This window comes from Mangrovicoccus algicola (assembly GCF_014903745.1).
GTDB lineage: Bacteria > Pseudomonadota > Alphaproteobacteria > Rhodobacterales > Rhodobacteraceae > Mangrovicoccus > Mangrovicoccus algicola.
Map to the genome: position 1 here is coordinate 57672 of NZ_JACVXA010000006.1, position 56783 is coordinate 114454.

The 56783-nt window shown below is 66.0% G+C and carries 49 protein-coding genes, 1 tRNA gene, 1 other RNA gene and 5 pseudogenes (2 of these 56 cut by a window edge); 23 read left to right on the plus strand and 33 right to left on the minus strand.

Annotated features, from left to right (window positions below; translation table 11 throughout):
- The 4 genes from ICN82_RS03030 to rpsB all read right to left on the minus strand — a co-directional run.
- On the minus strand, window positions 1-1120 hold the beginning of the coding sequence (locus ICN82_RS03030) for an ATP-binding protein (RefSeq protein WP_193179481.1). The gene continues 1232 nt to the left of window position 1, outside the view; only the first 1120 of its 2352 coding nucleotides appear in the window; the start codon lies at window positions 1118-1120; its stop codon lies beyond the left edge, outside the window.
- A gap of 64 nt (window positions 1121-1184) precedes the next feature.
- Window positions 1185-2348 (minus strand): RsmB/NOP family class I SAM-dependent RNA methyltransferase, encoded by a 1164-nt coding sequence (locus ICN82_RS03035; RefSeq protein WP_193179483.1) that lies wholly within the window; start codon window positions 2346-2348, stop codon window positions 1185-1187.
- Window positions 2349-2425: 77 nt separating this feature from the next.
- Window positions 2426-3301, minus strand: a complete 876-nt coding sequence (tsf, locus tag ICN82_RS03040; protein WP_193179485.1) for a translation elongation factor Ts — start codon at window positions 3299-3301, stop codon at window positions 2426-2428.
- Window positions 3302-3394: 93 nt separating this feature from the next.
- Entirely contained in the window at window positions 3395-4183 is a 789-nt protein-coding gene (rpsB, locus tag ICN82_RS03045) for a 30S ribosomal protein S2 (RefSeq protein WP_193179486.1), read from the minus strand.
- A 311-nt stretch (window positions 4184-4494) separates the two neighbouring features.
- Here rpsB and ICN82_RS03050 point away from each other — a divergent pair, with 311 nt between their 5' ends.
- From ICN82_RS03050 to ICN82_RS03060, 3 genes are all read left to right on the plus strand, one after another.
- Entirely contained in the window at window positions 4495-5388 is an 894-nt protein-coding gene (locus tag ICN82_RS03050; protein ID WP_193179488.1) for a PfkB family carbohydrate kinase, read from the plus strand.
- Window positions 5385-6299, plus strand: a complete 915-nt coding sequence (locus tag ICN82_RS03055) for a pseudouridine-5'-phosphate glycosidase (protein WP_193179490.1) — start codon at window positions 5385-5387, stop codon at window positions 6297-6299. The genes ICN82_RS03050 and ICN82_RS03055 overlap by 4 nt, the downstream gene beginning before the upstream one ends.
- A gap of 108 nt (window positions 6300-6407) precedes the next feature.
- Entirely contained in the window at window positions 6408-7163 is a 756-nt protein-coding gene (locus tag ICN82_RS03060; RefSeq protein WP_193179492.1) for a DUF502 domain-containing protein, read from the plus strand.
- 208 nt (window positions 7164-7371) lie between these two features.
- Here the strand turns inward: ICN82_RS03060 and ssrA are convergent.
- Window positions 7372-7724: a transfer-messenger RNA gene (ssrA, locus tag ICN82_RS03065) on the minus strand.
- A gap of 199 nt (window positions 7725-7923) precedes the next feature.
- Between ssrA and ICN82_RS03070 the strand changes: the two genes are divergently transcribed.
- Window positions 7924-9363, plus strand: coding sequence for an alanine/glycine:cation symporter family protein (locus tag ICN82_RS03070; protein WP_193179493.1), 1440 nt, complete (start codon window positions 7924-7926; stop codon window positions 9361-9363).
- Window positions 9364-9423: 60 nt separating this feature from the next.
- Window positions 9424-10839: a cryptochrome/photolyase family protein gene (locus tag ICN82_RS03075; protein ID WP_193179495.1), complete on the plus strand. Its 1416-nt coding sequence runs from the start codon at window positions 9424-9426 to the stop codon at window positions 10837-10839.
- A gap of 241 nt (window positions 10840-11080) precedes the next feature.
- Here ICN82_RS03075 and ICN82_RS03080 read toward each other — a convergent pair.
- Window positions 11081-11659, minus strand: a pseudogene (locus ICN82_RS03080) (transposase); the annotation flags it as partial.
- Between the two features lie 113 nt (window positions 11660-11772).
- On the opposite strand from ICN82_RS03080, the pseudogene ICN82_RS03085 reads away from it, so the two are divergent.
- Both ICN82_RS03085 and ICN82_RS03090 read left to right on the plus strand, forming a co-directional pair.
- Window positions 11773-13112 (plus strand): annotated as a pseudogene (locus tag ICN82_RS03085) (IS21 family transposase).
- Window positions 13039-13475: pseudogene (locus ICN82_RS03090) on the plus strand (ATP-binding protein); the annotation flags it as partial. The pseudogenes ICN82_RS03085 and ICN82_RS03090, both read left to right, overlap by 74 nt.
- A gap of 294 nt (window positions 13476-13769) precedes the next feature.
- On the opposite strand, the pseudogene ICN82_RS03095 reads toward ICN82_RS03090, so the two are convergent.
- From ICN82_RS03095 to ICN82_RS03115, 5 genes and pseudogenes are all read right to left on the minus strand, one after another.
- Window positions 13770-14546: pseudogene (locus tag ICN82_RS03095) on the minus strand (ABC transporter ATP-binding protein).
- Window positions 14543-15229 (minus strand): ABC transporter permease, encoded by a 687-nt coding sequence (locus tag ICN82_RS03100; RefSeq protein ID WP_193179498.1) that lies wholly within the window; start codon window positions 15227-15229, stop codon window positions 14543-14545. Before ICN82_RS03100 ends, ICN82_RS03095 begins: the two are co-directional and overlap by 4 nt.
- The gene (locus ICN82_RS03105) at window positions 15229-15948 is read right to left on the minus strand and encodes an ABC transporter permease (RefSeq protein WP_193179499.1); all 720 of its coding nucleotides are present in this window, start codon (window positions 15946-15948) and stop codon (window positions 15229-15231) included. The genes ICN82_RS03100 and ICN82_RS03105 overlap by 1 nt, the downstream gene beginning before the upstream one ends.
- 7 nt (window positions 15949-15955) lie before the next feature.
- On the minus strand, window positions 15956-16810 hold the full coding sequence (locus ICN82_RS03110) for a transporter substrate-binding domain-containing protein (RefSeq protein ID WP_193179500.1): 855 nt from the start codon (window positions 16808-16810) through the stop codon (window positions 15956-15958).
- A 36-nt stretch (window positions 16811-16846) separates the two neighbouring features.
- A complete protein-coding gene (locus tag ICN82_RS03115; protein ID WP_330998955.1) occupies window positions 16847-18079 on the minus strand; it encodes a M20 metallopeptidase family protein in 1233 nt (410 codons plus the stop codon).
- A gap of 213 nt (window positions 18080-18292) precedes the next feature.
- Between ICN82_RS03115 and ICN82_RS03120 the strand changes: the two genes are divergently transcribed.
- Together ICN82_RS03120 and ICN82_RS03125 are read left to right on the plus strand one after the other, a co-directional pair.
- Entirely contained in the window at window positions 18293-18940 is a 648-nt protein-coding gene (locus ICN82_RS03120) for a TetR family transcriptional regulator C-terminal domain-containing protein (RefSeq protein WP_193179505.1), read from the plus strand.
- Window positions 18941-18998: 58 nt separating this feature from the next.
- Window positions 18999-20198: a pyridoxal phosphate-dependent aminotransferase gene (locus tag ICN82_RS03125; protein WP_193179507.1), complete on the plus strand. Its 1200-nt coding sequence runs from the start codon at window positions 18999-19001 to the stop codon at window positions 20196-20198.
- 62 nt (window positions 20199-20260) lie between these two features.
- On the opposite strand, the gene ICN82_RS03130 is transcribed toward ICN82_RS03125, so the two are convergent.
- The 9 genes from ICN82_RS03130 to ICN82_RS03170 form a co-directional block, all read right to left on the minus strand.
- Entirely contained in the window at window positions 20261-21019 is a 759-nt protein-coding gene (locus tag ICN82_RS03130) for a class II aldolase/adducin family protein (protein ID WP_193179509.1), read from the minus strand.
- Between the two features lie 17 nt (window positions 21020-21036).
- The gene (locus ICN82_RS03135; RefSeq protein WP_193179512.1) at window positions 21037-21993 is read right to left on the minus strand and encodes an NAD(P)-dependent oxidoreductase; all 957 of its coding nucleotides are present in this window, start codon (window positions 21991-21993) and stop codon (window positions 21037-21039) included.
- An 80-nt stretch (window positions 21994-22073) separates the two neighbouring features.
- On the minus strand, window positions 22074-22991 hold the full coding sequence (locus tag ICN82_RS03140; RefSeq protein ID WP_193179514.1) for an ABC transporter substrate-binding protein: 918 nt from the start codon (window positions 22989-22991) through the stop codon (window positions 22074-22076).
- A 10-nt stretch (window positions 22992-23001) separates the two neighbouring features.
- Window positions 23002-23985, minus strand: a complete 984-nt coding sequence (locus tag ICN82_RS03145) for a FecCD family ABC transporter permease (RefSeq protein WP_193179516.1) — start codon at window positions 23983-23985, stop codon at window positions 23002-23004.
- Complete coding sequence (locus ICN82_RS03150) at window positions 23982-24986, minus strand: FecCD family ABC transporter permease (RefSeq protein ID WP_193179518.1); 1005 nt, start codon at window positions 24984-24986, stop codon at window positions 23982-23984. The genes ICN82_RS03145 and ICN82_RS03150 overlap by 4 nt, the downstream gene beginning before the upstream one ends.
- Window positions 24979-25758, minus strand: a complete 780-nt coding sequence (locus ICN82_RS03155; RefSeq protein WP_193179520.1) for an ABC transporter ATP-binding protein — start codon at window positions 25756-25758, stop codon at window positions 24979-24981. The genes ICN82_RS03150 and ICN82_RS03155 overlap by 8 nt, the downstream gene beginning before the upstream one ends.
- Window positions 25758-28067 carry a TonB-dependent siderophore receptor gene (locus ICN82_RS03160; protein WP_193179522.1) on the minus strand — a complete coding sequence of 770 codons (2310 nt, stop codon included), beginning with the start codon at window positions 28065-28067 and terminating at the stop codon, window positions 25758-25760. Before ICN82_RS03160 ends, ICN82_RS03155 begins: the two co-directional genes overlap by 1 nt.
- Before the next feature lie 158 nt (window positions 28068-28225).
- Complete coding sequence (locus tag ICN82_RS03165) at window positions 28226-29095, minus strand: FecR family protein (protein WP_193179524.1); 870 nt, start codon at window positions 29093-29095, stop codon at window positions 28226-28228.
- Entirely contained in the window at window positions 29092-29592 is a 501-nt protein-coding gene (locus ICN82_RS03170; RefSeq protein ID WP_193179526.1) for an RNA polymerase sigma factor, read from the minus strand. Before ICN82_RS03170 ends, ICN82_RS03165 begins: the two co-directional genes overlap by 4 nt.
- 51 nt (window positions 29593-29643) lie before the next feature.
- On the opposite strand from ICN82_RS03170, the gene ICN82_RS21685 reads away from it, so the two are divergent.
- Entirely contained in the window at window positions 29644-30018 is a 375-nt protein-coding gene (locus ICN82_RS21685; protein ID WP_407943743.1) for a helix-turn-helix domain-containing protein, read from the plus strand.
- A gap of 2 nt (window positions 30019-30020) precedes the next feature.
- Here the strand turns inward: ICN82_RS21685 and ICN82_RS03180 are convergent.
- A pseudogene (locus ICN82_RS03180) lies at window positions 30021-30503 on the minus strand (transposase); the annotation flags it as partial.
- Window positions 30504-30670: 167 nt separating this feature from the next.
- Between ICN82_RS03180 and ICN82_RS21690 the strand changes: the two are divergent.
- Together ICN82_RS21690 and ICN82_RS03190 are read left to right on the plus strand one after the other, a co-directional pair.
- The gene (locus ICN82_RS21690; RefSeq protein ID WP_193179540.1) at window positions 30671-31018 is read left to right on the plus strand and encodes a multicopper oxidase domain-containing protein; all 348 of its coding nucleotides are present in this window, start codon (window positions 30671-30673) and stop codon (window positions 31016-31018) included.
- A gap of 26 nt (window positions 31019-31044) precedes the next feature.
- Entirely contained in the window at window positions 31045-31818 is a 774-nt protein-coding gene (locus ICN82_RS03190; protein WP_193179542.1) for a cupredoxin domain-containing protein, read from the plus strand.
- Window positions 31819-31980: 162 nt separating this feature from the next.
- Here ICN82_RS03190 and ICN82_RS03195 read toward each other — a convergent pair whose 3' ends face one another.
- Window positions 31981-32796 (minus strand): DUF3500 domain-containing protein, encoded by an 816-nt coding sequence (locus tag ICN82_RS03195; RefSeq protein WP_193179544.1) that lies wholly within the window; start codon window positions 32794-32796, stop codon window positions 31981-31983.
- Window positions 32797-32888: 92 nt separating this feature from the next.
- Here ICN82_RS03195 and mqo point away from each other — a divergent pair, with 92 nt between their 5' ends.
- The 5 genes from mqo to ICN82_RS03220 all read left to right on the plus strand — a co-directional run bounded on the left by mqo (window position 32889) and on the right by ICN82_RS03220 (window position 39416).
- Window positions 32889-34583 carry a malate dehydrogenase (quinone) gene (mqo, locus tag ICN82_RS03200; RefSeq protein ID WP_193179546.1) on the plus strand — a complete coding sequence of 565 codons (1695 nt, stop codon included), beginning with the start codon at window positions 32889-32891 and terminating at the stop codon, window positions 34581-34583.
- Between the two features lie 625 nt (window positions 34584-35208).
- Window positions 35209-36546: a tyrosine-type recombinase/integrase gene (locus ICN82_RS03205; RefSeq protein WP_226898252.1), complete on the plus strand. Its 1338-nt coding sequence runs from the start codon at window positions 35209-35211 to the stop codon at window positions 36544-36546.
- Window positions 36536-37102 (plus strand): hypothetical protein, encoded by a 567-nt coding sequence (locus ICN82_RS03210; protein WP_193179548.1) that lies wholly within the window; start codon window positions 36536-36538, stop codon window positions 37100-37102. Before ICN82_RS03205 ends, ICN82_RS03210 begins: the two co-directional genes overlap by 11 nt.
- Window positions 37103-37176: 74 nt before the next feature.
- Window positions 37177-37359, plus strand: coding sequence for a helix-turn-helix transcriptional regulator (locus tag ICN82_RS03215; RefSeq protein WP_226898253.1), 183 nt, complete (start codon window positions 37177-37179; stop codon window positions 37357-37359).
- 119 nt (window positions 37360-37478) lie between these two features.
- Window positions 37479-39416 carry a hypothetical protein gene (locus ICN82_RS03220; protein WP_193179552.1) on the plus strand — a complete coding sequence of 646 codons (1938 nt, stop codon included), beginning with the start codon at window positions 37479-37481 and terminating at the stop codon, window positions 39414-39416.
- Window positions 39417-39631: 215 nt separating this feature from the next.
- Here the strand turns inward: ICN82_RS03220 and ICN82_RS03225 are convergent, their stop codons facing one another.
- The 6 genes from ICN82_RS03225 to ICN82_RS03250 form a co-directional block, all read right to left on the minus strand.
- The gene (locus ICN82_RS03225) at window positions 39632-40285 is read right to left on the minus strand and encodes a DUF6338 family protein (RefSeq protein WP_193179554.1); all 654 of its coding nucleotides are present in this window, start codon (window positions 40283-40285) and stop codon (window positions 39632-39634) included.
- 75 nt (window positions 40286-40360) lie between these two features.
- On the minus strand, window positions 40361-40903 hold the full coding sequence (locus ICN82_RS03230; RefSeq protein ID WP_193179555.1) for a hypothetical protein: 543 nt from the start codon (window positions 40901-40903) through the stop codon (window positions 40361-40363).
- A 13-nt stretch (window positions 40904-40916) separates the two neighbouring features.
- Window positions 40917-41909 (minus strand): relaxase/mobilization nuclease domain-containing protein, encoded by a 993-nt coding sequence (locus tag ICN82_RS03235; protein ID WP_193179558.1) that lies wholly within the window; start codon window positions 41907-41909, stop codon window positions 40917-40919.
- Complete coding sequence (locus ICN82_RS03240) at window positions 41906-42217, minus strand: hypothetical protein (RefSeq protein WP_193179559.1); 312 nt, start codon at window positions 42215-42217, stop codon at window positions 41906-41908. Before ICN82_RS03240 ends, ICN82_RS03235 begins: the two co-directional genes overlap by 4 nt.
- A 2-nt stretch (window positions 42218-42219) precedes the next feature.
- A complete protein-coding gene (locus ICN82_RS03245; protein WP_193179561.1) occupies window positions 42220-42381 on the minus strand; it encodes a hypothetical protein in 162 nt (53 codons plus the stop codon).
- Window positions 42378-42689, minus strand: coding sequence for a plasmid mobilization protein (locus ICN82_RS03250; RefSeq protein WP_193179569.1), 312 nt, complete (start codon window positions 42687-42689; stop codon window positions 42378-42380). The genes ICN82_RS03245 and ICN82_RS03250 overlap by 4 nt, the downstream gene beginning before the upstream one ends.
- Window positions 42690-42854: 165 nt before the next feature.
- On the opposite strand from ICN82_RS03250, the gene ICN82_RS03255 reads away from it, so the two are divergent.
- From ICN82_RS03255 to ICN82_RS03265, 3 genes are all read left to right on the plus strand, one after another.
- Window positions 42855-43463: a hypothetical protein gene (locus ICN82_RS03255; RefSeq protein ID WP_193179571.1), complete on the plus strand. Its 609-nt coding sequence runs from the start codon at window positions 42855-42857 to the stop codon at window positions 43461-43463.
- An 87-nt stretch (window positions 43464-43550) separates the two neighbouring features.
- Complete coding sequence (locus ICN82_RS03260; protein WP_193179573.1) at window positions 43551-45380, plus strand: site-specific DNA-methyltransferase; 1830 nt, start codon at window positions 43551-43553, stop codon at window positions 45378-45380.
- 3 nt (window positions 45381-45383) lie between these two features.
- The gene (locus ICN82_RS03265; protein WP_193179576.1) at window positions 45384-48005 is read left to right on the plus strand and encodes a DEAD/DEAH box helicase; all 2622 of its coding nucleotides are present in this window, start codon (window positions 45384-45386) and stop codon (window positions 48003-48005) included.
- A 381-nt stretch (window positions 48006-48386) separates the two neighbouring features.
- On the opposite strand, the gene ICN82_RS03270 is transcribed toward ICN82_RS03265, so the two are convergent.
- Window positions 48387-48476, minus strand: a tRNA-Ser gene (locus tag ICN82_RS03270).
- A gap of 351 nt (window positions 48477-48827) precedes the next feature.
- Between ICN82_RS03270 and ICN82_RS03275 the strand changes: the two genes are divergently transcribed.
- Window positions 48828-50333: an arylsulfatase gene (locus ICN82_RS03275; RefSeq protein ID WP_193179578.1), complete on the plus strand. Its 1506-nt coding sequence runs from the start codon at window positions 48828-48830 to the stop codon at window positions 50331-50333.
- Window positions 50334-50484: 151 nt separating this feature from the next.
- Here the strand turns inward: ICN82_RS03275 and ICN82_RS03280 are convergent, their stop codons facing one another.
- Together ICN82_RS03280 and ICN82_RS03285 are read right to left on the minus strand one after the other, a co-directional pair.
- Window positions 50485-52008, minus strand: a complete 1524-nt coding sequence (locus tag ICN82_RS03280; RefSeq protein ID WP_193179579.1) for a DegQ family serine endoprotease — start codon at window positions 52006-52008, stop codon at window positions 50485-50487.
- A 164-nt stretch (window positions 52009-52172) separates the two neighbouring features.
- The gene (locus tag ICN82_RS03285; protein WP_193179580.1) at window positions 52173-52685 is read right to left on the minus strand and encodes a c-type cytochrome; all 513 of its coding nucleotides are present in this window, start codon (window positions 52683-52685) and stop codon (window positions 52173-52175) included.
- A gap of 136 nt (window positions 52686-52821) precedes the next feature.
- Here ICN82_RS03285 and ICN82_RS03290 point away from each other — a divergent pair, with 136 nt between their 5' ends.
- Window positions 52822-53676 (plus strand): prephenate dehydratase, encoded by an 855-nt coding sequence (locus ICN82_RS03290; protein WP_193179581.1) that lies wholly within the window; start codon window positions 52822-52824, stop codon window positions 53674-53676.
- Window positions 53677-53715: 39 nt separating this feature from the next.
- Here ICN82_RS03290 and ICN82_RS03295 read toward each other — a convergent pair whose 3' ends face one another.
- Window positions 53716-54171 carry a hypothetical protein gene (locus tag ICN82_RS03295; protein WP_193179582.1) on the minus strand — a complete coding sequence of 152 codons (456 nt, stop codon included), beginning with the start codon at window positions 54169-54171 and terminating at the stop codon, window positions 53716-53718.
- A 12-nt stretch (window positions 54172-54183) separates the two neighbouring features.
- The gene (gene nudC / locus ICN82_RS03300; RefSeq protein WP_193179586.1) at window positions 54184-55170 is read right to left on the minus strand and encodes an NAD(+) diphosphatase; all 987 of its coding nucleotides are present in this window, start codon (window positions 55168-55170) and stop codon (window positions 54184-54186) included.
- Between the two features lie 149 nt (window positions 55171-55319).
- On the opposite strand from nudC, the gene ICN82_RS03305 reads away from it, so the two are divergent.
- A protein-coding gene (locus tag ICN82_RS03305; protein WP_193179588.1) for a bifunctional 2',3'-cyclic-nucleotide 2'-phosphodiesterase/3'-nucleotidase crosses the window boundary here: on the plus strand, window positions 55320-56783 show its 5' portion. It continues 462 nt past the right edge of the window; only the first 1464 of its 1926 coding nucleotides appear in the window; the start codon lies at window positions 55320-55322; the stop codon falls past the right edge of the window.

The following is a 56783-nucleotide window of genomic DNA, read 5'->3' on the forward strand; positions in this document are numbered from 1 at the left end:
GCTTGAGCGTGACCTGGACGAAGACATCCTTGGTCTGCTTGGTCACCTGCAGGAATTCCGACCGGTTCAGCCCGCGGCCCTCGACCGCATCCTGCAGCCAGTCCGTCACCGAGCGGCCGAGACCGGAAACCAGTTCCGGCAACCGGCGCCCCGGCGGAATCTCGTCCTCCAGCAAGTCGCGCGCGCCGCGATTGGCCAGCAGGATCTCGCCGTTTCCGTCAAGTTTCAAAAGCGGCACCGGCAGGGTCTCGAACAGCCGGGGGTCGTCCGCTCCGCCGGAAGCGAGCGGCAGAAGATAGACATCCCGGCCGATCGTCGTGTCATGGAAGAAGACCTGCATCAGGCAGGGGCCAAGGGCGGTCTGCACCATCTGGGATCCGCCCGAGACCTGGGGCAGCTCCGCCATGACCTGTTCCAGCCGCGACGCCTCCCTGTCCAGGAGGACCTGCATCGCGCGGTTGCGGCAGATCACCAGCCCGGAGGCCGAAAGCCGCATCATGGCGATGTCGAGCGTATCGAAATCGGGCGGCTGCTGCGCCGAGCTTTCCTCGATCCGCCACAGGAACCGGTCATCATCGGCCCGCAGCACCGACAGATTGACGATCCGCCCGATCGCGGCCCGGGTCTCGCGGGCATGTCCCTGCTGCGCGGCCCGCGACAGCAGATCGGCGGCCAGCCGGGCATGATCGGCCACGATCTCGCGCAGGAGCGGCGAGACGAGGCCCGAGGCCTCCTCCGGGAAGAACTTCCGCGCCTCCTCGTTGCGCCAGCGGATGCGCCCCGCCCCGTCGGTGGCGACGGCCGGGACCGGATCGCGCGCCAGCATCCTGCGCAACGTGCCATCGACCTCGGCGCGGAGACGCATCTGCAGCGCCGCGAGGCCCAGCACCGCCGCTGCCAGCGCCGCGAAGGTCACGGCCGCCGTCGCCGCCAGCATCCATTCGGGGCGGGGAAACAGCCAGGCCGCGGTCGCGAGAAGCACGAGCGCCAGCAGCAGAAGCGGCCGCGCCCCGCCGCGGAACCGCAGGCAGGCCCGCCGAAGCGGCGCGGGGATCTCCAGGGACGTGACGCTCAACACAGCCTCCGTGGCCGAATCCGATGCCCCAGTTAGGCGCACCATTGGTTAAGCGCATCTTACGGAAACTCTGGCCGGGAAAGGTTAACGGAACCCGGATGAGCGGAATTCAGGCCGTCCTGCGGAAGACCGAGACGAAATAGCCGTCCGCCAGGGCATCGGGCAGCCGCGTGCAGGCGGATTGCGCCGCGAAGTCCGGATGCCGGGCCAGGAAGGCCTCTGCCTGATCCTCGTTCTCCCCGCGCAGCAGCGAGCAGGTCGCCTGCACCAGATATCCGCCGGGGCGCACCAGCTGCGCCGCCCGGTCGAGGATCTGCGCCTGCAGGGCGATCGTCTCCTCCAGGTCCTGCGGGGTCAGGCGCCATTTGGCATCCGGGGCCCGCCGCCAGGTGCCGCTGCCGCTGCAGGGCACATCGGCCAGAACCGTATCGCAGACCGGCAGCCGCCCGCCCGGCTGATGCAGCGCGACAGGGGTGCCGGCCCGCGCCGCGCGGGCGGGAAGATCGGCCATGCGCCGCGGCAGGCCGTCATGGGCATGGAACTCCCCGGCGACCCGCGCCGCCACGGCCAGGACCTTGCCGCCGCCGCCCGCGCAGTAATCCAGCAGCGACTGCCCCGGCTCCAGCGGCACCTGATCCGCGACCCATTGCGAGCCGGGATCCTGCATCTCGAACAGCCCGTCATGGTATTCGGCCGTCTGCACCAGCCCGCGCGGCCGGCCGGGCGCCACCAGCGCCGAAGGGCTGCGCGGATCGGGACGGGTCGCGATGCCCTGCGCCTCCAGCCGGGCCGCCAGGGCCTCGCGGGGGATGCGCCCCAGATGCACGCGGATCCCGGCCGGGGCCGCATCGCGCTGGATCTCCCAGGCGGCGCGGATCGCGGCATCCTGCGCCGCGCCCGACAGGTCCCACAGCCAGTCCGGGCAATCCGCCGCCTCGGCCCCCGCCCGGGGCGGGCGGCCCTCCGCGGCCTCGGCCGCGGAAAGCGGCGCCGGAGCATGGCCCTGCCCGGTGAAGACCGCCGCCGGATCGGTCCCGGCCGCGCGCAGCAAGCCCAGGATCAGCCCGCGCCCGCTCAGCGCCCCCCCCGTCGCGGCAAGGCTGCGCCGGCGGCGCAGCGCATCGAAGACATGGTCGCGGATGGCGGCGCGATCCTTCGAGCCGGCGAAGCGGCTGGAGCGGGCCCAGCCGGTCAGCACCTTTTCGGCCGGTTCCCCGGCCAGCACCCGGTCGAGGATCCCGATGGCGGCGGCAAGGCGGGCTTCTGGGGTCACGGGCAGGTCCTTTCAGGGCAAGAAAAAGGGCCGGAGCCGCGTCAGCGGTTCCGGCCCCCCGATAGCGTCAGGACGGATCAGCCCTGGGCAGCCTTGGCGACTTCGGCGGCGAAGTCTTCCTCGACCTTCTCGATGCCTTCGCCGACCTCGATGCGGGCAAAGCCGGTCACTTCGACGCCCGCTTCCTTGGCGGCCGCGCCGACGGTCAGGTCGGGATTGATGACGAAGGCCTGGTTCAGCAGCGTGACCTCGGAGAAGAATTTCTTCATCCGGCCCTCGATCATCTTCTCGATGACCGCTTCGGGCTTGCCGGATTCACGGGCCTGCTCGGTCAGCACGGTCTTCTCGCGCTCCACCAGCTCCGGGTTGATATCGGCCTCGGAGAGCGATGCGGGGTTGATCGCGGCGACATGCATGGCGACCTGGCGGCCGAAGGCCTCGTTCTCGCCCGACAGCGCGACCAGCACGCCGATCTTGCCCATGCCGTCGGCCGCGGCATTGTGCACGTAGGAGACGACGGAGGCGCCTTCCAGGGCAGCCATGCGGCGCAGGGTCATGTTCTCGCCGATGGTGGCGATCTTGTCGGTCAGCGTCGCCTCGACGGACTTGCCGCCCAGATCGGCCGCGTTCAGCGCCTCGACATCCGACACGTTCAGCGCCGCGACGGAGATCGCCTTGACCATGGACTGGAACTCGGCGTTCTTGGCGACGAAGTCGGTTTCGGAGTTCACCTCGACGGCGACGCCCTTGCCGCCCTCGACGGCGACGGCGACCAGGCCCTCGGCGGCGGTGCGGCCGGATTTCTTGGCGGCCTTGGCCAGACCCTTGGTGCGAAGCCAGTCAACCGCGGCTTCCATGTCGCCATCGGTCTCGGTCAGCGCCTTCTTGGCGTCCATCATGCCGGCGCCGGTCTTGTCGCGAAGTTCCTTCACCAGTGCTGCGGTAATCGCCATGGTGCTCTCCTCGTTTTCGTCTGGATCCCCTGCGGAGCTATCCGCGGGTCATGTCAATCGTGTAACGGGGGCCGCCAGGGCCCCCGCGACGGATCAGCCCTGGGCCGGTTCTTCGGCCAGCGCCGGCTCTTCGGCCGCGCCCAGGTCTTCCTCGGCCAGTTCCTCGAACTCGCCCAGATCGATGCCTGCCGCGCCCATCTGCGCGGTCATGCCGTCCAGCGCGGCACGCGCGACCAGGTCGCAATACAGGCCGATGGCGCGCGCCGCGTCATCGTTGCCGGGGATGACATAGTCGACGCCCTCGGGCGAGCAGTTGGTGTCGACGACCGCGACGACCGGGATGCCCAGCTTCTTGGCCTCGAGGATGGCCAGGTCCTCTTTCTTGACGTCGATGATGAACAGCATGTCCGGCACGCCGCCCATTTCGCGGATCCCGCCCAGCGAGGCCTGCAGCTTGGTCTGCTCGCGCTCCATGGAGAGGCGCTCGCGCTTGGTCAGGCCCTCGGCGCCGACGGCCATCTGCTCGTCGATGGCCTTCAGGCGGTTGATCGACTGGGAGACGGTCTTCCAGTTGGTCAGCGTGCCGCCCAGCCAGCGGTGGTTCATGTAGTACTGCGCGCATTTCTCCGCGGCATCGGCGATCGGCTTCTGCGCCTGGCGCTTGGTGCCGACGAACAGCACGCGGCCGCCCTTGGCGACGGTTTCCTTGACGGCCTGCAGAGCGGCGTCCAGCATCGGGACGGTCTGGGTGAGGTCGAGGATGTGGATGCCGTTGCGTTCACCGTAGATGAATTCCTGCATCCGCGGGTTCCAGCGCTGCGTCTGGTGCCCGAAGTGGACGCCAGCTTCCAGCAGCTGGCGCATGGTGAAATCTACGCTCATGTCCTGTCCTTTCCGGTTTGAGCCTTGGCAGGGTCTTTGAGGGGCGGATGCCCCAACCGGTGGACCTGACGGGGATGTCTCCCCCGAAAGGCCCGGACCCTGCCTGCGAGATGGACGCGCCTATAGAGCCTTCCGGCGCCGGACGCAAGCACCATCGCCGCGGCCGCGTCCGGCACGGGCGCCCGCGCCATCCCGCCCGGGCCCGCCGCCCCTTCCCGCGCTGACGCTTTGCGGGAACAATCGGCGGCAAAGCGCCGGAGCGCCGCAGGAAAGCCTTGCACCCGCGCGGCTGCGCGGCCAATGGATCGGCCATGACCCCGAACAGACACATCCTTTGCATCGGCTCGGCGCTGTGGGACACGATCGGCCGTCACGAGCAGGTGATGGAGGCCGGCCAGGACCGTCCCGGCCGCATCCGCCGCGTCCCCGGGGGCGTCGCGCTGAACATCGCCATGGCGCTGGCCCGGCTGGGCATGGCGCCCCAGGTGCTGACCGTGCTGGGCACCGATGCGGAGGGCGACACGCTGGCCGCGGCCTGCGCGCGCCGGGGCGTCGACCTGGCGCTGGCGCTGCGGCGCGCGGACCTTCCCACGGATGCCTACATGGCCGTCGAGGGGGCGAACGGGCTGATCGCCGCCATTGCCGACGCGCATTCGCTGGAAGCGGCGGGCGACGCCATCCTCGCGCCGCTGGAGGACGGTCGGCTGGGCAGCCCGGCCTTTCCCTATGGCGGGACCATCGCGCTGGACGGCAACCTGACCGCCGCGCTCTTGGGCGTGATCGCGGCCAGCCCCCTCTTCGCCGCCGCCGACCTGCGCATCGCGCCTGCCAGCCCCGGCAAGGCCGACCGGCTCACCGCCTTTCTCGCGGGGGGGCGCGGCACGCTCTATGTCAACCGCGAGGAGGCGAACCTGCTGTCGGGCTGCAACGCCCCCGATGCCGGGGGCGCGGCGCGCGCGCTGCTGAAGGCCGGGGCGGAACGCTGCATCGTCACCGACGGGATCGGCGAGGCTGTGGACCTGTCGGCGACCAACTGCTACCGCGCCACCCCGCCGCTGGTGGAGCCCCGCCGCGTCACCGGCGCGGGCGACACGCTGATGGCGGTGCATATCGCCGCCGAACTTCAGGGCATGGGCCGCGGCGAGGCCCTGGCCCATGCCACGCAATCCGCCGCCCGTTACGTTGCCGGAGAGGACATCTCATGACGCTCGAGATCCGCTATTCGTCCGAAGTCGCCGCCGCGCGCCAGTTCGGCGCGCCCGTCGTCGCCCTGGAAAGCACGATCATCACCCACGGGATGCCCTTCCCGCGCAACCTGGAAACCGCGCGCGCGGTGGAAAACGACATCCGCCAGGCCGGGGCCGTGCCCGCCACGATCGCGGTGATCGACGGCGTGCTGCATGTCGGGCTGGACGGTCCCGCGCTGGAGGCGCTGGCGCAGCGCAGCGATGTCGCCAAGCTCAGCCGCGCCGACCTGGCGGTGGCGCTGTCCACCGGCGCCACGGGCGCGACCACGGTCGCCGCCACGATGATCGCGGCGCAGGCGGCGGGCATCGGGGTCTTCGCCACCGGCGGGATCGGCGGCGTGCATCGCGGCGCCGAGGAAAGCTTCGACATCTCCGCCGATCTGCAGGAACTGGCCCAGACGCCGGTGACCGTGGTCTGCGCGGGGGCGAAGGCGATCCTGGACATTCCCAAGACGCTGGAGGTCCTGGAGACCCTGGGCGTGCCGGTGATCGCCTACGGGCAGGATGCCCTGCCCGCCTTCTGGTCGCGCGACAGCGGCCTGGCCGCGCCGCTGCGCATGGACGACCCCGCCGCCATTGCCGCCGCCGCGAAGATGCGCGCGGCGCTCGGCCTGCCCGGCGGGCAGCTGGTCGCCAACCCGGTGCCCCCGGCCGAGGAGATCCCGGCGGCGGAACTGCAGCCGGTGATCGCCCGGGCAAATGACGAGGCCGCCGCGCAGGGCATCCAGGGAAAGGCCGTCACGCCCTTCCTGCTGGGCCGCATCCTCGAGCTCACCGGCGGCCGGTCGCTGGAGACGAATATCGCGCTGGTGCGCAACAACGCCCGGCTGGCCGCGGCCATTGCCAAAGAATTCACCAGACAGGGCTGAGCCCGCCGCGGCGGCGCCCCGCCCGCGCCGCCGCCCATTGTGCGCCCTGCCCGCAGGGCCTAAATTCCGGCAGAGGCCCCCCTGCGCCCCGAGGATCCCCGTTTCCAGATGCTAGAGCCCTTCGAAGACCCCAATCAGCCCTCCCGGCCGCGCAAGCACCGGATGCTGGCCAGCCTGCGCGCCAGTTTCCTGACCGGCCTGGTGGTGATCGCGCCGATCGGCCTGACCATCTACCTGATCTGGACGGTGGTGGGCTGGATCGACGGATTCGTGCTGCCGCTGGTGCCCGCGCGGTTCAATCCCGAACAGTATATCGGGATCAACCTGCGCGGCGTCGGCGTCATCTTCCTGCTGCTCTTCACCATCTTCGTCGGCTGGGTCGCCAAGGGCATCATCGGCCGGTCGCTGATCAATGCGGCCGAGGAGCTGGTCGGGCAGATGCCGGTCGTGCGGTCGATCTATAACGGGCTGAAGCAGATCGCCGAGACGGTCTTCGCCCAGCAGGATACCAGTTTCGACCGCGCCTGCATGATCGAGTATCCGCGCCGCGGCGTCTGGGCGCTCGGCTTCATCTCCACGCCCGCCAAGGGCGAGATCAACCGCCGCGCGCCCTGCGACGACGACCTGCTGTCGGTCTTCGTGCCGACCACGCCCAACCCGACCTCGGGCTTCCTGCTGTATTTCCCGCGCCGCGACGTGATCGAGCTGGACATGAGCGTCGAGGACGCGGCCAAGCTGGTGATCTCGGCCGGGCTGGTCTATCCGCCCGAGCGCCCCGGCGCGGCGACCCCGCCGGAATCCGCCCCGGCGGAACCGGGGCTGGTCGAGATGCAGGACAAGGCCGTGGCGGCCGGGCGCGGCTGAGCATCGCGGCGGGCGCGGTGAAAGTGGGGCGCAGCCGCGCCGCCCTGCATCCCTGCGCGAAGAGGAAGACGACGGAACCGCCGACCGCCCCCGGCGCGCAGTGCCGAGAGGCTGCCCGGAAGGATGCAGCATCCGGGAAGACATGCGCATTCGGCAGCGCCCGCCGCCGGAGGGGTCACTTGCAGATGCAGGCAGGACAGAAGGGGAAAGTGCAGGTTTCTGTTGCCAGGTACCTGCGAACCCCGCCTTACGCTGCTAGGCGCAAGGGCTTAAATTTCGGCGTTTCGCACAGCTTACGCTGCGAGAGCCACCGGAGCACGATTGTTGTTGGCAATTATGCTTAGCGAACCGATAACGGTGGTATCTCACCGGGACAAAGCTAACACCTTTAGACGTCCGTCGATCCTGTTTCGGCCCCAATCGTCCCCCCAACAAAGGGATATATGGTGGAGCCGCCGGGTACCGCCCCCGGGTCCGATCCGTTTATTACGTGCGCGTTTATGCCCATAGTCCCGAAGGACAATCCGGAATATAGGCCCCGCGCCGCGGGTGTTCAAGGGGCAATCCGCAACGGAACAACATCGAATGGGCTGCAACGGGCGCGGCTGCGCGTGCCCCGCAGGCCCGGCGGCATGCCTGAAAAAACCGCCATTGGCGAAAATTTCCGCTGCGCCGGGGGGAAGGGGTTGTTAATGACTCGTCAAGGGCTCCGCGCGGGCCATAGTCCAGTCAAAGAACAGCTTACAGGGAAGGTGCCCGCATGGGAATTTTGGACAGTTTCTTCAACCTGATAAACGATCTGACCTGGGGCTGGGCGCTGATCCCCTTCCTCGTCGTGCTGGGCGTTTTCTTCACGCTGGTCTCGGATTTCGTCCAGATCCGTTTCTTCCGCCGGATGTTCGCGGTCCTCAAGGGCGATCCCGAGGCCCGCAAGCAGGGCCATGTCAGTTCGCGCGAGGCGCTGCTGGTCTCGGTCGGCGGCCGGGTCGGCGGCGGCAACATCGCGGGCGTGGCCGTGGCGATCACCGTCGGCGGCCCGGGCGCAGTGTTCTGGATGTGGATGATCGCGCTGGTCGGCATGGCCACCAGCCTGATCGAATGCCTGCTGGCCCAGACCTTCAAGGAGGCCCAGTCCGACGGCACCTATCGCGGCGGGCCCGCGCGCTACATCACCCAGGGGCTGGGGCCGGAATTCCGCTGGCTGGCGGTCGTCTACTCGATCTGCCTGATCGCCGCCTTCGCGCTCGGGTTCAACGCGTTCCAGGGCAATACCGTGGCCGGGGCCTTCGAGGAATCACTGGGCACGCCGCGGCTTTATACCGGCGTCCTGCTGGCGGGGATCGCGGGTCTGGTCGTCTATGGCGGCATCCGCCGCATCGCGCGCGTGGCCGATGTCATCATCCCGATCATGGCGATCGGCTATCTGGGCATGGCCGCGATCGTCGTGCTGATCAACATCCTGCATGTCCCCGCGATGATCATCGACATCGTCGCCAATGCCTTCGGCCTGCGCGAGGCGGTGGCGGGCGGCATGGGCGCGGCCATCGCGCAGGGCCTGCGCCGCGGGCTCTTCTCCAACGAGGCCGGGCTGGGCTCCGCCCCCAACGTGGCCGCCGTCGCCTATGTGCCGCATCCGGTGTCGCAGGGGATCGTGCAGTCGCTGTCGGTCTTCATCGACACGATCATCATCTGCTCCTGCACCGCCTTCATGATCCTCTTGAGCGATGTCTACCAGCCGGGCGCCGAGGACATGGACGGGGTGGTCCTGACCCAGCAGGCCCTGGCCAGCCATGTCGGCGGCTGGTCCAGCTATTTCCTGACGGCGGCGGTGCTGCTCTTCTCCTTCTCCTCCATCATCTACAACTACTATCTGGGAGAGAACGCGCTGAGCTTCCTGACCGGCAATCCGATGGCGCTGCACGGGCTGCGGATCCTCGTGATCGTGCTGGTCTTCTTCGGGGCGAATGCGCCGGATGCGCTGTATGTCTTCAACTTCTCCGACCCGATGATGGGGGTGCTGGCGCTGGTCAACCTGGTGGCGCTGGCTATGCTGTTTCCCACCGCGATGCGGGTGCTGAAGGATTACCGCGCCCAGCTGGCCGCCGGGCGCGAGCCGGTCTTCGACCCGGAGGCCTTCCCCGACCTGGCGCTGGACAAGGCCGCCTGGACCGATGCCGGCGAGGATATCCGCCGCGACTGACGGCTTGACCTTCGTCTTGCCGCCCTAGCTTCTACCCGCGCATCTGCGAAGGGGACGGGCATGGGCGGCAAGGCGGTGATCTGGTGGGTCCGCAAGGATCTGAGGCTGGCGGACAATCCCTGCCTTTCGGCGGCGCTGGCCGCCGGGGGGCCGGTCATCCCGGTGGCGATCCTCGACCCGCTGCATGACAGCTGGGGCGCGGCGCCGCGGTTCCGCTGGGGGCTGGGGCTCGGCCGGTTCGCCGAAACGCTGGAGCAGATCGGCGGACGGCTGATCCTGCGCCGCGGCGATCCTCTGGAGATCCTGAAGGAGCTGGCCGAGGATTGCGGGGCCGGGGCGGTGGCGTGGTCGCGCCATTACGATCCCGGCTGCATCGAGCGGGACACCCGGGTCAAGGCCGAGCTGGAAAAGGCCGGACTGGCGGCCAAGAGCCATCCCGGCCACCTGCTGTTCGAGCCCTGGCGGGTCGAGACAAAGACCGGCGGGCATTACAAGGTCTTCACCCCGATGTGGAAGGCGCTGCGCGGCAGCGACCTGCCCGAGCCGGAGCGGGCGCCCGCGCGCTGGCCCGCACCAGACCGCTGGCCCGCGACCGACAGTCTGGAGGACTGGGCGCTTGGCGCCCCCATGCACCGTGCCATGCCGATCCTGAAAGGGCATCAGCGCGTCGGGGAGGCGGCGGCAGGCGACCGGCTGGCGTGGTTCCTCGACGAGGCGGTGGAGCAGTATGACGCCGATCGCGACATTCCCGGCGAGGACGGCACCTCGCGGATGAGCCCGCACCTGGCCTGGGGCGAAATCGGGCCGCGCAGCCTCTGGCATGCCGCTCTGCGCCGCCGCGAGGAGGGCTCGAAAGGGGCCGAGACCTTCCTGAAGGAACTGGTCTGGCGCGAATTCGCCTATCACCTGGCCTGGCACACGCCGCGCCTCACCCGGGACAATTGGCGCGAGGAATGGGATGCCTTCCCCTGGAACGAACGGGTGACCGCGAAGGTCCGCGCCTGGCAGCAGGGGCGCACCGGCATCCCCTTCGTCGATGCGGCGATGCGCGAGATGTGGGTGACCGGCACGATGCACAATCGCGGGCGGATGATCGTGGCCAGCTACCTGACCAAGCACCTGATGACCCATTGGCGCATCGGGATGCGCTGGTTCGAGGATTGCCTGACCGACTGGGACCCGGCCTCCAACGCGCTCGGCTGGCAATGGTCGGCCGGATCCGGCCCCGATGCGACGCCCTATTTCCGCGTCTTCAACCCGGTCACCCAGCTGGACCGCTTCGACCGGAACCGCCGCTATGCCGATGCCTGGATCGCCGAGGGGCGCCGCGATCCATCCGAGACGGCGCTCTCCTATTTCGAGGCGATCCCGGAAAGCTGGGGGCTGTCGCCATCCGATCCCTATCCCGATCCGGTGGTCACGCCCGAGGAGGGCCGCCGCGCCGCGCTGGAGGCCTATGAGGGCCGCAGCTTCTGAGGCCCGCATGCAGCAGGATGGCGGGCGCCGCCCCTGCCCCGCCCGTCCGCCATCGCAACCGCCGCGCGCACGGCCCGGCCCCCGCAAGGATCGTCTTGCCCCGTCACCGGACGAAGCGACACCGCCGCTGACCCCGCGACCCGGAAAATGCAGATCCCGTCGATCCGCGCCATATGATCCCGCCGGATCGGCGTTGTCGCGCAACCTGCGCCTGAGACGCGCCCCCCTCACCCCGCTGACGTCATGCCACGCGCATGATCTCGGCGGTGCCGCAAGCATCGAAGCGGGTCACGAGGGGTGCGCGGATGTGGATTTCCGCGGTCTGCCGGTCGGGGTCTCTGGCGATGATGCGCTCGCCGAAGCATTTCAGGCAGCGCATTCCGCCTCGATGCGGCTGCGGGCCTGGCCTCCCGCCCAACGCTTCCGGAAGGCCCTTCCGCAGTATCGTGTCGCGCAGGGTTTCGCTGCGGGCGCGTGCCGCCGGGCAGTCATCCTTCCATGGTCGCCCGTTCTCGCGGATCGGGATGACGGTGGGACAGCGGCGGGCGTTATAGGCGCCGTCGGCGGTCGCCGTGGCGGTCAGTGCGCCCTTGGGAACCCGGTCGAACAGCTCCGGAAGGATCGGACCGCCGCCGTCGCGGCTGGAGGCGAATTCCGCAGCGCGGATGTCGGATGTTGCCATGTCCATGGCCAGATGCACCCTGCGGTACTGGCGGCGGCGCAGGGTGCCATGCGTCCTCGCCAGCCACTCTCCGCCGCCCGGGAACTTGATCCCGGTGCGGTCGACCAGCAGGTTCAGAGGGTCACCTGGGCAGCGATAGGTGTGAACCGGCGTGCAATTTCGACCCCGTAGCGTGGTGATCGGCGTCCGAAATGACCCCCTTGCACTGATGTGGGTGACGCCCCCGAGATCATCGGGGCGCACGGTGTGGGATGTTGGGCGTGGAGAGGATAGCGCAGATCCGGCAGAGGCATGTTCAGGATTGGGGCATTGGGCCGCCATTGGTCCGAGGCCAGTGCCGGACAAGTCGATCAAGCAGATCTGCCGTGAACTGCGGGTGTCGCAGAACACGGCGCGCAGGGGGATCCGGTCGGGAGCGACGGAGCTCACCTATGAGCGCACCATTCAGTCATTGCCGAAGATCGGGCCCCGGAAAGACCTGCTTGGCGGGATGCTGGCGGTGAATGCGCGAAAGCCCAGGCGCGAGCGACCGACCCGCATCCGCATCCGCATCTGCGAGGAACTCCGGGCCCGAGGATATGATGGCGGCCATGATGCGGCCCGGCGATACGCGGCGACGTGGTCCAATGAGGAAGAGGAGGCATCTGCCGCCGCCTTCGTGCCGTCGCGCCGAAAGCGCGCCTTCGGCACGACGCGTCGATCCGGGGGAAGCCTGCCGGTTCGACCGGAGCCATGGGATCGGGGTGATCGATGGCGCGGCGACCACGGTGAAGGTGGCGCATGTCCGCCTCTGCCACGGCCGGATGCTCTTCGTCCGGGCCTACCCGCGCAAGAGTGAGCCATGTGGTCGCCATGGTTCGAGACACATGGCGAACGGAGATGGCGTTCGACGCCCAGGACAAAGCCTTCGCCTTCTTCGGCGGCGCCTGCGCGCGGGGCATCTACGACAGCGGTCATTGATCCGCCATTGGTCCGAGGGCAATGGACGCGAAGACGGCGGCGGAGACGATCTCCGCCGGCCGCGACCGCGCCTGCAACCGCCGGTTCCAGCAGATGTGCGGGCATTATCTCGTCGATCCGCCGTCGATTGGGCTCGGACCAATGACGCCTCAATGGACGACCTTCGGGCGCGACAATGCCGTCTGCGACCCGTTGCACGACATTCCGGTTCTGGCTCGCAAGCCCGGTGCCCTCCGGAACGGCGCCCCCTTCAAGGACCGGGACCTGCCGCCGACGACCGGCAGATGGTCCGGATCCTCAGCATGATCCCGATCGATGGGCTGGATGCGGTGGATCCTGCCTGTGCCGAGGCCCTGAGCGAAGGGGCCCCCGCGGCCTCGGTCGTCATCAACATCCTGGCCCGGCATCGGTAGCCGCCACCGCCGCCGACCATCGATACGCCGGCCGCGTCACGCTGGAAGCGTGCCTTCGGCACGACGCGACTGACCTGCAAGCCCGTCGCCGATTGCAAACGCCACGACAGCCTCGGGAGACCCGACCATGGAAAGATCACGGGTCTGGACGCGTCACGCCGAAGGCGTGCCTCGGGCACGACCCGGCCGAAGCTCTACGGCAGGAAGACCGCCTGTAATGAGATCATCACCACGGCGGTGCAGCGTCAGCACGAGCCGCAACAGATCGTCGGCGACCTGCTGAATGCCGGGATCAGTGAGAATGAGCCGACGAGGCGCCACCGGTCCGAGCCCGGCGGCGAATGGCGCGCTCGATCAAATGCCAGATGACGATTGCCAGGCTGCCTCTGGCGAAAGAGGTCGACGCGTTCAGCTTCGAGGAGACGCCGGTCAACGAGATGCCGGTGCGCGATCTGGCCGCCGGGGAGTTTCTCGAACAGCAACGCAATGTCGTCCTCATCAGCGGCACCGGAACCGGCAAATCGCACCTTGCCGTCAGCATCGCCCGGGCCTGCATCCGGCGCGGCAAACGGCTCCGCTTTGCAGATCGAAGCGCGGTGCCGTGCGCAGCCCGAGCATTCACAGAGTTGGTTCCCGGAAACGATGCGAACCTCTTCCTGAGCCCGGCTTCATCCCACAGCCAAGAAACCACGGCTGTCCCGGAATACCCTGCGCCCGACCTCTAGCAGGGCGCTGAAATAGTCGATTTCCCCGAAATCGGAAAAATGCATGTCCTGCGCCCGTGCCGCAGATTGCCCCGACGGCCGGGGCAAGGGCGCCGATCTTCGGAGAGCTCCGGATCTGATCGGGAAGCCATGACCGGCAACAAACCGTTGTCACGATATCCGGTCGAAATATCCGCTCAGGAAGGCGCGGCAGCGCTCGGACCGGGCGTTGCCGAAGACCTGTTCCGGCGCGCCATCCTCTTCCACCATGCCTTGATGCAGAAACACCGTGCGGCTCGAAACCTCGCGGGCAAAGCCCATTTCATGGGTGACGATGATCATCGTGCGGCCTTCCTCCGCGAGGTCGCGCATGACCTTGAGGACCTCGCCCACAAGCTCCGGGTCCAGCGCCGAGGTCGGCTCGTCGAAAAGCAGCGCGCGCGGTTTCTGCGCCAGGGCCCGCGCAATGGCGACACGCTGCTGCTGGCCGCCCGACAACTGGTTCGGCCAGGCGGCTGCCTTGTCTGCCAGACCGACCTTGTCCAGCAGCGCCATGGCCTCGTCGCGGCACTAGGTCTTGTTGCGGCGCTGCACGATCAGCGGCGCCTCGACCACATTCTGCAGGACGGTGCGGTGGGGCCACAGATTGAAGTTCTGGAACACGAAGCCCAGATCGCGCCGGATCGCGCGGGCCGTCCGCTCCTCGGCCCGGTTCAGCTTGCCGCCGCGGGGCGCAATGTGTTTTCCGCCCACAGAGATCGCACCGCTATCCGGGGTCTCGAGCATGGGAATGCAGCGCAGGAGCGTGCTCTTGCCCGATCCGCTGGCCCCGATGAGCGAGATGACATCGCCGTCTTGCGCCTTCAGGTCGATGCCGCGCAGCACCTTGTTCTCGCCAAAGCTCTTGTGCAGGCCCTTGACCGAGACCGCGGGACTTGTGTTGGTCATTGTCTTGCTCCGAATTGCCAGGGAGAAAGGGCGCGTTCGGCCCGGGACGTGGCGCGGGTGACGATCAGCGACAATACGAGGTAGATCAGCCCGGCGCAGAGGAAGATCTCGACCGCGCGCCAGGTTTCCGCCACGGCTTCGCGGGCGATACCGGTCACGTCCATCAGGCTGATCATGCTGACCAGCGCAGTGGATTTCAGCATCGAAATGATTTCGTTCGAATAGGCCGGCAGAGCTTGGCGCACCGCGATCGGCAGAGTCACGCGCCGCAGGATCTGAAGGGACGACATGCCGCTGACACGGGCGGCTTCCTGTGTGCCTCGCGGCACGGCCCGCAATCCGCCGCGCAGGATCTCGGAGGTGTAGGCGGCATCGTTCAGCATCAGGGCAATCAGCCCGCACCAGTAGGGTTCGCGCAGGAGCGGCCAGAGAAAGCTCGACCGGATGAATTCGAACTGCGCGATGCCGAAATAGATCATGAACAGCTGCACCAGCAGCGGCGTCCCCCGGAAGAAGAAGACATAGGTGCCCGCGATGGCGGTTCCGGTCCGGGTGGTCCGTGCGAGGTTGAGCAGCAGGGCGAGGACGAACCCGCCCAGGAGGGCGAGGAACGCAAGGTTCAGCGTCAGGGGAAGCCCCGACAGGAGATCCCGGAACAGCGAAGCGAAATAGGGAACATCCATCAGCGCGACGCTCCGGCGTATCCGGCCATGCTGCGGCGTTCCAGCAGGCGGAAGACCTGATCGGACAGGGTCGTGATGATCAGATAGATGATGGCGGCGGCGGTGTAGAACAGGAAATGCTCCTGCGTGGTGCCGGCGGCGATCGATACCTGGCGCATGGTCTCGACCAGCCCGGTCACGGAGACCAGCGCGCTTTCCTTGATCACCGACTGCCACTGGTTCCCCATGCCGGGGATCGCGGTGACCATGGCCTGGGGGGCGATCACGCGACGGAAGAGTTGCCAGCGCGTCATGCCCACCACGCGGCCGGCTTCCAGCGTGCCCTTCGGCACGGCCTGGTAGGCCCCGCGCAGCACCTCGGACTGGCCCGCACCCGAAATGAGCCCGATGGCCAGCATGCCTGCCGCGAACCCGCTGATGTCGAACGGCCCCTCGAAGCCGAGCGCGGTGCCGAAAAAGGCCACGACCTGCCGACCGCCGAAGTAGAACAGGAAGATCACCAGAAGATCCGGCACGCCACGCAGGACCACCACGTAGATCTCGGCGATACGGCGGGCCAGGGCGTTGCCCGACACCCGTCCGCAGACGGCCAGCGTGCCAAGCATGGTGCCCAGCAGGAAGGCCGAGAGCGAAACGGCGAGGGTCATGAGGCCGGCGCGCGCAAGCACCGGCCCCCATCCCTCGGGGCCGAAGCCCAGGAGATACAGTTCCGAAGTCATGCGCCCGTCAGTATTGCTGCGGAGTCACGACGAGGCCGAACCACTTCTGCGACAGTTCGGCCAGCGTGCCGTCGGCCACGATGCTCTCGAGACCCGCGTTCAGCGCCTCCTGCAACTCGGTGTCGCCCTTCTGGACAGCCAGGCCCGAGCCCGCGCCCATGATGCCGCCGATGAAGGTCGGGCCGGTGGCAGCGGCCTTGTCGCCGTTCTTCTCGAGGAAAGCCGCCACGTTGGTCAGGGACGCGATGCCCGCATCGATGCGGCCGATGCTGAGATCCTGGTACACGTCGGAACCGTTCGGGTAGGTGCGCACCTTCACCCCCTTGTCCTGCAGGTATTCCTCGAGGAAGGCCGACTGGATCGTCGCCTGCTGCACGCCCACGGTCTTGCCGTCAAGGACAGCAGCCACGGCCTCCACGGCCGGATCGATGCTGACCGGATCATCCAGCTGCGCGGTCGTGCCATTCATCGGAAGGTCGATCCCGGCCGAATTCATCACCACGAAGGTCGAGCCGCCGGTGGTGTAGGGGTGGGTGAAGTCCACGACTTCCTTGCGGGCGCCGGTGATGCTGACGCCGTCCACGATGGCATCGTACTTGCCATCGATCAGACCCTGGATCATGCCGTCCCAGGCCTGCGAGATCAGCTCGATCTTCAGGTTCTCGCGCTTGGCGATCTCGTTCACCAGATCGATCTCGAAACCGTAAAGCTCGCCGTTGGGCCGGGTCATGTTGGACGGAGGGAAAGCGCCCTCGGTCGCGATGACGATGGTGCGGCCGGTCATGTCGGCCGATGCGGCTGGGGCGGCCAGCAGCGCGGCGGAGAGGGCGGCACCGACAAGGGCGCGGGCGGTCTTGGTCATGTTCAGTCCTCTGTTGGGGTCTTGGTCTTGCACTGCTCAGCTAAGCAGTTCTCTGGCCATTCGGGTCAGAGCGATGGCGCTGTCCGCAATGCAGCTTTCGTTTGGCTGGTAGTCCGAATTGTGGACGCGGTCGTGGCGGCCGGGGGTCCGGGCGCCGACGAGAATCTGGATCGACGGCATTCGCTCGCTGAACAGCGAGAAGTCCTCCGCCCCGAAGTTCTTGGCCTCCGTGACGATGGGGGAAATGCCGAACTGCGCCTCTAATGCAATGGCCGCGCGATCGACCATCGCGTCATCGTTGATCAGCGCGGGAACGCCGCGGACATACTCCACCTCGGCTTCCAGGTTCATGGCGGCCGCGGCATTCGTGCAAATCCGGCGGAACGACTCTTCGACCCGGTCGCGCGACTCGGCGCTGCGGCAGCGGGCCGTGCCCTCGAACATGCAGTCGTCGGGGATGATGTTCTGCGTCTCGCCGCCGACGATGTGGCCGATGGTCAGGACAGCGGACAGGGCCGGATCCATTTCGCGCGATATGATGGTCTGCAGCTGGGTGATCACATGGGCGGCGCCGATGATCGGGTCGTTGGCCGCATGGGGCCGGGCCGCATGACCGGACTTGCCGCGGATCGTCACCTTGAACTCGTCGCTGGAGGCGGTGCCCGCACCGCGGTTCAGCATGAGCTTCCCGGCTTCCAGCTCGGGGCGGTTGTGGAAGGCGATGGACATGTCCGCACCTTCGGCCGCGCCGTCCGCAATCATGGCCGCGGCGCCGCTTTCCAGCGTTTCCTCGGCAGGCTGGAAGATCAGGCGCACGGTGCCGCGCAGCTGCGGGGCCAGCGCTTTCAGCGCATGAGCCGCCCCCAGCAGCGCCGATGTGTGAAGGTCGTGGCCGCAGGCATGCATCTTGCCGGGGACCGTCGAGGCAAAGGGCAGCCCGGTCATCTCCTGGATCGGCAGGGCGTCCATGTCGGCACGCAGGATCAGGCAGGGACCGGGGGCGCCGCATTCGATTTCGGCCATGACGCCGGTGCGCCCTACGCCCGTCCGCGGCTCCAGCCCGATGGCGCGCAGCTCGTCAGCGACCTTGGCAGCGGTGCGGACGGTGTCGAAGCCGGTTTCGGGATGGGCGTGGATGTCGCGCCGGATTTCGATCATCCGCGCCTCGACCCGGCGGACGAGCGTTTCGATCTCGGGGCCGGGATCATTCGCAAAATCGTTCATCTGTATCCTTCCGTCTGCACGCAGAGCCGGTCCGCGGGCGGGCACTCGGGAATTTCCGGTTCGCGTGCGGGTCCCTATTTACGCCACTATTATACGTTTGTATAGTAATGCTGACAAGTTTGAGAACGTCCGGCTCTCGAAGCGCTCCTTTCGCGGCTTTCCGGTCGGCACTGCTCGGAAAATGAACACGCAGGACTCGATAGCTGCCGTGCCAGCCCCGGAAGCTGAGCCCCGCCATCACATGCAGGAGGAAGCCAGGTGACACGGCGCAGCTACCAACGCCTGGGTGAGGACGCCCGGCGCAACGCCCTGCTCGAGGCGACACTTGATTGCCTGGCCGAAGATGGGATGGGCGGTGCCAGCGTGCGAAAGATCGCCGAGCGCGCCGGCGTTTCGGCCGGCCTGATCCGCCATTACTTTTCATCCAAGGACGAGATGATTCACGAAGCCTATGCCTATCTGATGGGCCAGCTGACCGGCGCCGCAGCGGATTCGGCCCATGCCGCCTCCGAGGGCGCCAGCCAGGCACTGGCTCATTTCATCGCCGCGAATGTGATGCAGCCCAACCTCTCGTCCAGGAAGGTCTCGCTCTGGGCGACCTTCATCGGCCGCGTGCGCGCAGGCGCGCGCTACGCCGAGATCCACCGCGACAGCTACCGCGAGTTCCTCGACCTGCTCGAAGCGCTGATTCACCCCGTTCTGGTGCAGCACGGCCGGCCTGCCGCTCCCGCGGCCTGCCATGGCCATGCCATCGCGCTGAACGGGTTGATCGACGGCCTCTGGCTGGAAGGCTCGCTGGGTCACGGCCTCTATGACCCGGCCCGGCTCCCCGTCATCGCGCTGACCGCTGCCGAAGGCATCCTGCGCCTGCCCGACGGCACGCTGGTGCGCGCCATCGCTCCCTGACCACCAGCGCCGCCCAGGCCGGATCGGCGCGAAAGACCTCGAACAACAAGGACACCCCATGCGTTATGCAGCGATCACCCGCAGGCTGAAGGATCTGGGCGGCGACAAATGGGCGGTGCACAATGCCGCCCGCGCCCGCATCGATCGCGGCGAGGAGATCATCGAACTGACGATCGGCGAACCCGACATCCCCACCGATCCTGCCCTGATCGAGATCTGCGCCCGGTCGATGCGCGACGGTCGCACCCGCTATTCCAACGGCCGCGGCGAAGCGGGGCTGGTCCGGGCGCTGGTACGCACCTACGCACCCCGGCTGCCGGACATCGGTCCCGAGAACGTCCTGTGTTTCCCCGGCACCCAGACCGCGCTCTTTGCCGTGATGCTGGCCCTGGTCGAGGAAGGGGACGGCGTGCTGATCGGTGATCCCTACTACGCGACCTACGACGGAGTGGTCGAGGCGACCGGAGCCCATGTGCAGCCCGTTGCCCTGAAGATGGCGCATGGCTTCGTTCCGCAACCCGCCGACCTGCTGGCCGCCATCACGCCGGAAAGCCGCGTTCTGCTGCTGAACACGCCGCACAATCCCAGCGGTTCGGTCATCGACCGCGAGACCATGCAGGCCATCGGCGAAATCGCTATTGCCCACGATCTCTGGATCGTCTGCGACGAGGTTTACGAATCCCTGATCTTCCACGGCGAGTTCTGCTCTCCGCTGGCGTTCGAGGCGCTGCGCGAGCGCACCATCATTGTCTCGTCGATCTCGAAAAGCCATGCCGCGACGGGCTTCCGCAGCGGCTGGGCCGTGGGCCCGGCCGAGGCGATGCGCTTGGTGCTTCCGGTCTCGGAAACGATGCTTTTCGGCAACCAGCCCTTCATCGCGGACATGACCGAAGCGGCTCTGACAGGCGACTTCGACACCGCCGCCCGGCTTTGCGCCTCGCTGTCACGGCGGGCCGCGGCCTGCCAGGCGCGTTTCGACGCGGCGCCGGGGCTGTCGTCCTTCCCGCCGCAGGGCGGCATGTTCATGATGGTCGATGTCTCGGCCACCGGCCTGGGCGGCGAGGCTTTCGCCTGGCGCCTGCTGGAAGAGGAAGCCGTGGCCGTCATGCCGGGCGACAGCTTCGGGACCGAAGCCGCGCACCTGATCCGCCTCGGCCTGACCTTGCCCGATGACGAACTGGCCGAGGCCGTGCGGCGCATCGCAGCGCTGGCCGAACGCCTGTGTGCGGTCCGCGCCGAGGCCGTCACCCCCGCCTGACCGCGAAAAAGGCCGGAGCATCCCGCACCGGCCCTTTTCACATTTTGCCAAGACGGAAGGGATCAGTCGCGGTAATCCGGAGCGATCCGCTCCAGCAGCCGCAGATGCGCGGCCCATTCCAGTGCGATGTCGTCGTCTTCGCCCATCGGGCTTTCGTATTGCGTCGCGACATGAGCCGCCACGTCTGCAGGCACGGTGCGCAGAGGCTGGCCCATGGACAGAGTCGCCACCTGGATCTCGCAGGCACGCTCCATATAGAACATGGTGTTGAACATCGACGCCGCCGTCGCCCCGGTGGCCAGCAGCCCGTGGTTGCGCAGCACCAGCACCGGCTTGCCGCCGAGGCTGGCCACGATGCGCTCGCGCTCGCCCAGGTCCAGCGCAATGCCTTCGTAATCGTGGTAGGCGATCCGGCCGTGGAACTGCAGGGCGATCTGGTTCAGCGGCAGGAGCCCTTCCTCTAGCGTCGATACAGCCACGCCCGCGCGCGTGTGCGTGTGCATGATCCATGCGGCGTCATGGCTGGCGCGGTGGATGGCGGAATGGATGGTGAAGCCCGCCGGATTCACCGGATGAGGGCTGTCGCCGACCTTGTTGCCGTCCACATCGATCTTGACCAGCGAAGAGGCGGTGATCTCTTCCCAGGACCGGCCATAGGGGTTGATCAGGAAATGCCCGTCCTCGCCCGGAACGCGGGCAGTGATATGCGTATAGATCAGGTCGGTGAACCGGAAATGCCAGGCCAGCCGGTAGCAGGCGGCCAGCTCCTGGCGGACCTGCCATTCCTCGGCGCTCATGCCTGCGGGAGAATTGGGCGTCATTGCGCTCTCCTTCTGGATCAGTAGCCGCGCGCGCGCTCGACGCCGAGGCTGAGAGGGATGCAGTCCCGCAGTTCGCGCACGGTCGACAGGATTTGCGCGGCCACGACCGAAGGGATGGAATCGCTGGCGATATGGGGCGTGATGCGTAGACGGCCGTCCCGCCACCAGGGATGATCGGCGGGCAGCGGCTCCTTGCGGAAGACATCCAGCGTGGCGCCGGCCAGCTGTCCGCTGTCGAGGGCGGACAGCAGGTCCGCCTCGTTCAGGTGCTCGCCCCGCCCGATCTGCACCAGCCAGCCCCCGCGGGCCATGGCCGCGAACAGGGCGGCGTCCAGCACGTTTTCGGTGGCGGGCGTCAGCGGCAGGATGTTGATGACAAACCGCGCGCCGGTTACTGCTTCGATGATGCCCTCCGGGCCGGTGCAGTAGGTGACGCCGTCGATCGGATCCGCGGGCGTGCTGCGGCAGGCGACCCGCAGGCCGAAGCCGAGCGCGCGCAGCGCCTTCGTCACCGCAGCCCCCATGGTGCCGTTGCCCAGCACGGCGATCGTGGTGGCCTCGGGCGCATGCATCGGCAGCGGCGCCCAGCGGGCCTGCGCGGCCGAACCCGCAAGCTCGGCAAAGCCGCGCGACACATGCAGCACCTCGTACGCAGCGTAGCCCGCCATCAGCGCCGCCTGATGTGGGTCGCGCACCCGGGCGATGGCAACGCCTTCTGCCAAGCCGGGATTGCCGAGCAGATCGTTCACCCCCGCCCCGATGGACATTGCCAGCTCGAGGTTCGGATAAGCTGCAAGGCACTTTGCCTCGGGCAGCCAGCAGACCGCGAAGCGCACCCGGGCAGGATCGTCGATCTGCTCCGGTCGCAGGACCGCTATGTCCGGGTCCGCCCGCTCGAGTTCCGCGCCGTACAGGGATTGGAGGTCGAGCGTGGGGCTGAGATACACACCGAGAATCTGGTCAGAACCGGACATGGAGCGTCCTTCGTTGGAGTAGCTTCCCGCCTTTGTTATACGTTCGTATAGTTATCTGCAAGCATACGGAGCCGCGTTCCCTACGGGCGGCAGTGTTCCGGCAGCGCGTCGGGGAGGCTGTCCAGGAGCCGGGCCGCGCCGGTCAGGCTCGCGGGGTAGAAGGTTTCGCGCGGCAGCGCGATCACGCGGCTGCCGCGGCCTTCGAGAAAGGCGAGATACCCCGGCGCCACGGTGTCGAAGGCCTGTCGCGCGCTTTCCGCGGTTTCGCCGCGGCTGGCGAGAAAGGTGGTGAACAGGACGTCCGGCGCGATCGCTCCGGCGACCTCCGGGCTGAGCGCGGCGCGGTCCCTGCCCTCCGGCACCATCTCCAGCGCCGGCGAGGGCGCGAGGCCCGCCAGCCCCGCCGCGACCTCGACCGCCCCGTAGTGCCGCGCGAGGTCCAGCGTGCCGTCCCGCGCCGAGGCGTTCGCCAGCGCCCAGCTGCAGCCCCGGGATGGCAGCGCCAGCGCCTCCAGTTCCCCCAGCTTCGCCTCGAACAGCGTGCCGCGCCCCAGCCATTCCGCCACGCGCCGGTAGCGGTCCATCGGCGCCTCGTCGGTCTCGGGATCGAACAGCAGCACAGGCGCGATGGCGGCCAGCTGATCGCGCTGCGCCGCCACGTCGCCGAGGTTGCCGAGGATCAGATCGGGGTTCAGCGCCGCGATGCGCTCGGCGTCGATCTGCCCGTGCACCGACGCGAGCGGCACCTCGTCTTCGCCGAGACCGAAGAGATCGGAGGCGCCGCGCATGAACCGGGTGCCGTCCGCGGCGACGCGGTAGCTGCTCCCGGCCAGGGGCACGCCCAGTTCGTGCAGCATCACCGTCAGGGACCAGTCGTGCAGCGACACGACCCGCTGCGGATCACCGGGCACGGCGACGCGGTGCCCGGCGTCGTCGGTGACCTCCCGGGCAGCGGCTGGGGCGGCAAGGCAGAGGAACAGGGCGAGCCATCGGAACATGGGAAACCTTTCAGGCGGCAGGGCCGCGCTGGGAGAGGCGCGCGGCGAAGACGAAGACGAGGAAGCCGCCGACCGAGGTTGCGATGCCCGCGGGCACCGCCACCGGCGGCATCAGGCTGCGCCCGGCGGTGTCGGCCGCCAAGAGGACGCAGCTTCCGGTCAGCATGGCGCCGGGCAGGACGACGGTCATGCGTCCGCCGGTCAGGCGGCGGGCGACGTGGCCCGCGATCAGGCCCAGGAAAGAGACCGGCCCGCAGACCGCCACCACCGGCGCGGCCAGAGCCGCCGCCAGCAGCACCAGCACCGGCAGCAACAGCCGGGTTTCGATCCCGAGCGAGCGGGCGGTGTCGTCGCCCAGCAGGAGCGGGTCCAGCCAGCGCCCCGAAAGGAGCGCGAGCGGCAGCAGCACCGCCGCCCAGGCGGCCAGAAGCGCAAGATCCGCTGCCGACACGCCCGCGAGCGAGCCCCGCGACCAGACCGCGAGCCGCGCGTATTGCGCCATGCCGCCGCTGGTCATGATCAGCTCGGTGACGCTGCCCAGAAGCAGGTTGACGGCGATCCCGACCAGGATCAGCCCGCCCCCCGCGAGGCTGCGCCGCGCCGCCAGAAGAACCGCCGCCGCCGTGGCCATGGCGCCGAAGAGTCCCGCGGGCACCAGCGCGGCCCGGGGCAGATCGAACAGCGCGGCACCCGCGAGGATTGCCAGCACCCCGCCCTGCGACACGCCGAGCAGCCCCGGATCGGCCAGACCGTTGCGCGCCACCACCTGCAGCAGCAGGCCAGAGGCCGAGATCATCGCGCCGGCCAGAAGGGCCGCGCCGATGCGCGGCAGGCGCAGCGCCTCCAGCCGCGCGGCCACCGGGTCCGCCGAGGCTCCGGGCCAGAGCGCGTCCAGCCGCTCTGCCGCGCTCGCCTCGGTCAGCCCCTGTCCCAGCGCCCACCAGACCAGGGCGGCGCAGGCGGCGGGGGCCAGGATAAGCAGGACACGCCTCATTCCAGGCCCCTCCGGCCCAGCCGCAGCAACAGCGCCAGGAACGCTGCGCCGCCGATCAGCCCCATGACGGTGCCGGTGATCATCACCTGCGGCGCCATCAGGCAGCGCGCCAGGATGTCGGCCAGGATCAGCATCGCAGGCCCCAGCAGGAGACAGCCGGCAAGCGGCGCGGGTCCGGCTTCGCCCAGCAGCAGCCGCGCCATGTGCGGCACCACCAGGCCGAGAAACCCGATCGGCCCCACCGTCGCCACCGCCGCCACGGCCAGCACCACGGCCAGCGCAACCGTCATCCAGGTGACCGCGCCCGCGGCCAGGCCCAGGGCCCGCGCGGTGTCGTCGCCGGCCGCCAGCAGGTCGGTGGTCCGCGACAGCGCCAGAAGCCCGGCGGCCGCCGCCGCGGCCGGGCCTGCCGTCAGGGGCAGCGCGCGGCTGTCCTGCAGCCCGATGTCGCCGACGAGCCAGCGCATCAGCCCGTCGAAAGCCTGCGGGTCGAGCGAGACGAGGAAGGTCGTCAGCGCGCCGCAGAGCATCGACACCATGGAGCCCGCCAGCACGAGATCCAGCCGCGGATCGCCCTGTCCAGCGATCAGCCGCGACAACGCCAGCGTCGCCATGAGCGCGGTACCGGCGCCCGCCGTGGCGGGCAAAAGCAGGCTGCCGCCCCGGAGCGCCAGGAAGAACTGGCCCGCCACGACCGCCAGCGCGGCGCCGCCGCTGATGCCGAGCGTCGAGGGGGACACTAGCGGGTTGCGCAGGACTTTCTGCAGCGCGAAGCCCGCCACCGCCAGCGCTGCCCCGGCGAAGGCCGCCACTTCAAGCCGCGGCAGGCGCTGCCGCAGCACGACTGTCTCCAGAAAGCCGTCCGAGGGGGCGGCCAGGGCCGACAGAACGGTGCCGGGCGGGATCCATACCGCGCCGAAGCTCTGATGCACCGCCGCAAGCCCGACGCAGAGAACCGCAAGCAGCGCGAGGGTGAACGGGTGCCGCGCCGGATCAGTCACGAGGCACCGGGAAGATCGCGGGCCCGTCCCGCAGCAGCCGCGCGGAGACGCCGAAGACCCGCGCCAGGGCGGCGGCGTCCAGCACCTGAGCCGCCGGGCCGATGCCGTCGAGCCGCCCCTCGTGCAGCACCGCCAGCCGGTCGGCATAGAGCGAGGCCAGCGAGAAATCGTGCAGCACCGCGACCACCGCCCGTCCTTCTGCGGCGGCCCTCCGGGCCCGGCCGAGCAATCCGAACTGGTGGCGCAGGTCGAGATAGGTCGTCGGCTCGTCCAGAAGCAGGACGTCGCCGCCCTGCGCCAGGGTCATCGCCATGCGCGCCCGCTGCGCCTGTCCGCCCGAGAGCGTGTTCACCGGCCGGCCGGCCAGTGCGGCAACCTCGGCATCCTCCATCGCCTGCGCCACCGCGGCGCGATCGGCGGCGCTGGCCCGGCGCAGCCAGCCCTGGTGCGGAAACCGGCCCATCGCCACCAGGTCGCGCACCCGGATCGCTCCCGGCGCACCGCCTTGCTGCGACAGCAGCGCCACCCGCCGGGCATAGGCACGGCGGCTCAGCCGGGCCGCATTTTCGCCGCAGATGAGGACCCGGCCCGCGACAGGCTGCAGCAGCCCCGCCATCAGCCGCAAGAGCGTGCTCTTGCCGCTGCCGTTCGGGCCGACCAGCGCCAGCACCTCGCCGCGCCGGACCGAGAGAGAGATATCCTCCAGGAGCCTGCCGCGCCCGTAGCCGAAGCTCAGCCGCTCCAGGATCACAGGGCAGCCGCGCGCCGCCATCAGAAGCTGTAGGTCAGCTTGGCGGTCACCGTCCGCGGCGCGCCTGCATAGTTTTCGGTGCGCCCGACCGGCGAGACGATGTAGTCGATATCGGTCAGGTTGCGCACCATCACCTGCAGGCCGAGATTGTCGCGCATCTGCCATTCCACGGAGACGTCGAGGCGGGTGTAGACGTCGACGTCATAGCTGTTGTCGAGATCGCCCTCGCGCTTGCCGGCATGGAAGATGCCCGCGCCGAAGCTCCAGCCGTCCCAGCCCGCGGCTTGCGGCGCGTAGGTCGCCCAGAGGCTTCCGCTCACCTCCGGCACGCCCGGGAGCCGGTTGCCGACCTCGTAATCCTCGTCCTCGGTGATTTCGGCGTCCATCAGCCCCAGCGACCCGTGCAGGCGCCAGGCTTCGCCGAGCGCGCCGGTGACCTCGGCCTCGATGCCGTGGACCCGCTGTTCGCCGGTGACCACCGACCAGTCGGCATCGGGCGCATCCGGGTCCGAGGTCGCCACGTTGGATTTCGTGATCTGGAAGGCGGAGAGCGTGGCCGAAACCGTCTCGGCGGCATATTTCACGCCGATCTCGTACTGCTCGCCCTGCTCCGGATCGAGAGGCGCGCCGGATTTGTCCACGCCCGACTGCGGCAGGAAGCTCTGTGACCAGCTGCCATAGAACGACAGGTCCGGGCGCGGCTGATAGACGAGGCCGAGCCGCCCGGTCCAGGCGGAATCACCGTTGTCGGGAACCTCGGATCCGACCTTCACGTCGCGGGTGATGTCGTAATCGTCGAAGCGGACCCCGGCGAGCAGCTTCCATTGCGCCGACAGATCCATCTGGTCCTGCAGGTAGGCCGATCTGCGGGTCACGGTTTCCACATAGTCGTTGCGGGTGCCGCCAGTCGCCACCTGTTCGGCGCCGTACTCGGGATCGGAAATGTCGATCGGGTCGATATTGGCGCGCGCGTTGCGGAAATCCATCTCGGACCAGCCGTACTGAACCCCGCCCAGCAGGGTGTGACCGACGGCACCCGTCTGCAGTTGCGCCTCCGCCTCCAGCCGGATGTCGAGATTCTGCTGGTCCTCGACCCGGTCCGTCCAGCGCCGGTTCAGCGTGGTGCCGTCATCCTCCAGCCCGCGCAGGTCGATGCCCTGATCCTCGGTGCGGGCGGTCTCGTAGGCGACATGGCTGCGCAGGGTCAGCTCCGGCGCGGCGACCGTCTCCGAATCGAAGGTCACGCGGGTCTTCTCGCTGTAGATCATCGACCAGTCCTCGCCGAGCCAGAGCGTGTGGTCGGCCAGCACCTCGTTGTCGGCGCCGACGGTCAGGCCGCGGTCAAAGGGCAGTTCCTGATGGGTGTAGTCCGCACCGAAGCGAAGTGTGGTCGCATCGGTCGCGTCCCATTCCAGTAACGCCGAGGCGAATTGCCGCTCGCTGTCGGGCCGCTCGGTCTGGAACCCTCCGTCTTCGGTCAGGGCGCCGGTGACGCGGGCACGCAGACGCCCTGCCTCGTCGAGCTTGCCGGTCGCGGTGCCCTCGACCCGGCGGAAGCCGTAGCTTCCTGCCGAGACGCTGACCTCGCCGCCCGGCTCGGCCGCGGCGCCTCGGGTGACCACGTTGATCATGCCGCCCGGCTCGCCCTGCCCGTAGAGCACCGCCTCGGGTCCCTTCAGTACCTCGACCCTTTCGACATTGGCGAAATCGAGAAAGACCTCGGGGCGGTCCTGCGCCGCCGATAGGGTGCTGCCGTCGATGGCATAGGCGGAGGCGGTGAAGCCGCGCAGGAGAAACGTGTCGCCGCGGTTGCCGGACGTCGAATTCTGCTGCGCGTTCGGCACCGTTTCGATGGCCTGCGTCAGCGACTGGACCTGCCGGTCCTCGACCTCCTCGCGGCCGACGACGTTCACGCTTTGCGGCAGATCCTGAAGCGGCGTGTCGGTGCGGGTGGAAGACCGGCTGCGGACCGGGTTGTAGTTCCCGACCACGTCGGCGGACCTGCGCAGGATGATCGAATCGAGCAGGATCACGCCGCCCTCCGTCTGGGTGCCAGCACGCCGGAGCGCGACGGCGCCGGAGGAGGTCGTCTGCCAGCTGAGCCCGGTCCCGGCCAGAAGCTGGGCCAGCGCCTCCCCGACCGAAGCCGCCGAATCCGCGCCGGGCGTCGACATCCCGGCCACCAAGTCCGCAGGCGCGATCACGCTGACCCCGGCCTGCCGGCCGAGATCGGCCAGCGCCGCCGAAAGCGGTCCGCCCGGGATGGAGAATCTCTGCTGCGCCGCCGCCGCGCCTGCCGCAACGATGAAAGCCGCCGCAAGGGCTGCCATGCGTGTCCGTCCTGTCGTCATGAGATGCTCTTCCCGTACCAAATCACTCGTTCATGCCACTCGGAAACAAGGACGGCGGCGGCGCGGAAATCCGCACCCCCTAGATGACTTTTTTGTCATTTACCTTCCGGGCGACAGGCCGGGTGTCAGGCCAGTTGTCAGGCCGAAAGCAGCACCAGCCAGGGCGTCACGTCCCGCCTGGTCAGCGAAAGTCCCGCGACAAGGCCGTCGAGCCCCTGTTCGGGACGGTCGGTCGGATAGCTGCCGCTGACCCGCACCGCGCCCAGCCCGCCCAGAAGCTGCACATGACCCGCCCGGTAGCGGTTCAGATCTTCGACCACGGCGCGCAGCGGCCGGTCCTCGAACACCGCCCGGCCTTCCGTCCAGGCGAGGGCTTCGGCGAGATCGCTGTCGCGCACCTGCGGCATCTCGCCGGGCAGGACCAGGGCCTCCTGCCCCGCAGCCAGAACCAGCTGCGGGCCCGCATCCGGCTGCAGTCGGCATCGCCCGCCGATGACGGAAACCTCGCCGCCGCGGCCGCTCCGGTGCAGCGATACCCTCCCCTGCGCGATAAGCCGGCACCCCGGCAGCTCGGCCTCTACCGGCTCCGGGCAGCGGATCTCGGCACGTCCCGAGATCAGGCGCAGGGCGGCGCCTTCGGGCAGTTCCGCGCGGCTGCCTGCATCGAGAAGGAGCGTCCCAGCCGGCAGGTCTGCCGCAATCCGGGCGCCGCGTCCGCTCTGCAGCACCGGCGTCCCGTCCGGGAGCGAAAGGGCGGCCGCCGTGGCGACCACGGCCGTAGCGCCCCCCGCGGCCAGCATCTGCCGCCTCGACAGCTTTCGCGGCGCAGGCAGCGGCAGCGCCGCCAGCTCCGGTTCCCGCGGCAGTTCCTCCAGAAGCACCGACAGCTGCGCGAAGACCTGCCGGTTGCCGGGCTGGGCGATCCAGCGCGCGAATTCGGGCGACGCCTGCCGCTCTGCCGCGGAGCGCAGCAGCCAGCGCGCCGCCTGATCCTCGCGGCGGCTCATCGGACCTGATCCGGAAACACCTGGCGGCGGCAGGAGATCAGCGCCTTGCGCAAGAGTTTCTCGACCCCGCTGCGGGAGATGCCCATGCGCCGCCCCACCTCGTCCATCGGCAGCCCGTGCACCCTGTAGAGCAGCAGCGCCTCGCGCTGGCGCGGCGGCAGGGCGCCAACTGTCTCGGCCAGGATGCCGAGGCGGCGGCGGCTGTCGAGCCGGGCGTCCTCGCCGGCGTCGGGGGCTGCGATATCTTCCGTCAGGGCCTCGGTCCGGCCGCGCGACCGCGCGCGGAAGAGATCCAGGACCATGTTCTCCGCCGCCCGGAACAGATAGGCGCGCGGCCGTTCCACTGGCTTTTCCGGCAGCCGGTCCAGGCGGATCCAGAGATCGTGCAGCAAATCCTCCGCATCCGGAACCGCGCCGGTGCGCCTCGCCAGGTGCCGCAGCAGATCCGGATAGCATTCGATCATTGTCGTGGTCAGTGGATTGGTCTCGGCGCTCACAGATCCGTCCCTGATTGGCATGGAGATACGGAGCTGAGCAAGGCCTGGCAGGTGCAGTACGTATCCGCGCCCCGCCGCCACGGCAACGCAAAACGCTGCCGACTCCGCCCGGTCCCATGTGCTGACTCAGACAGGACAGGGGATAGCTTGGCCTCGGCTGCAGTCCTCACGATCAAACCGGCCAGCCCGATCCCTCCGACGTTGCGGAGAAAGCCTTGCCGCCCCCGTTCCGGAACCAGTTCCCCGATCCGTTCGCTCGAAATCCTCGAGCTTCTCGCAGAGAATGGCCCTCTGGGGCATACGGCGATTTCCGGACACCTTGAGATCCCCAAGAGCACCGCGACGGCTCTGCGGAAGGACCTGCGGTCCGCAGGATACGTGCTGCGGGACGAGGACCGCAAATTCACCCTGTCCCCAGGGTGCTGAGGCTAGGGAACGGTTTTCTGGCGCACCGGTAGCGGCTGGTGGCGCTGCTCGACCAGCTGCGTGATGCAACCAGAGAAACCGCGTTCCTGTTCGAAAAGCACGGCGACATGCGCGTCGTCCTGGGGCGGCGCATGGTGCGCGAGGGCCTCAGCTTCACCGTGCCGCTCGGCGGCGTCGCACCGCTTGCCGGAACTGCGGGCGGCCAAACGCTGCCCCGTCCTGGCGACGTGCTTATGAATGCGAACGGGTCGCCGGAGGCCATGGAGACCGGAGCTGCGGGCATGCATTTCGCACCTTTCGCCTCCGCTGCTACGGGCCCGTGGCGTCGGTCCGAGCCACGCCGCTAACGGGCGTCCGGAGCGGAACAGCGTCCCGCCCGGGACCGCCGCTGCAATGGCGATGGCGCCGGCCGTGATCGGCCCGATGCCCGGATTGGTGCCCAGGCGGCGGCTGATCTCGTTGGTCCGGTGCCAGGCATTGATCCGGCGTTCCAGCCCGTCGGTCTCGGTTCCGAGGCGGCATAGCTGGCCGGGAATGGCATCAAGGGCGGCACGTGCTGTTCCCGGCACTTCATCCCCGGCGTTGTTCAGGGCGGAAATCACGGAGCCGACACCTCCGGCCCCTTGGCGGCAATGATGCCAAGCTCGGCGCAATGGCCACCGAAAGCTACACCACGTCCGGGGACGTCACCCGCGTGCACCGAGGCGAAGAGTTCCGCAGGCGGCTCCGCAATGCACTTGACGAAGAGACAAATTTCCACTGGCACGGGCTGGCGGTTCCCACTGAGGCGGACGGAGAGCCCAAGCCCCCCCTGTTGCCCGGCCGGAGCTGCGAAATCTCATTTCCCATACGTCAGCGCGCCGGATCTAACTGGCATCATCCTCATCCGCATGGCGCGACGGCGGTCCATGGCTGGAACGGGCTTGGGGGCGCTTCGTCATCGAGGACGAAGAAGAAGACGCACTGGGCTTGCCATCGGGCAGAGACGGAGTTTTCCTGATCCAGCGCGACATTCAGCGGAACGGAATGCAGCGTCTGCTCTATCCCGGAAACCCGGACCGGTCTGAAGGTCCCCCGCCCCTGGTCAACGGGGTGGTCTATCCGCGGATGACGGTCGGCTGCCGACAGATCCGGCTACGGGTGCTCAACGGCGCCAATGCACGGGTTTTCCGGCTTTCGGCCGACGCCCCGCTGACCGTGATCTGCAATGACGGTGGACTGTTGGAGGCGGCGGCGGCAATCGACGTGATTCAGATGGGCCCGGCAGGGCGTGCAGATCTTATCCCTGACCTGCGCGGGCACAGGCCTGGCGATGTGGTGACGCTCAGCGACCCGGATTTTGCCGAACCGCAGCGGCTGATTGATCTGGAGGACGGCCCTACCGATGGGTGGGAAATCCCGCAGCATCTCTCGCCTATCGCGCCGCTGCAGCACAAGCTGGCCGAACCTGACCGGAATTTCACCTTCGAGGGCCAGCAGACGATCAACGGTCTGCGCTTCGGTCCCCGTCGGCTCGGCGTGCACGAAGATGATGGCATGGCCAGATTCCATTTCGGCCTGCCCGGGCGCATTCACCGCGATCGGCGTCAGCAGCTGCGCGGCCCCGTCGATGCTGACCCGGACGCCGCCAGGAGCTCGGCCGCGAAGACCTGCATGTCCTGCTGCGACAGGCGGCCGTTGCCGTCGAGCTCCAGCGCCGCGAAGATTTCCGCTCCTTCGAGATCGGACGGGATGACGCGGAACTCCGCCGCCACGCCCTGGGGACCGAGCGTCAGGCTGACCTGCTGCTCGGTAGAGTGATGCCGGTGCGCAGATGCGGGAGGAGCCGACAGGCACAGGGAAAGCGAAAGGCGCATCGAGGTCATTCCGATAGCCGGGCGCGGCCGTAATCGTTGGCCGGATCCCGGTACATGTCATGGGCGCGATCGTGCGGCCCGCGGCGGTCCTCCGGTGAATATTCGATCACCAGATCCGGTGCGGTGATCCGGCAGTAGGCGGCGCCGGGCTAATCCCGGGGCCCCACCATCCGAACCGGGTCTCCTCCAGCCCGGCCCGCACCTGCGCCATCTTCGCCGCCGCGTCGTCGGCTTTGAACAAGCCGACACGCTGCGCGATCCGCCCGGTCAGCAGGCCGCGCTGCTCCTCGGACAGTTGCGTCGCACGGATGCCCTCCCGGGCCGGCGTCGCGCCGTCCTGCCCCGGACCCAGGGCAGGCACGATGCGGCGGCCGGACCGCACCGCCTGCGCCTTCTGCTTCCCGTTCAGGCTGTCGATCAGGGCCTGCGCCGCGGCGAGCGCCGCCCCGGTGATGAAGATCGGATCGCCTTCGAAGGTGATGGCCAGCGGCTCGCCGCCAGTCAGCATCGGCGCAAAGCTGATGCCGGGCCCGAAGACCGTCGCATTGATCGCCAGGTGATGGCCCCCGAACTGCATCATCCACGGTGCATCCGCCGCGGGCTCGCCGAGGAAGGACACGAAGGAGCAGTCGGCGCCGATCATCGGCTTGCGGGCGCGCTGCGAAGCCTCGGCAACGACCTCGTCGTCCGAGCGCAGCTGTCCCTGGATATTGCGGAAGCCGTCCTCGCCAATCAACTCCTGCAGGAGCACGGCCAGCTGCGGCGCGGTGCATTTCCGCCGCTCGCGGATCATCCGCGACGGCGCGACCGGGTCGCTGTCGCTGGTTAAAGAGATGCTGCGCCGGAGAAGCGGCCCGAGTTCGACGTCCGCACCGTCTTTGCCATTGCCGCCACAGGCGAGACGTGACCCCGGGTCCCGCAAGCCCTCCCTGTATCCAATTGCATGCCGTTGACATCGCGTGCGGGCTTCCTTAGGGGGCCGCCGCAGGGAGGACAGCGAAACGAAGATCTCCCATGATGAACTCCCCCCGCCATGACACCGGACCCGCCCCGACACCGCGCCGCGGCCTGACCCGCCGCCGGCTCCTCGGATCGGCGATGGCCGCCGGCGCCGTTTCCGCCGTGACCCCGATCCGCGGCATGGCCCAGGCGACGTCGCGCAGGGTCGACGTGCTCTTGATCGGCGGCGGCATCATGAGCGCGACGCTTGGCGTCTTCCTCAAGGAGCTGGAGCCGGACTGGGACATCGAGCTGATCGAGCGGCTCGACAGCGTCGCCGAGGAAAGCTCCAACGGCTGGAACAATGCCGGCACCGGCCATTCGGCGCTCTGCGAGCTGAATTACACTCCCGAGACCGACACCGGCGACATCGACATCACCAAGGCGCTGGCGATCAACGAGCAGTGGCAGATCACCCGCCAGTTCCTCGCGCACCAGGTGCGCCGCGGCGTGCTGGAGAACCCGCGCAGTTTCCTCAACTCGACCCCGCACATGAGCTTCGTCTGGGGCGACGAGAACATCGAATACCTGCGCAAGCGCTTCGCCGCGCTGCAGAAGAGCCCCCTCTTCGCCGGGATGGAATTCTCCGAGGATCACGACGAGATCAAGGCGTGGACCCCGCTGATGATGCAGGGTCCCAACATGCAGGAGAAGGTCGCCGCCACCTGGTCGCCGCTCGGCACCGATGCGAACTGGGGCGAGGTCACCCGCCAGTACGCGGCCCATCTCGATGCGATGGACGGCTTCGCCACCACCACCGGCCGCGAGGTCACCTCGCTGGAGCGGATGGCGGACGGCGGCTGGCGCGTGTTCCACGAGCCCACCGGCGGCGGCCGCGAGGAAGCCGTCGAGGCGAAATTCGTCTTCATAGGCGCAGGCGGCGCGGCACTGCCGCTCTTGCAGGACACGGGCATCCCCGAGGCGGAGGCCTATGCCGGCTTCCCCGTCGGCGGCGCCTTCCTGATCTGCGAGAACCCGGATGTCGTCGGCCGCCACGCGGTCAAGGCCTATGGCAAGGCCGCGTCCGGCAACCCGCCGATGTCGGTGCCGCATCTCGACCGCCGCTTCCTCGACGGCAAGGAGACGCTGCTGTTCGGGCCCTTCGCGACCTTCTCCACCAAGTTCCTGAAGCACGGCTCGCTGTGGGATCTGCCCGCCTCGATGACGGTGCACAACGTCTTCCCGATGATGCAGGTGGGGATCCACCAGTTCGAGCTGGTCGAATACCTGGCCGGGCAGCTGATGCAGTCGGACGAGGACCGCATGGAGCAGCTACGCGCCTATGTGCCGGACGCGAAGGACGGGGACTGGCGGTTCTGGAAGGCCGGGCAGCGGGTGCAGATCATCAAGAACACCGAGGACGGCGGCCAGCTGAAGCTCGGCACCGAGATCGTCGCCTCCGCGGACCGGTCCGTCGCTGCGCTGCTGGGCGCCTCGCCGGGGGCCTCGACCGCGGCGCCGATCATGCTCGACCTGATGCGGCAAGTGTTCCCCGAAAAGGTCGCGGGCGCGTGGGCGGCGAAGCTGCGGGAGATCGTCCCGAGCTACGGCACCAAGCTCAACGACGATCCGGACGCGCTGGAACGCGAATGGGCGCAAACGGCGGAGGCGCTGCAGCTGGCCATTCCCTCGCCGCGCATCGACCGCTCGCTGATCGGCGGCACCGGCGCCACCGGCACGGCGGAGCACGTGCCCGACATCGCTCTCTGAGCGGCAGATGCCGGAGACTGCCGACACCTTCGCCCCCGGCTGGATCAGCCGGGGGAACGGGAAAGGGATATGTGCCGCTGGATGCATGCCCGGAATGCACGCGCTCCCTTCTGACCCATGGCGAGCGCAGCGGGAACTTGCAGACAGCCAATCTCAGCGCCCTGGTAAAGACACGACATTGACCGCCCCCGGACCGAAGGTCCGCCGCCGCTTCCTGACCGTGATACGCAAGATCCACCGTCGAGCGCCTGATAGCCTACTTCCGGATACAGACCCCCGCCATCGGCGTGCCGTCCGGGTGGCGCGGTCTTGACGAATGCCGCAGCGGGACGGCGTTCGAGATGCGGCCCCGGCGCCGTGCCACCGGGCGTGTGTTCGATGTACGAGCCGTCCATCGTATCTAAGTATGTCCGGGAAAAGGGGAACTCTGGCTGTTAGCTGATTTGTGCAACAGCGCCTGATGACCCCCCTAAAAAAGCGCGGTTCTGGCGGAGACGAAGTCCGCCATCCGCATGTGAAACCCAATGAAGCCAAGTGCAATAACCCCCTTGAAAGCATAGCATTATAAGATTTCTCTTGTGCATCGCCGTGCAGCTACATACTTTGCAATGAAAGGATTTATGGCATGCAGGATGTCATGCGAGGATTGGGCGGAGATTTTATGCCGAAGGTTGCAAAGGAAATGTCCGCACTCGCCGTTAAAAGGGCGGCGCATCCTGGCGGCACTCCGCGGCATGTGACTTTTGCCGCTGGTGGAGTGCCGGGCTTGCTCTTGCAGATCACAGCGACCGGTGCAAAGTCATGGCTATTGAAAACAGTCATTGGCGGGACGCGACGAAATATCGGCCTCGGTCCGTATCCGGCGGTATCACTTGCCGACGCCCGCGACCGAGCAAGAGAGACTAGAGATAAAATCCGCAATGGCATTGATCCCATCGAGGAGCGCAAAGCTGTCAAGGCTGCGCTCTCCACCGCCCAGCGTCGCGGCCTGACCTTTGCGGATGCAATGGACAAATGCCTCGCTGCGAAACTAGAGCAATTCAAGAATCCGAAACACCGCCAACAATGGCGCAACACTCTTACTACCTATGCGTTGCCACACCTCGGGCCGATACTGGTGCAGGACATTGCCGTTCAAGACGTACTGCGGGTGCTGGAGCCGATCTGGTACGACAAGACCGAGACTGCATCGCGCCTTCGCGGGCGAATCGAAACCGTGCTGTCTTGGGCAACGGTAGCCGGGCATCGCACGGGCGACAATCCGGCGCGATGGGCCGGGAATCTCAAGGAGCTGCTACCCGCCGCAACTAGGGTGAAAAAGAAAGACAATCAGCCCGCTGTCCAGCTTAAAGACAATCAGCCCGCTGTCCAGCTTGACGACGCCCGCCGGTGGTTTGCCGCCCTTCGCCGTCGTGACGGCATGGGAAGCCGAGCGCTTGAGTTTGCGACCCTCTGCGCGTCGCGCTCGCAGGAAGTGAATGGCGCACGCTGGGATGAGATCGACATGGAGAAGGGACTTTGGATCATTCCGGCGGAGCGGATGAAGAGGGAACGCGAACACCGTGTGCCCATGCCGCCTCAAGCGCTAAACCTGCTGAAAACGCTGCCGCGTTTCCTGAACAATCCGCTGGTCTTCCCTGCGCCTGCTGGCGAAGAAATGTCCGATTCAACTATGAGAGCCGCCATGAAGCGGCTGCACGAGGCTGATGTGACGGCGGGCAGATCAGGTTTTGTGGATCGGGTGAGTAAGCGCCCTGCCGTGCCGCATGGGCTGCGCTCAACTTTCCGCGACTGGGTGGCCGAGCGGACGAACTATCCCAGCGAAATGGCCGAGGTGGCGCTCGCGCACAAGATTTCAAGTTCTGTTGAGGCCGCTTATCGGCGCGGTGACATGGTGGAAAAACGTCGCAGGATGATGGCTGACTGGTCGGATTTTTTGAGAGGTCGAGGAAATGACGTTTGACGAAGCTGTTAGTGCAGCATTGGAATTCATTTTAGCGACTGAGCTTACAAGCGAACCTGATCGGCTTGCATCATTAGCGCTGCATTTTGCCCGGATCGGTGACAATAATTCGCTCGATGTAATGGTGACGGCATCGAGAGATCAGCGATTAGCATATGATGCCCTGTCGATTGCATCGGCGCAGTTATTGATCGAAGAGGGTTCCTTGCCGTATCCCCTAGCTGAGTTTGTTGCGCATGCGCTGACAGCCCCAGCCTCACGTCCAGTAACCCCAGAGAAATTTCGGAAGGAGTGGCCAGGCGGTACGGTCGAACGCGACATCATGGTTTTTGATGCGGTGAAAATGCTTTGCGCCTCTGGATTGAAAGCCTCCCGAAATGAATCATCTCCGCCCCTCAGTGCTTGCGATGCCGTTGCAAGCGCAGGCAAGTTGTCAGGAAAATGTCCGGGGACGTATTCTGCGATTTGGAAGATCTATTCTGACGTCAATAAACGCGAGAAAAACGGTGTCTCTCAGCGACTTCCGCTGGCAATCCACAGGTTGGCACTATCATAGAAGTGATAGAGCTTATGACGGGCTGATAGATGTGTGAATAATGGGGTGCATCACAATGAAATGGGATGCACATCATGGTTTATCTGAGCGACAAACAGCTTGCCGACCGCTTCGCAGTTTCGCGGCGCACGATCTGGAACTGGTTTGATGCAGGGCATTTTCCGGCGCCTGTTCGGCTGAGCCGGTCGGTCACGCGCTGGCGGCTGGCGGATGTCGAAGCTTTCGAGAATGAACGTATCGCGGCAAGCGCTGCGTGAAGAAAACGAATGCCCACCATTCCTGGCGGGCCTGAAGCAACTTGCGGGCGCTTCGTCGTTTTCTTTTCCACAATCCAAAGATAGCAGGCGAGCGCCCGTCGATCAATCGGGATCGGCACATGACAGAAACTTCTGCACACACACACACGCCCTTCGATCTGGCTGCGGCCTCGGTGGAGATTTCTTCTTCGGGGATTGGGGGCACAGGGGCGCAGCCCCATCGGGACGCCGGGACGGCGGCACCTGAAGCACTTGCGCGCGTCCGCCAGGGCGATAGCCCTAGCGGCTCTAATGCTCTGTCTGCCCTCAACGTCGCGGCGCGGCGGCTGGCACCGGATCAAGGCTTTGAAAGGGCCGAAGGCCCCCATGGGGTCCGTTCTGTAATAACGGACCCCTTTTTGCGGCAGCAGCCAGCCGCAGGCTCTGCCGCAAAAAGTGCAAATGCCCAAGAAAGTTCTGCGGAGCAAGGACTTGATGGGCATGCGCGTCCGAACACGAAAGAAGAAAGCCAGCTTGAACAAGCCTCTCAAACCGAAGACAGCCCCCCCTCCGACGGCGGCGGTGCCGCAAAAGGGGGTGCGGAGTCGGATGCTCCCACGCTGGCCGATGCCCCCAAAAGGAGCGCACCAGGGCGCAAGTCTCGGGCGAAGAAAACGACCGATCGTATGGAGGCGTTCGCAGCGCGGTTCTTCTTCGACTATCTGAGCGTGACGGTTGCGAACGAGATCAACGGAACCGGCGAGAAGCCTGGCTTGACTGAGGCCCCCACCAATCAGGAAGGCTTCAACAAACTAGCGCGCGGTCCAGTGCTTCGTCCAGAATGGGCTGCGGCGGAGGTGCATGAGGGCAAGGCCCTCAATTCGCTGCTTCGGTTCGTGGTCACTTCTGGCCTCTACAAACGTGCGGAGGGGGAGGGGCGCCAGGGCTACAAGCTCGGGTTTCAATTCGGAGCACACCCGACACAGGGCAAGCCCTATGTCACGGTTCGGGGCGGTCACGCCCGAAACATGCCGAGTATGGAGATCAGCGGAGGCAATGGCGAGTGCGCCCGGATCGCGCCGTTGGTCCGCAAGCACCTCGGCCCGCAGCTTGTGAGCCGCGCGGATGTGAGCATTGATATTGACCAGCCGGGCTTGTTCGAGAAACTTCATGACTACATGATTGCGCGCAGCCCTGACCTGAAGGTGCATCCGCCGGAAGTCGAGGGCGACAAGGAAGGCGGCAGGACGCTGTACTGGTTGCGATATCTTGGTCTCAAGCGTAATGGCCGCAAGCGGTATCGCAAGCGCGGAGTCTGGCTCAGGGTCTACCAGAAGGACAAGGAGCGGTTGGCCCGGGAAATGATCGCGCCCGAAGATGTGCGCCCTCATCTGGTGCGGATCGAATTTGTGTTTATCCAAGACGAACGCAAGGGCAAGACGCGGCTGGCGCTCATGACTCCACAAGAGATGATCGCTGATCATCAACGTTCGCGCGAGATGGTCGAGTGGCTGGCCATTGAATGCGAGGGACTGGCCAAGGAGGAAGCGGTGATGGGGTTGACCAAGGTGTCTGCGCCCGCATGCGACAAGACGGCGGAGGAGCGCGCAATCACGGGCATCGGCCAATACAAAGCTACGTTCATTGATGCCGCCATCGAGCGGATTGTGGACCGCGATTTCGGCAGCGACTGGTCGGCGGCTGAGGTTGCACCGCGTGACGTGCGCAAGGAAGTAGCGCGACTGGTGTTGCGAGAGCTCGCGTTCACGGGGGCGGTTGAGAACAGGGTCCTCTGGCACGGCTTGGACCAGATTCGTACCGATGCCGGAAAAGCGGAGAGGTTGCGTGACCAAATGAATAGCTTCCTCAGCCGCCAGAAGGTGGCTCACGAGGCGGCAAGCAAGCAGATGGCTGCGGCGTATGCAGTCGCGTCTGATGGTGACCATCGGCAGCTGAATGAGCTGCGATCCGAGATCGTCTGGGACCATGCGGTCCTGTCGGCACGTCGTGGAGAGATGCCGCCGACGTTGGCCGCACTCGACCGCGCCATGGAAAGGACGCTGAGAGGTCTAATTTAGCTAGGAAGGAGTGAATGATCTTGCTGCTTCAGCTCGCTATCGAGACCTTCTTCGGGTGTCTCGATAGCGAGCTCGCGAAGTGGCTATCGCAAAGATCGTATTGCCAGACGAGAACCTACTTCTTGCCGCCAGAAGGACGTGTCGGCGTGGGCGGCGGCGGGCGTGAAGTTACCTGTGAGGATGCAACATTCTGTCCGCCCTTCTGAATGCTGCCATCATTGATTATGATTTTCTTCTCGGACATCGCTGTAGCCTTCTTCTCTGTAGGGAAATTCTAACCAAATATTGTTCTTGGGGCGTGAAACATAAAGGAACGGGGGGCGGGATATTTCAGTCCCTTCCTCATCATACACGATCACCCCGGCGAGCAAAAGTTCGCGAAAATCTTCAGTCTCGGAGTAAGTGTTGACCCAGCCTGCAAAAATGAAGCCGTTGTCAAGATCGCGAACGTGGACATACTCAACGTTCGCCTGATCAGAGTTGAGCGTGTAGCTCCAAACATCTTCGTCACCGTAGCGACGAGTTGCGCCAATTTTGTGAAGGAACTTCACCAGAAGGCGAAACTTAACAATCCACAGCCAGATAACCGAAAGCACAAAGGCCAGCGGAATGGACCATGCGATTTCATCTTTCAACTGAAAGAAGTCGACCTTTTCAGGATTGTTGGCCAAGTCTTGATATCCAAAGGGTTTTCCGAACGCAGTATAAATCAGGAAGAGCGTGGCGTAGGTCGCCATGCCGAACATAAATGCCCTAATTAAAAGCGTGGTCTGCTGAGGCTTGAGCCCCGCGCCATACTTGGCGTCAATGTTTGCCCAGATGATACCGGGCATGAAAATTAGCGCCAACTGCGCTAGAGCAAAATCCACTGATGCCTCTCAAACTACTTATGTCGAAGACGGTAACCCGGGCGCCTTTCATTGTCACGTCACAGTAGGAAGCATTTACTCGGGCATGCGCAGGATCCCGGCGAGGGCTTGAGAGCCGCTGATCGCCATGGCGTCGGCCTCCGGCGCGGTGACAATCTCCGACAGGCGGCGCACGATCTGACGTGCGGTGCTGGCGATGCGCTCCGGGGTGCGGCTTGCGATGCCGTCAAGCTCCCCGATCGTAATGCCGATCCCATAGCCGTCTGCATGCACGATCCAAGACGCCGCGCGGATCAGGGCCAGCTTGTCGAGTTCGCCCCACGCGGCGCTTGCGGCGCTCGCCTGATCGCTCCTGAGCCTCTCCGGGATGTTGATCGCCGGGGATAGCGGCTTGCGCTGCGCGTTTAGTACTGCAAGCTCGCAATGCCGCTCGGACTCGCGGAACGGCTGCGCGATGATCTCACGCCGCAGGTGCTCAAGCGCGTCCGCGTTGTGGCGGCTGTCCTGCTCGGGCTGCTCGCCGGCCGAGGCGCTGGAATGGTTGATGACGGGCGACGGCTCGTCGTTATGTGTGATGATCGCGCCGAATGGATCGGCGGGGTTGGTCTGGTCGTTCATGACGCTTCCTTTCTCACATGCCCGGGCCGTGCAGGCCTGGGCGCTTCTTCTTCCGTGACCCGGCCCGCCGGGTCGCTCCGATAAGCCTGCCGCGTGGGGCGGCGGTCTTGGTGATGGCTCCGACAATCTCGCTGGTGATCTCGGCACCGATCCTCGCCACGTCTTTCATTTGCTGACCCGCCTTCGGCTTCTTGCGGCGCTTGCCGTGAGGTTTGGCCAAGGTGAGGGCCTTGCCCGTCGCCCTAGCCGAAACCGGTTTGCCGGTTTGTTCGGGGCCAAGGCGCGAGCGGAGGCGGGCGAGAGTCGCACTGCGGCCAACCCGCCCGGCTGCGATGCGCTGCCCGCCCGGCCCGATCAAGACGGCCCCGGCGGGCCGGTTGCACTGCTTGACGGTCTCAAGCCGCCACCCGTCACGCTTGAGGCCGCGCCGCAAGTCCCCCCAATTTTGGGAGGTCAAGAGCGTCTGCTTAACGCTCTCTGGTACCCGGTGCTGCCGGGGGTCGATGCTACCGCGTGGCCCCTTCATGCGCTCACCAGAGAGCGGAGAGGGGGCATGTCGGCCCGGCGTGACGGTGAGGCCGCGCCGGGTCTCGATGTCGCGCAATGCGGCCTTAGCGCGGGCGTAGCTGTTGCTGTCGCTGACCGCCTTGCCGTCCGGGCCGACTCGATTTGCCACGATATGCATGTGGTGATGCTCGCGGTCGCGATGCCGGACAATCATCGCTTGATTGCGCTCAAGCCCGAGGCGGCGCAACACCTCGGCGGCATCGTCGCACATCTGCGCGTTGCCCGGCTCGCCGTCCGCCGGGTCATAGCTGACGGTGATGTGCATGACCGGGCTTTGCGTTCGCCGGGAGACGCTAGCGGCAACCTGCATCTCCGATGCTGCCGCCTCCGGGGCGTCGGACGCGAGGTTGCGCATATCCAGCACCTCGCCCCGCCCGCCATCCGTGAGGTAGCGGGCGAGGCCGCCGAAGTCCTTGCCTTTGACGATCTTCGCGATCATGGCACCAGCGCGGCGCTAACGCTGCTGGGCAAGACCACTTGCGGGATGATCTCGCCGCCAAGTTCGACCACAGACAGCATAAAATCCATCCGGTCCTTCATCGTGGCGAAGGTCACGCACACCTGCTGTTCCTGCCCGCTCATCTGGGCAACGGCGGGCCGAGTCTCCTGAGCGTGGTCCCGGAGGTTGCGGACGGCGGTGCTACTGAAATGCGCGACCATGACTTCGTCCGTATCATGATAGTGAGAGCTAGCAATTTGCGCGATGTGATGCGGATCGGCGGTGACCCAGTATTCAATGGTGTGCATGGTCAATCCTCCTGATGGGTATGGCGGGCGGCACGGCGGGCGCGGTAGCTCCGGCCCGCCCATGCGGCGACGTGAACCATGGCGGCAATGATGCTCATCATCAGCATGACAGCAGCACCGCCACCGACGGCGGATGCGGTGCGGACTCGGCTTCGGTCATTCATGCGGAAGCTCCTTCCCTGATTGTTGCGACTGCCTCCGACACCTGCGCAACGGCATGGGAAAGCTGCCGCTCATGGGCGGCGTCGAGGCGTCCCGACTTGTTCGCCGCCTTGGCGATCTGGTTGAGATTGTTGCCCACGCGATTGAGGGCGGCCACGGCCTCCGCCTCGATGTCAAATCGCTTGGCGGGCATCGGATAGCCGAGTGCCGCGAAGCGGCAGAATGTGGCGGCGCACAGGCCAGCGGCTTTTGCGCGGCGCACGATTTCGGACCTTTCGGCGTCGTGCAATTGCAGCTCAAGACGTTTCATCCTTTTCATATTTTTTTCCCGGAGCACGTAGTTGCGACCAATATCCGGGATAACCCGGAAAGCAGTTTTCCACGTATTTAAGACGTCGAAAACATTGCTTGCTTCTGTCCTTATATAGCATGAGGTGCTATGATACCATATCCTTTACCCGGAATGGAAAGTGGAATGATGCAATCGAGAGAATGGAGGAAGCTGGTTCGTAAGGTCGTCTTCTGGCACTTGGCCGCCTGGCCCGTGATTTACCTAGCGTGTCCAAAGGTGCTGCAGGGGAATCTTGGAGCCTATGCGAAAGGCAAGCTCTGGCTGGCCGAAGAACTTGAGGGGACAAATGACGCGCGAATGGCTGAGGTCCTGCACCACGAACTCTTTCACGGCAAGCTGGATGCATTCCGATATCAGGGGCGAGCAGTGGCGGGCATGTCGGTCGCGACCGCAATGCAGTACGCTGGCGAACTTGCTCCCAACTTGTATCGCGATGATTGGCGCGCCGACCTCCTGGAACATTATCGCACGCAGGTTCCGGAGGACTTCCTGGAAGAGTGCCTGGTGCGCCTCTGCTGTGATGTTCGCGCTGGGGAGGCGCTTGCGCTCCCAGATGATTTGTCTAGGTTTTGCCGCGCCATGTGTGTGCCACTCGGGGCGCGTTGGGCATTCGCGGGCGCCTTACCCTTCGCCGCGCCGAGCCTCTTGTTCGGCGTTCAGCGCCGGCCCTCGTGGAAGCCCCTTCCTGGTGAACCGGTCGCACCTGCTCCCGTCCTCCAGCAAAACTCATAGCTGGTAACGAACCGGGCTGGCAAAGTCTTGGTGGGACCGATAGCTTGCCGCAAAACACTAGACTAAGTAGGCAGTGCGGAGTGCATCATGACCGAGCTTTATTTCAAGGGCAAAGAATTTGTTTACAACCACCATTTGACGGTGCCGCATCGCCCGTTGGAAATGCACGCTGACAAAGGAATTGGCGATCCGCGCCTGGATGGAAACCTGATCCTGCAAGGTGATAACCTGCATGCCCTGAAAGCTCTCCTGCCGATTTACGCTGGGAAAGTAGACTGCATCTTTATCGACCCGCCTTATAATACCGGGCATGAGGGTTGGGCCTATAGCGATAATGTAAATGCACCGATGATAAAGGAGTGGCTGGAAAGCAATCCCATCGGAATTGATGACGGACTTCGTCATGACAAATGGTGCGCGATGATGTGGCCTAGATTGCGCCTCTTGTGGGAGTTGTTGTCGGAGACTGGCAGCATTTGGATCACCATAAGCGATATCGAAATGCATCGCATGCGCAACATTATGGACGAGATTTTTGGTAAGGCAAATTTCATAGCGACTGTCGCATGGCAAAAAAAGCAGTCGCCTCAATCTGATGCAATCAATATTTCCGACATGCACGACTATGTAGTAGTTTATGCGAAGCGCGCCAAAGAAGATAAGAAAGACACCAGTGGGTGGCAAAGGCGGCTCATAGCTATGTCTGATGGGCAATCCGCGAATTATGGCAACCAAGATCAAGATGAGCGAGGCCCCTGGACCGATTCAGACTACACTTGCAACAAAACCGCCGATGAACGCCCCAATCTATTCTATCCTATTATCAATCCCAATAATGGTGAAGAGGTGTGGCCTTCTCGGACGCGAGTCTGGGCCTTTGAAGAAAAGACACACAAGCAGAACGAAAAGGAAAAGCTAATTTGGTGGCCTCCCACCAGAAGCAAACCGCGGATAAAGACTTTTTTGAAAGAAGGTGAAGAGACGGGATCCGTCCCTGGGACATGGTGGCCGCGTAATCTTGCTGGAGACAATCAAGAATCCAAGCGAGAGCTAATTGATATTTTCGGTCATGTGCCGTTCAATTTTCAAACACCAAAGCCTACGAGGCTGATTAAAAAGATCCTAGAGGTGGCGACGGCAAAAGACTCTCTCATCCTAGATAGCTTCTCTGGATCGGGAACCACGGCCCAAGCAGTCTTGGAGGCGAACAAGATCGACGGAGGTGAACGTCGTTTCATTCTGGTGGAGATGGAAGAGTACGCCGACAAGCTCACAGCCGAGCGAGTTCGCCGTGTGATGGCTGGATACGATTTCAAAGGCACTCAAAGCACGGAATTGCTGCGAGAAAAGCTCAACTGGAAGAAGCTTCAGAACTTCCAGAAAATCGAAGAGCAGGTTGAGAAGATCGAAAACCTGCACCGTCATGAGTACGATAAGGTCAAAAAAACCGTCAAAGACGGTGAGTTGATTGTGACCGGCGAGAAGAAGGTTGATCAACGGGCCGAAGGCTTGGGTGGCGAGTTCACATATTGCACGCTCGGCGCACCTATCGAGATGGATAAGATCCTGACCGGTGAGACCCTTCCGCCCTTCGTTGATCTGGCGACGGTTCTCTTCCACACCGCCACCAACCTGCCTGGTGATCCTGCCAAGGTGGATGCTGAGAAGTTCTTCATGGGTGAGGCCAACGGCCAGATGCTTTGGCTGGTCTACAAGCCCGAGCTGGATTGGCTCAAGACGCCGGACGCGGCCTTGTCGCTGTCCTTTGCCCGCAAGATCGCCGAAGAGCACCCGAAGGCGCGGCACCTGGTCTTTGCGCCCGCCAACCACACCAACCCCAAGATGCTCGCGAAGGAAGGGCTAAAGGTCGAATTCGCGCCGCTGCCCTACGCCCTGTATCGCGTCGAGAAGGCATAAGGCATGCGCACGCTTGATTACCAAGAGCGCGTGATGAAGGCGCTCGATACCTACCTTGCGGAACTGAAAACGCAGAAGGCCAAAGCGGATCAGGTCGAAGCTGTCGCTGCGGCAAATCCCGGCATTGAGATACCTATTCCTGATTTCGCGGCAGCAACTTGGGAAGAGCTGCGGAAGCAAACGGGGTTCCTGCCCACGCGGTTAGACAAGAAGACCAAAGACCCGATCCCGTTCTCTGAACGGAAGGACGGGATTGGTCGGTCAGTGCCCAATATCACACTGAAAGTACCTACGGGCGGCGGCAAGACCTATCTCGCCGTCAACTCGATCTCTCGCATCCTAGGAAGCTACATAGGTTCGAACAGCGGCTTTGTGCTCTGGATCGTCCCGAACGAAGCCATCTACACCCAGACTCTTCGTCGCCTGAAGGATCGACAAGATCCTTATCGCCAAGTGCTGGATCGGGCGGCAGCTGGTCGCGTGAAGATCATGGAGAAGAATGATCGCCTGGATCGGCGCGACATTGACGCCAATCTCTGCGTTATGGTGCTGATGCTGCAATCGGCCAACCGTGAGACCCAGGACAGCTTGAAGATGTTCCGGGACCGTGGCGACGTTCATGGCTTCACGCCAATCGCACAGCAAGACAAACACGCGGAACTTCTTGAAGCGATACCAAATCTTTCGACCTACGATCACGGCGACGCAGTTGTGCCGTGGGCGATGGTCAAAGACAGCTTGGGGAATGCGCTACGGATTATCCGACCGATTGTCGTGGTCGATGAAGGACAGAAGGCCGTGTCTGAACTGGCCTTCAAGACCCTGTACGGATTCAATCCTTCTTTCGTGCTCGAGCTGACGGCAACGCCGAAAGATGTCGCTCCGTCGGCTACGAAGACAGGTCGATATGCAAACCTGTTGGTTGAGGTGACGGGCAAGGAGCTAGATCAGGAAGGCATGATCAAGATGCCCCTGAACCTCGATCCTCGGCAAAGCTCTGATTGGCACTCAACCCTTGATGTCGGCGTTACCAAGCTGCGCGAAGTCCAGGCTGCGGCAGAGGCATACGAAGCTGATGGCGGGGACTACATTCGCCCTATCATGTTGGTTCAGGTCGAGCGCACGGGTGACGATCAGCGCGAGGGCGGGTTCATCCATGCCTTAGATGTGATGGACCGGCTGAAACAACTTGGCTTCGATGAGGCTGAGGTCGCCATAAAAACGGCCCAGAGAAACGACCTAAAAGAGCCAGAGAATCAGGATCTTCTTTCGCCCACCAACAGGGTGCGCGTCATCATCACCAAGCAGGCGCTGCAAGAGGGCTGGGACTGTCCGTTTGCTTACGTTCTATGCTCGTTGGCCGCCAGTAGCAATATGAGCGCCATGACCCAGCTTGTGGGGCGCATTCTTCGTCAGCCCTACGCGCACAAGACCGATGTTCCAATTCTGGACGAGTGCCATGTCGTGACGCATCACGCAGGAACAAGTGATGTGATCAAAGCCATCAAAGATGGGCTGGAGAAAGACGGCTTGTCTGACCTCGTGGTCACCACTCCAGGTGGCGAAGGGAGCGGGTCAAAGACTGGGATTGCGCGCGACGTTGCGCGACGTGACATCTTCGATCAGAAGGACATTTATCTGCCGAAAGTCCTCTGGGTCGAAGCGTCGGAAACTCGCGATTTCGATTACGATACAGACCTTCTGTCGCAGATCGACTGGACGAACTTCAAACCTGACGAGATGGTGAAGAAACTTCCGGCGAACCCGACGGAAGTAACGTCGCAGTTGCAACGCTTCAGTCTCAGTGGTCCTGATGGCAAAATCGTCAATGAGGACGGCGATGTTATCTCCGAAAGCATGGTGTTCGATCCGGTTTTTGTCACCAGATCTATTTCGGACATCGTTCCGAACGCCTTTACCGCACGCGGTATCGTGTCTGATCTGCTCGTTGCTCTGGATGGCGTTGGTTACGACGCGGAAAAGCGGGGCAAACATGCCGGATTGATCCTGACGGAATTACGTAAGGCTTTGGAGGCGATGCGCTCCGCGACAGCCGAAGCGCTGTTCAGGTCTCTGGTCGGGTCCGGTGAAATCCAGTTCCGTTTGCGTGTGGATGGCCGGAATTGGCAGATGCCGTCCAAGGACATCACGCTTCAGCCCTCTAATTCTGCACCTCTGCTGAACGACAAGCATCAGCCCATGGCGAAGAGCCTTTTCGAACTGAACTACCGGGCTGACTTCAATGATGATGAAGCAAAGGTGGCCGTTCACCTGGACGGAGCAGCTACGGTGACCTGGTGGCACCGAAACGTCGCGAGGCATCAGTACGGCCTGCAAGGTTGGAGAAGAGGCCGTATTTACCCGGACTTCGTGTTCGCGGCGAGCACCGCCAACGGAGGCAAGCGACTGGTTGCCTTGGAGACCAAAGGCGATCAACTCGCCGGAAATCTAGACACGGCGTACAAGAAGAGCGTCCTGGATGTCCTTACGGACGGCTTTGCGTGGGAGCACACTCCACCGGCAGGCCAAATGCAATTAGTGAATGATGACGGTTCTGTTGTCGAATGTGCTCTGGTCTTGATGAGCGACATTGATGCGAAGTTGCCTGACTTGATCGACCCATAGCGGAAAGAAAAGAAGGTGTTGATGCCGACACGCTCGCAAGATGATCGGGCTAGCTCCCACCGTGCAACGGTGGGGGATTGGCGCGAGTAGCGCCAGCGAGATTTGTCGGCGTCAAGCGCAGAGTAAAGGTTTCGCGCACCGACGAGCCCGGCCCGCCGCAGGAGGGGAGAAAATGCAGGCCAGTGACTGCGTTTTCAGGGTGCAGGAGGGAACAGGAAGTTTGTCTTGTCCAGGGCGCCAGCCCTAGACGGAACTTTCTGTGTGCTGAATACCCGAGGTAGACACCTTGTTTTAGTCGCCTTCACGATGACATGCTGGATGGCATGCGGATCGACTTCTCATAATTAATTCTCAAGAAAATCAATCACTTACGGTGGTAAGTGGCGGAGACGAAGGGATTCGAACCCTCGAGACCCTTCCGGGCCTACTCCCTTAGCAGGGGAGCGCCTTCGACCACTCGGCCACGTCTCCGCCGACGCGTATAGCCCAGCAAGTCATGGATATACAAGGCAGAAACTCCATTTTCTTCGCCTTTCGGACACCTAACCCCAAGGCATTGAAATCGCTAAGAAAGGCCGTATCTACCTCCTGTTTGCCGCGCGTTTGCGGGGGAAGCGCGGCGCATCCGGAGGGGCGGGGAAATGGCGCCGCGCGGTGGGCCCCGACCGGCCATCCGCCCCGCTTCGGGTCACGGCATCCAAAGCCCCCCGGCCTCGTCGCGACACGCCGGGATGCGACCCGTCGGAGCGGAACGATAAACCTTTCGATCTTACCCCAGCAGCATGTAGCCTGTCCCCGGGTGATCAAACAGGAGGGACCCCTATGAAACGCATGACGGGCCTGATCACGGCCCTGACCCTCGCCGCCGGCGCAAGCCAGGCCCAGGAGGGCGAGAAACCCAATATCCTGGTCATCATGGGCGACGATATCGGCTGGTACAATACCAGCGCCTACAATCTGGGGGTCATGGGATACCAGACGCCCAATATCGACAGCATTGCCCGCGACGGCATCCTGTTCACCGATGCCTATGGCCAGCAGAGCTGCACCGCCGGGCGCGCCGCCTTCATCACCGGCCAGTCGCCCAAGCGCACGGGCCTGCTGAAGATCGGCATGCCGGGCGATCCGATCGGACTTCAGCCCGAGGATCCCACCATCGCGGAAATGCTGAAGCCGATGGGCTATGCCACCGGGCAGTTCGGCAAGAACCACCTGGGCGACCTGGACGAGTTCCTGCCGACCAATCACGGCTTCGACGAATTCTTCGGCAATCTCTACCATCTCAATGCCGAGGAAGAGCCGGAGAATCCCGACTATCCGCAGGACCCGGAATTCCGGGAAAACTTCGGCCCGCGCGGCGTGCTGAAGGCCACGGCGGATGGCGAGATCGAGGATACCGGTCCGCTGACCAGGAAGCGGATGGAGACGGTGGACGAGGAATTCCTGACCGCGGCCGTCGATTTCATCCAGCGCCAGGAGGAGTCGGATACGCCCTGGTTCGTCTGGTTCAACACCACGCGGATGCATATCTTCACCCATCTCAAGGAAGAGAGCCAGGGCGCCACGGGTCTGGGCATCTATGCCGACGGCATGGTCGAACATGACGGCATGATCGGCGAGCTGCTGGGCAAGCTGGACGAGATGGGCGCCGCCGACAACACCATCGTCATCTACACCACCGATAACGGCGCCGAGAAATTCAGCTGGCCCGATGGCGGCACCTCGCCCTTCCGCGGCGAGAAGGCCACCACCTGGGAAGGCGGGACCCGCGTGCCCTTCATGATCAAGTGGCCCGGACATATCGAGGGCGGCCAGATCTCCAACGAGATCCTGTCGCTGGAGGACATGTTCCCGACGCTGGTCGCCGCGGCGGGCGAGCCGGAGATCAAGGAGAAGCTGCTGGAAGGCTACCAGGCCGGGGACAAGAGCTTCAACGTCCATCTCGACGGCTACAACCTGCTGCCCCACCTGACCGGGCAGGCCGGCGAGGGGGACGCCTGGCCGCGCAACCAGTATTTCGCCTGGGTCGATGACGGCACCCTGGGCGCGGTGCGCTTCGGCCGCTACAAGGCCAATTTCAGCACGCAGGAGCATGAGGGCGTCGATGCCTGGTTCGAAGGCCAGACCGCGCACAAGGCCCCGATCTTCATCGACCTGCGCGCCGATCCCTTCGAGATGGCCCCCGAAACCTCGTCCTATTACGACGACTGGATCGTGCGCCGCATGTTCGCCATCGCCCCGACGGTGGAGATCGTGAAAGAGCACATGGCCACTTTCGAGGACTATCCGCCGCGTCAGGAATCGGGCTCTTTCACGCCCAAGCAGTGAGGCGCCACGCATCACGGAACGGGGCCGCCTTGCCGGGCGGCCCCTTTTTCTTTTCCGCTTTTGCCTCTGCTCCCGCCATTGCCCGCATCCCGCAACGCGAAGGGGCGCCCCGAAGGACGCCCCTGCATGGGTCGGGAGGGACCGGCGCGGATCAGTTCCCGTCCAGCGCCAGCGCCACAAAGCGCGGCTGATCGGCCCGGCGCACCAGCAGCAGCAGAGACTTGCGCCCGGCATCCTTCGCCGCGGCGATCTGCGCCTCCAGCGCGGCAAGATCGGCGACCGGGACCTGGCCCGCCTCGGCGATCACGTCCCCTGCCCGGATGCCCTTGGCGAAGGCGTCGCCCGCCTCGTCGAGATCGCGCACCACCACGCCCTCGGCCGTGTCGGACAGGCCCAGTTCCTGGCGGATCTCGTCGGTCATGGTCGACAGGGTCATGCCCAGGATCTCGCCCTCGGAGGCGGGCGCCTCCTGGGTCATGGCGGCGGGCACGGCCTCGGCGGTCTCGCGGCGGCCCAGAGTGACATCAAGCGCCACCTCGTTGCCCTCGCGGATCACCGTGACGGGCACGGTCTTGCCGACGGTGGTGTCGCCGACCTGGCGGACCAGGCTGCGGGTATCCTCGACAGGGCGGCCGTCGAAGGCGGTGATGACATCGCCCGACTGCATCCCGGCCTCCAGCGCCGGGCCTTCGGGCACGTCGGTGACCAGCGCCCCCTCGGCCGAGGCCAGACCCAGCGCCTCGGCCAGCTGTTCGTCGACATCCTGGATCCGCACGCCCAGCCAGCCGCGGCGCGTCTCGCCGTATTCCTGCAGCTGGTCCACGACGCGCGACACGACATTGGAGGACATCGCGAAGCCGATCCCGATGGAGCCGCCATTGGGGGACAGGATCGCGGTATTCACGCCGATCACGTCGCCTTCCATGTCGAAGAGCGGACCGCCGGAATTGCCGCGGTTGATGGCGGCATCGGTCTGGATGAAGTCGTCATAGGAGCCCTGAAGCGCCCGCGCCTTGGCCGAGACGATGCCTGCCGAAACCGAGAAGCCCTGCCCCAGCGGGTTGCCCATGGCCATGACCCAGTCGCCGACGCGCATCGCCTCGCTGTCGCCGAATTCGACGAAGGGCAGATCCTCGTCGCTCTCGACCTTCAGCAGCGCGATGTCGGTCTTGGGATCGGTGCCCACCACCTCGGCATCCAGCGTCCGGCCCGAGAAGAACTCGATCGAGATCTCGTCGGCGCTCTCGATGACGTGGTTGTTGGTGACGATATAGCCGTCGGGCGAGATCACGAAGCCCGACCCCAGGGCCTGGCCCCGGCGCTGCCGCTGCTCGTCCTGGCGCGGGTTGTTGAACTCGCGGAAGAATTCCTCGAAGGGCGAGCCTTCGGGAAACAGGTTGCCCGGGCCGGATGGCTGCGCGGCGATGACGGTGGTCGTGGTGATGTTCACCACCGCGTCGCTGACATGCTCGGCCAGGTCGGCGAAACTGTCCGGCGCGCTGCGCGCCTGGCCCGCCTGCGGGGCCCCGATGGCCAGCGAAAGACCGAGGGCAAGCGCCCAGACGAAGCGTCCGGACTGGCGAGTCCATGTGGAGATTTCGGTGCTCAAAAGCGCCTCCTTGAGATGATGCCCGCGCGGCCTGCCGGCCGCGCTATCCGCCGCGAATGCGCGCATGATAGCCCAGACCGTCCCCCTGTGGGCAAGAGCTTGCCGAAAACATAACCGTCACGCATTCATCACTTCCCTGCGACGCTTTCCGGCAGGACCGGCCTGTGGAAAGGTCATGAGAAAAGGGCGGCCCCGGGGCCGCCCGCAAGAGATCCGCCGGGGCGTCCGGCTCAGGGCACGGATTGCAGATAGGCCACCAGGTCGGCGCGGTCCTCGATCTTCTTGAGCCCGGCGAAGGCCATCTTGTTGCCCGGGATGTAGCCTTTGGGATTTTCCAGCCAGTGATCCAGCGCCTCCGGCGTCCAGTCGCCGCCATGTCCGGCCAGCGCGTCGGAATAGGCGAAGCCCTCCACCCCGCCGATGGCGCGCCCGACCACGCCATCCAGATGCGGACCGGTGCCATTGGTGCCGTCAAGCTTGTGGCAGGCCCTGCACTTGGCATAGACCCTCTCGCCCGATGCCGGATCGGCGGAGGCCAGCAGGGTGGCGAAATCGACCTGCTCCTCCGGCGCGGCGTCGCCCTCCTCGGCGCCGGTGTCGATCACATAGGCCTGTTCCCCCTCCGCGCCATGTCCGCCGCCGGTGTGATACAGCAGCTCTCCGGCCCAGCCGCCGAGCAGGAAGACCAGAAAGGTCCCGCACAGCCCCGCCGCCACCTTGGTGAATGTCATCGTGTCGAACATTCGCTCCCCCTGGGTTTCGTTGACCGACTGTAGCGGCTTACATCCGTTCACATCAAGGTGTAGGTCCGCCTCGGAACGCGCAATCTGCATGTCTGCGACGGCGCCTTCCGCAGAAGACCACAGAAGGAATGAAGGCATGGCAAACTACATCGCGTTCCAGGGGGAACCCGGCGCCTATTCGCATCAGGCCTGCCGCGAGGCGCGCCCGGATCACCAGCCCCTGCCCTGCCGGACCTTCGAGGACGTCTTCGACGCGATGCATTCGGGCAAGGCGCAGCTGGCGCTTCTGCCGATCGAGAACACCACCTATGGCCGCGTCGCCGATATCCACCGGCTGCTGCCGGGATCGGGGCTGCACATCATCGACGAGGCCTATGTGCGGGTGCATATCAACCTGCTGGCGGTGAAGGGCGCGACGCTGCGCGAGGTGAAGACCGCGCGGTCGATGTCGGTCCTGCTGGGGCAGTGCAGCGAGTTCCTGCGCGCCAACGGCATCGAGGGCGAGAACTGGTCCGACAATGCCGGCGCGGCGCGCGACGTGGCGACGCTGGGCGAGCGCTCGGTGGCGGCGCTGGCCTCGGAACTGGCGGGCGAGATCTACGGGCTCGACGTGATCGCGCGCCATATCGAGGACCAGTCCAACAACACCACCCGCTTCCTGGTCATGGATCACCACCCCGACCATTCCCGCCGCGGCAGCCACGGGATGATCACCTCCTTCATCTTCCAGGTCCGCAACATCCCCGCCGCGCTCTACAAGGCGATGGGCGGTTTCGCGACCAACGGCGTCAACATGACCAAGCTGGAAAGCTACATGGTCGGCGGCTCCTTCACCGCGACCCAGTTCTTCGCCGAGATCGAGGGCCATCCCGAGGATGCCGCCGTCATGCGCGCGCTGGACGAACTGCGCTACTTCACCTCGCGGGTGGAGATCATGGGCGTCTATCCGGCCGCCGCCCGGCGCCGGGAGATCGCCCTGGCCGGGGAATGACCCCTGCCCCGGTCCCGCGGCGGCGGGACCGGCGGCCGCTCAGGCCAGGCCCAGGCGGCTGCGGGTGAAGGCAGTGATGCGTCCGTGCAGCTTCTGCTCGACCCTGTGCTGCGCCACGCGCAGCGGCTGCAGCATCAGGCGCCCGGCAATGCCCCGCGCGGCGATGGCGATGTCATAGGCGATGGTGCAGCTTTCCGGCCCCGCCGCCGCGATGTCGATCACCACCTCGCCATGGATGCCGTCGGATTCATAGGCCAGCACCATGCCGCGATCGGGACGGATCTGCGTCACGCGCAGCGTGACGTTGCGGTGAATGCCCTTCACCCCGACCCCCAGTTTCCAGATGGTGTCCGTCCCGTCGGGCCAGCCGGGCGTGACCTCGTTCACCTGCACGCCCTGGCTGCGCAGGATGCGGGTCAGCCCCTCCGGGTCGGCCAGCGCGGCATGGGCCGCCGCGGCGGGCACCGGATAGGTCTCTTGGCTCCTGAGATTCATCTCATGTCTCCGTCAGGCGGCAGGGGGAAGGGTCGGACCGGGCGACAGCAGGTCCAGCCGGTCCGCAAGCCAGTGGTCCAGGACAGCCCGGGCAATCGCCCCCGGCCTGGCCGGGGCAATCAGGGGATGGGCGCCGCGGAAGGCCTGGGCGAGCTCCTCGCGGCTGATCCAGCGGGCATCCTCCAGCTCCTCGGGATCCAGCGTGATCTCCTCGTCCAGCGCCTCCGCCGTCCAGGCGGTCATCAGCTGCGTGGGAAAGGGCCAGGGCTGGCTGGCAAGATAGCGCACCGCGCCGACCCGGATGCCGGCCTCCTCCAGAACCTCGCGGCGCACCGCCGCCTCGGGCGTCTCGCCCGGTTCGACGAACCCCGCCAGCAGCGAATACATGCCCGGCGGCCAGGGCGCGTTGCGCCCCAGCAGGACCCGGTTGCCGCGCGTCACCAGCATGATGACCACCGGATCGGTGCGCGGGTAATGCTCGGCCCCGCAGGCGGGGCAGCGGCGGGTCCAGCCCCCCGCGGCCATGGCCGAACCCGTGCCGCAGCGGGCGCAGAACCCGTGCGTGCCGTGCCATTGGGTCAGCGCCCGCGCCAGCGCCGCGATCTCCGCCTCCCGCGGGCCGAGCCGTGTCATCACCGCGCGCAGCTCGGCAAAGCGGGTGCCGGAGGGAAACAGGGGATGCGCCTGCTCGGAGAGATCCGCGAAGCGGTCGAACCCCTCCGCCTGCGCATCGGCCGCCTGCCAGTCCGGCAGGTCGCAGGCGAAGACCGGCGCGCCCCCGGACAGCCCCAGGAAGATCATCGCCGCGCCCGCGGGGGCCAGCCCCGGGGCCTGCGGATGCAGCCATCCCAGCCGGTCGGCCGGATCGCCCGCAACCAGCACCTTGCCCCGCCACAGCGGCAGGACCCGCGCCTCCGCGCGCCGCAGCAGCCCTGCAGCCTCCCCGCGCAGATGCGCGGCCCGGTCCAGGTCGCTTCCCTCAAAGCAGTAACTTTTCATGAGCGCAAAGCTATCTCCGGGCCGCGCGGTTTCATCGGCGTCCGAATGACACAGGCACGCCGCGCTTGCAAACCGCGGCCTGCTGCGGCCCTTATGGGACTGCCCCGGCCAGCACCCCGGCTGCGGGAACGCCGCTTGCAGGAGACGCCGTGACGCAGAGCCCTTCCCCGCCCCCGATCGCAGGCGCGCCGCGGATCAGCCTGCGGCTGCTGGGACTGACCGATCTGCATGCCCATCTGCTGGGCCATGATTACGAAACCGGGCGGGCGCAGCCGGGCACGGGGCTGGCGCGGCTCGCGACGCTGATCGCCCGGCTGCGCGCCGAGGCCCCGGCCTGCCTGCTCTTCGACAATGGCGACACGCTGCAGGGCACGGCGCTCGGCGACTGGGCGGCGGAGGCGGCCGCAGAGGGCCGCGCCCACCCGATGATCCGGGCGCTGAACCAGCTGGGCGTGGATGCCGCGACGCCCGGCAATCACGATTTCAACTACGGGCTCCCCTTCCTGGACGCGGCCGCGCGGCAGGCGCGCTATCCGCTGGTCTGCGCCAATGTGCTGACCCGCCGCGGTGCCGTCCCGGCGGCGGACGCCACGCTGCTGCCGCCCTGGGTCATCCTCGAGCGCGACCTGCCCGACCAGAGCGGCGCGCGCCACAGGCTGCGCATCGGCGTCATCGGCGCGCTGCCGCCGCAGATCCTCGACTGGGACCGCCGCATCCTTGCCGACCGGGTGCAGCTGCGCGGCATCCGCGAGGCGGTAGCCGGGCACCTGCCCGGGATGCGCGCCGCGGGGGCCGATCTCGTGCTGGTGCTGAGCCATTCGGGCCCCGGTGCCGACAGCGACGAGCCGATGCTGGAACAGGCGGCCACCGCGCTGGCGCGGCTGCCGGGCGTGGACGCGATCATCGCCGGGCATTCGCATGCGGTCTTCCCGCCGCCCGGGGCGCCGCCCGGTGCCGACAGGGTGCATGGCACGCCGCTGGTGCAGCCGGGATTCTGGGGCTCGCATCTGGGGGTGATCGACCTGGACCTCGTTCCCGCGCCCGGCGGCGGCTGGCAGGTGGCCGGGGCGCGCAGCCGCGCCCTTCCTCCCGAAGAGCCGGACGGGACGCCCCTGCCCGAGGATCCGGGCATTCTTGCCGCCGCCCGTCCCGCGCATCGCGCCACGCAGGCCTGGCTGGACCGCCCGGTCGGGCGCAGCCGGACGCGCCTGCACAGCTACCTGTCCCTGGCCGGTCCCGATGCCGCCCAGGCGGTGGTGGCCGAGGCGCAGGGCGCGGCGCTGGCGGCGCTGATCGCCGATACGGACCATGCCGGGCTGCCGCTCCTCTCGGCGGTATCCCCCTTCAAGAGCGGCGGCCGGGCCGGGCCGGATTTCTACACCGACGTGCCCGAGGGCCCCCTCTCGCTGCGCCATGTGGCCGATCTCTACGCCTATCCCAACAGCCTCTGCGGCCGGGTCATCACCGGGGCCGAGCTGTGCGAATGGCTGGAACGCGCCGCCAGCATCTTCCTGCAGATCCGCCCGGGCCGACGCTGCCAGCCGCTGGTGCCGCCCCGCCAGCCCGGCTACGAATTCGACACGCTCTTCGGCGCGCGCTACGCGATCGACCTG

Bases quoted from the DNA above. Each gene is read 5' to 3' on its own strand.
- tsf (WP_193179485.1), bottom strand. From the start codon at position 3,301: ATGGCGATTACCGCAGCACTGGTGAAGGAACTTCGCGACAAGACCGGC.
- rpsB (WP_193179486.1), bottom strand. From the start codon at position 4,183: ATGAGCGTAGATTTCACCATGCGCCAGCTGCTGGAAGCTGGCGTCCAC.
- ICN82_RS03050 (WP_193179488.1), top strand. From the start codon at position 4,495: ATGACCCCGAACAGACACATCCTTTGCATCGGCTCGGCGCTGTGGGAC.
- ICN82_RS03055 (WP_193179490.1), top strand. From the start codon at position 5,385: ATGACGCTCGAGATCCGCTATTCGTCCGAAGTCGCCGCCGCGCGCCAG.
- ICN82_RS03060 (WP_193179492.1), top strand. From the start codon at position 6,408: ATGCTAGAGCCCTTCGAAGACCCCAATCAGCCCTCCCGGCCGCGCAAG.
- ICN82_RS03070 (WP_193179493.1), top strand. From the start codon at position 7,924: ATGGGAATTTTGGACAGTTTCTTCAACCTGATAAACGATCTGACCTGG.
- ICN82_RS03075 (WP_193179495.1), top strand. From the start codon at position 9,424: ATGGGCGGCAAGGCGGTGATCTGGTGGGTCCGCAAGGATCTGAGGCTG.
- ICN82_RS03100 (WP_193179498.1), bottom strand. From the start codon at position 15,229: ATGGATGTTCCCTATTTCGCTTCGCTGTTCCGGGATCTCCTGTCGGGG.
- ICN82_RS03105 (WP_193179499.1), bottom strand. From the start codon at position 15,948: ATGACTTCGGAACTGTATCTCCTGGGCTTCGGCCCCGAGGGATGGGGG.
- ICN82_RS03110 (WP_193179500.1), bottom strand. From the start codon at position 16,810: ATGACCAAGACCGCCCGCGCCCTTGTCGGTGCCGCCCTCTCCGCCGCG.
- ICN82_RS03125 (WP_193179507.1), top strand. From the start codon at position 18,999: ATGCGTTATGCAGCGATCACCCGCAGGCTGAAGGATCTGGGCGGCGAC.
- ICN82_RS03130 (WP_193179509.1), bottom strand. From the start codon at position 21,019: ATGACGCCCAATTCTCCCGCAGGCATGAGCGCCGAGGAATGGCAGGTC.
- ICN82_RS03135 (WP_193179512.1), bottom strand. From the start codon at position 21,993: ATGTCCGGTTCTGACCAGATTCTCGGTGTGTATCTCAGCCCCACGCTC.
- ICN82_RS03140 (WP_193179514.1), bottom strand. From the start codon at position 22,991: ATGTTCCGATGGCTCGCCCTGTTCCTCTGCCTTGCCGCCCCAGCCGCT.
- ICN82_RS03145 (WP_193179516.1), bottom strand. From the start codon at position 23,985: ATGAGGCGTGTCCTGCTTATCCTGGCCCCCGCCGCCTGCGCCGCCCTG.
- ICN82_RS03155 (WP_193179520.1), bottom strand. From the start codon at position 25,758: ATGGCGGCGCGCGGCTGCCCTGTGATCCTGGAGCGGCTGAGCTTCGGC.
- ICN82_RS03160 (WP_193179522.1), bottom strand. From the start codon at position 28,067: ATGGCAGCCCTTGCGGCGGCTTTCATCGTTGCGGCAGGCGCGGCGGCG.
- ICN82_RS03165 (WP_193179524.1), bottom strand. From the start codon at position 29,095: ATGAGCCGCCGCGAGGATCAGGCGGCGCGCTGGCTGCTGCGCTCCGCG.
- ICN82_RS21690 (WP_193179540.1), top strand. From the start codon at position 30,671: ATGGCCACCGAAAGCTACACCACGTCCGGGGACGTCACCCGCGTGCAC.
- ICN82_RS03190 (WP_193179542.1), top strand. From the start codon at position 31,045: ATGCAGCGTCTGCTCTATCCCGGAAACCCGGACCGGTCTGAAGGTCCC.
- mqo (WP_193179546.1), top strand. From the start codon at position 32,889: ATGATGAACTCCCCCCGCCATGACACCGGACCCGCCCCGACACCGCGC.
- ICN82_RS03205 (WP_226898252.1), top strand. From the start codon at position 35,209: ATGCAGGATGTCATGCGAGGATTGGGCGGAGATTTTATGCCGAAGGTT.
- ICN82_RS03210 (WP_193179548.1), top strand. From the start codon at position 36,536: ATGACGTTTGACGAAGCTGTTAGTGCAGCATTGGAATTCATTTTAGCG.
- ICN82_RS03215 (WP_226898253.1), top strand. From the start codon at position 37,177: ATGGTTTATCTGAGCGACAAACAGCTTGCCGACCGCTTCGCAGTTTCG.
- ICN82_RS03220 (WP_193179552.1), top strand. From the start codon at position 37,479: ATGACAGAAACTTCTGCACACACACACACGCCCTTCGATCTGGCTGCG.
- ICN82_RS03230 (WP_193179555.1), bottom strand. From the start codon at position 40,903: ATGAACGACCAGACCAACCCCGCCGATCCATTCGGCGCGATCATCACA.
- ICN82_RS03235 (WP_193179558.1), bottom strand. From the start codon at position 41,909: ATGATCGCGAAGATCGTCAAAGGCAAGGACTTCGGCGGCCTCGCCCGC.
- ICN82_RS03240 (WP_193179559.1), bottom strand. From the start codon at position 42,217: ATGCACACCATTGAATACTGGGTCACCGCCGATCCGCATCACATCGCG.
- ICN82_RS03245 (WP_193179561.1), bottom strand. From the start codon at position 42,381: ATGAATGACCGAAGCCGAGTCCGCACCGCATCCGCCGTCGGTGGCGGT.
- ICN82_RS03250 (WP_193179569.1), bottom strand. From the start codon at position 42,689: ATGAAACGTCTTGAGCTGCAATTGCACGACGCCGAAAGGTCCGAAATC.
- ICN82_RS03255 (WP_193179571.1), top strand. From the start codon at position 42,855: ATGATGCAATCGAGAGAATGGAGGAAGCTGGTTCGTAAGGTCGTCTTC.
- ICN82_RS03260 (WP_193179573.1), top strand. From the start codon at position 43,551: ATGACCGAGCTTTATTTCAAGGGCAAAGAATTTGTTTACAACCACCAT.
- ICN82_RS03265 (WP_193179576.1), top strand. From the start codon at position 45,384: ATGCGCACGCTTGATTACCAAGAGCGCGTGATGAAGGCGCTCGATACC.
- ICN82_RS03275 (WP_193179578.1), top strand. From the start codon at position 48,828: ATGAAACGCATGACGGGCCTGATCACGGCCCTGACCCTCGCCGCCGGC.
- ICN82_RS03280 (WP_193179579.1), bottom strand. From the start codon at position 52,008: ATGCGCGCATTCGCGGCGGATAGCGCGGCCGGCAGGCCGCGCGGGCAT.
- ICN82_RS03285 (WP_193179580.1), bottom strand. From the start codon at position 52,685: ATGTTCGACACGATGACATTCACCAAGGTGGCGGCGGGGCTGTGCGGG.
- ICN82_RS03290 (WP_193179581.1), top strand. From the start codon at position 52,822: ATGGCAAACTACATCGCGTTCCAGGGGGAACCCGGCGCCTATTCGCAT.
- ICN82_RS03295 (WP_193179582.1), bottom strand. From the start codon at position 54,171: ATGAATCTCAGGAGCCAAGAGACCTATCCGGTGCCCGCCGCGGCGGCC.
- nudC (WP_193179586.1), bottom strand. From the start codon at position 55,170: ATGAAAAGTTACTGCTTTGAGGGAAGCGACCTGGACCGGGCCGCGCAT.